Source organism: Mesorhizobium sp. M3A.F.Ca.ET.175.01.1.1 (genome assembly GCF_004791945.1).
In the GTDB taxonomy this organism is placed as follows: Bacteria; Pseudomonadota; Alphaproteobacteria; order Rhizobiales; family Rhizobiaceae; genus Mesorhizobium.
Genome location: NZ_SRTP01000022.1, coordinates 1 through 54,201, shown reverse-complemented (window position 1 = coordinate 54,201; position 54,201 = coordinate 1). Strand labels below are relative to the sequence as shown.

Genomic DNA, 54,201 nt, shown 5'->3' with positions numbered 1-54,201 from the left:
TCTCGACGCAGCGGTGTGAGACGGGCATTCTTATGGATGTTCATTCGGATCCTCCGATGGATGCTGAAGCGTGGTAACTCCAGTCTCCTCGGTCCGGTCCGAATGGACAACCTCCCGAAAGCTCACAACTAGTCCTCCTTCGCCGGGGTCGGGACCGAGATGGGCGGCATACATCCCGAAGACAGCCAGGCCCCGAGCGAGGTCGATGCCGACCAGCCGATCTACTACCGACCCATTCCTAGCGTCGGCAACCGGTGCCTTCATTACCATGGTAGATTCCCTTGCTGGGTGTGTGGATCGCGGGAGCCGCGATAGGAGAGCCGGTCGGCTGCTGCCGTCGCCTCGTGAAAGGGTTCAAAACATCGCGCCATCTGGCGCATCGAGCCGGCGACAGAGCTGTTCAGCCATTAGCCTGGGGTAAGAACAACAGATCGGCTCACAAAGCCTGTGTCACGGACCTGAAAAGTGGTGTCGCGGAACCGTCGTTTTTTGCATGATGGCTAAGCCGAGAGATCCACTGCACCGACGAGAGACTCAGCGACGTTAGATATCCGATCAGTACGCCGCGGCTCCGCCGGTGACGATCACCCCGGGTGTCAAGGCCAGGGCGTAAACCTGCCATAATCTGTGGTAGTGCGCCCGCGACCAATCCGTTCGACAAAGCTCGGCGCATGGTCGAGCCAATCATATTCTTCCATGTGGCTGTTGCCTGAAAAACCGAAGACGCCGTTCGCTGGTCCAGCTGTTCCAGACCTCGGCCTGCGTCGGTCATTAGAACCGGCGCGCCTGTTTCCCAAATCAATTTGCTGATGCAGCCGCCGGGGGTCACATTGAGCAAAAGTGCCGAGGTCAGGACGGGTTTCATAGGGGCTCTTCGTTTGGCTTTGTTAACGACCCCTTTCTTGCAAGTTGTAGCTGACAGCAGCCTGAAAGCTCCCCAAATAATTCGCTGCCGCCGGTTCAGCCTATTGTCAGCTTCGACCAATAAGATGGGAGCCTTGCCCTCATACCGGAGCTCGGCAGCATGATGCGAATACTGCTCACTGAAGACGATAAGGACCTTGGAAGTGCTATGCACGATCATTTGGTGGCTGGTGGCCACGCGGTCGACTGGGCCAAGAACCTGTCCGAAGCGCGCGATTATGCAGCTGTGGTCGGCTACGACCTTATTTTGCTCGACGTTCACCTGCCGGACGGCAATGGGATCGACTATCTGCGGGAGCTGATCAAGGAACTTGAATCGGCACCGGTCATCATTCTGACAGCCTGCGATCGGATTTCGCATCGCATCGAGGGCTTCAACGCTGGAGCCGACGACTATTTGGTCAAGCCGTTCGATCTGGGGGAACTCTCAGCGCGTATCCATGCAGTGGCACGTCGCCATGGGCATTTTCCGGAGCCGCAATTTTCGGTTGGGACGCTTTCCATACAGGCAGCCGAGCGACGCCTCTTCCGCGACGGGCAGGAGGTCTACCTGACTTGACGCGGATGGGCGGTGCTCGACTACCGTCTGCCCCAGCCCTGCACGGTCGTTTCAAAAGGGAAGATCGTGGACGCGCTTTTCGGCAGACGGCGCTGATTCATACTCTAAAAGAAAATTCGGCTTCCAGTTGCCTTGGCCATGACTGCCCTTCCCGAAAGATGGGTGACAGTTCATTCCGGATAGATGGGTTACACTTTCGGCCCTTTGCAAGGAGAGCAAGGTGCCTTGGAAGGAGTGTAACGTCATGGAAGAGCGGCTGAAGTTCGTCGCCCGGCTGCTGGACGGCGAGAAGATGGCGGTGCTTTGCCGGGAGTTCGATATCTCGCGCAAGACCGGCTACAAGATCCTCACGCGCTACAACGACAGCGGCCTGGAGGGGCTGACGGACCGATCGCGGCGGCCCTATCGCCACGCCAATCAGCTTCCGTTTCAAATCGAGAAGCTGATTGTGCGCCTCAAGCAAGACAAGCCGACATGGGGTGCGCCGAAGATACGCGAGCGGCTGGCCCGGCTGTATCCGGATGTGCACCGGCCCGCGATCTCGACCGTGCATGCCGTGCTCGACCGCCGGCATGGTCGAGCGCCGCAAGCGCAGGCGCAACAGGGCGACGGGGACACCACTTTCAAACGGCTGTCGCCCTAACGATCTTTGGTGTGCCGACTACAAGGGCGAGTTCGGCAGAGAACACGGCCGGGACAGGGGATCACAAACACTTGACCGTTCCAGACCCTGGCAGTGGCGCATCGATTGACCGTTGGCTCTGTTCGTGGGCACCGAAAATAGGGCCTTCTTGGTCCTCGGCAGAGAATATGGCCCGGACGGGGGATAACAAACACTTGACCGTTCCAGACTCTGGCAGTGGCGCATCGATTGACCGTCGACTCTGTTCGCGAGCGCCGAAAATACGGACGACCCCTATGGTCAAAGTGCACTTCTGACCTGCTAGGCACTGTTCGATAACTGGAGGCACCCGCTACGGTGCCCTCGTATTTAAGACACCTGTCAGTTTCAAGCCTGGACATTGACGCGTGGCGCGGCTGCCATTCGTTGACCGCCACGTCGAATTGCCCGCCAACCAGTGTACAGCCGCCGGTGGTCACATTGAGCAAAAGTGCCGAGATCAGGAGGGGTTTCATAAGGCCTCTTCGTTTGGCTTTGTTAACGACCCCTTTCTTGCAATTGTAGCTGACAGCAGCCTGAAAGCCCCCAGATATTCGCTGGCGCCGGTTCAGCCTACTGTCAGCTTCGATCAATAAGGCAGGAGCCTTGCCCTCATACCGGAGCTCGGCAGCCTGATGCGAATACTGCTCATTGAAGACGACGACGACCTTAGAAGTGCTGTGCACGATCATTTGGTGGCTGGTGGCCACGCGGTCGACTGGGCCGAGGGCCTGTCCGGAGCGCGCGGTCATGCAGCTGTGGCCGGCTACGACGTTATTTTGCTCGACGTTCACCTGCCGGACGGCAATGGCATCGACTATCTGCGGGAGCTGATCAAGGGGCTTGATACAACGCCGGTCATCATTCTGACAGCCCGCGATCGGATTTCGCACCGCATCGAGGGGCTCAACGCTGGCGCCGACGACTATTTGGTCAAGCCGTTCGATCTGGGGGAACTCTCGGCACGCATCCGTGCAGTGGCACGTCGCCAAGGGCATTTTCCGGAGCCGCAATTTTCGGTTGGGACGCTTTCCATACAGGCAGCCGAGCGACGCCTCTTCCGCGACGGGCAGGAGGTCCACCTGTCTGGACGCGAATGGGCGGTGCTCGACTGCCTTCTACGCCGGCCCGGTTCGGTCGTTTCAAAGGGGAGGATCGAGCACGCGCTTTATTCATTCAATTCGGAGTTCGAGAGCAACACAGTGGAGGTTTATGTCAGCCGGCTCCGCAAGAAGATCGGCGGGGATAGAATAGCAACCGTGCGTGGCTCCGGATACAGGCTCGTGGTCACATGACGAACTCGAACAGCATGACGAGAAAGCTGATATCGTGGTTAGGCGGGGCAACGCTCCTGGTTTGGATCGCCGCCCCAACCATTGCTGCGTTCATTTTTTGCAATAATGTAAACGAAAGTTCGGATGACTTGCTCCAGGCGAGCGCAGAGTACAGAGAACCAGAGCTGATCAAGGTCTTGAATGGAAAACACGTTGATCAATACAATAACCACTTGCCAACTTATAAAAAGTACTGGACCTATCGTGAGCAGATTATTAATAAGTACGGGGTAGTGCTTATTTCCGAACCGGAAGAGGGTCAGCAGCCCTTCCCTGATGCTCCCCTGAGTAACGGCTTTTGGGGAAACGCTGATTACCGCGTCTACACAGAGGAGATCCAAGACGGCGTGTATCATCAGTTGGCCGAACCGCTTGATGGCCGCCGTACCACAATCGCGAAGGGCGCACTTTTTGTCTTCCTTCCGACACTCGTGCTCCTGCCCTTTAGCTTAGCTGTTTGGTGGATCGTGATCCGGCGCTCGCTGCGGCCAATCGAGGTACTGCGACAGCAGATCGGATCGCGCGACGGCGGCAATCTGTCACCAATGGACTTGGGCGATTTCCCGGCAGAGTTGGCTCCAATCGCGGCATCCGTCAATCGGCTTCTCGATCGTCTGCGGGCGGCTCTCGAGGCCGAACGCGAGTTCGCCGCAAACAGTGCGCATGAACTGCGCACGCCGATCGCAGGTTCAATCGCTCAGATGCAGAGATTAGTGGCCGAGCTTCCCAATGGGTCGGCCAAAATGCGTGCGCGCGGCATCGAGCAAGCGCTGTCGAGCCTTGGCCGCCTTGTCGAAAAAGTGCTTCAGCTCGCTCAAGCCGAATCGGGGGTTGGCATGGCGGATCACGCGATCGATCTTGTCCGATCGGTTCGGCTGGAAATCGACGACCTGAGGAAAAAGCCGCAATATGCCGGACGCCTGCATCTTAACGTCGACGGCTGCACCACTTTGATGCGCAAAGTGGATGTCGATGCGTTTGGGATCCTCCTTCGTAACCTGATCGAGAATGCGCTGATACATGGACTGCCCACTGTTCCGACAACAGTTTCCGTCCAAACTGATGGAACCATCGCTATTGCAAACGCCGGACCGGTGGTGCCCCTCCCCGACCTCGAAGGGCTTACAAAGCGATTTAGTCGTGGTGCTACTCCTGCTGCGGGCTCAGGCCTTGGTCTACATATCGCTAACATGGTTATCCAGCGGATCGGTGGCAGTCTAGAGCTTGCGTCGCCCGCCCGCGGTCGCAATGATGGTTTCGAGGCGATCATACGAATTCCTCAATGACACCGGTGAATTCGACGACAGTTGGACACAGGGCGGATTGCTGGCAAGGCTGCTGACAGGGCGAACTGTACGGCAGTATGTATACGGCGTAGAAATCGTACTTCACACAACGCATTTCGGCCGCGGCAATCAATGCCGCTATCATCGTCTGAGCAGTTCGATCGAAGCGACACGACATGATCGGCAAAATCGAAGGCTCCGCCTCACCGCTCGCTCGATTTCGCCCGGGGAGAAAAAAGGCCATCCGAGAAAGTGCAAGCCGCCGCGCAAAGGCGACGTGTCCAATTGTCTGGGTGCCCCTGTGCGCCGGCCCGATCGGGTTGGCGGGGTCCAGTAAGGACCCGGACCAACCATTCCATTTAGACGACCGGCAGGTTTTAATCGGCGTCCGGATCGCCGTCCCAAAATGCCCCAAGTATACGGCTAGAAAGGCTGCCAACGATCGAGCTTTGGTCGGAGGCGTGCTTGTCAGCGTCTTGGGTGCTTGACCGGCCTTTGCAATGGCCATCGCCATCGCAAGTATCGTGCGTGGCCAGTGAGACCGCAATTTCATCAGCCTGGAGCCGACCGTATCGGTGCTTTTTTATGATTTAGGGATTTTTCGTTTTCCTCTTGGATCATCACGGGTTTGGAGAGGATCTGGTGTTAAGTGCCATTCGGAGCGCCGGCGAACCGCCCGAAATTAATGTGGTCGAGTGATGAAGCCTCCCGAATGCGTTAAACGAGACCCTTTATGGCGGCCCTGGCTGACAACAGTCTGAAAGCTGCAAGCGGCATGCGAAAATGGGGCGATCCTGAATGACGACAGATGCTATCAACATGAAAGAGGCTCGCCCTGAAAGCTGAGCACGCTTTATGCTCAGGCTGCTGACAAGGCCAAAGCAGCGTAAGTGCGTAGTGAAATCCAAGGTCCACATGGGTCGTCGCGCGTCCCATGCGCCTGGGAAGGCGCCGGCCCGGCCAAGCTTTCCCAGCTCGTCCGCATGATGCTTCGCTGAGCGTCAATGGACGTTGGCGCGAGACCAAGGCGTCGTGCGTTGCAATCCGGACGGTCCAGGGTATCAGGAGTTTCACGGCCTCGGCCCGCTTGGCTGGCCACAGTTGAAGCTCCAACGTACCGGCTGGCACCGGGAAATTGGGCTCTGCGCTGCCTCAACGCTGATGGCACGGTCAATGCTTGCCTACCGATGGGGCCGCCCATGCCGTGATGCTGTCGGTCGACGTTCGCAAACCAGACCCTCGCGAGACCCAGCGAAGGGGCTCGCCGGTACGACGAGGGACCTTACCTCTTTATGCGCGGCATCATTAGCCTTACACGTCGTCCCTCGCGCTCGGGTCTTTGTGGGGCGGATGAAGTCCTGATCGCGGTGGCACTGCTGCATGTTTGCGTAAGACCCATCCAGTCACGATCGCGCTGTCCTTCGATGTCGCGGTGCTGATAGGCGGGCAGATCGGTGTGCGCGGCGCCCGCCAAAGGATCGTCGTCACGCCGGAGGAGGCGAGCGTCATAGCCGGCGCGCCGGCGAAAGGCGCTTTCTGTCGGATGCCCGACAATGTCGGATATCGCAAGTATCAAGGTTGGATCAAACCTTGCGAATCGGGGCTTTCTTACTTGGCACGGGGCATGCTCAGGTATCCGCAAACACCCAATGGATAACGAGCAGACTTCCCATGGCCTCACCATGCCGAAAGTTTCCCGGACGCATCCAAAGATGAGGCTCGCGTCAGGCCCAGCAACACGCTGACGGCTCATGTGGCTCGGCGTCGCGTGCCGATCCACTTTCTCCCAATAGGCGTTCGGGAGACATAGATCCTTCAAAATGAGGAACAGATCACTTTGCCAGGAACGCAGCCCATAACCCCACTCTCCCTACCAGAACTACCAAGCAAGCCCCGCACTCATGGGCTTCGCAGGACGTCCGTTGCGTCCGAGTTGGTCGGCGCGGGGCCGGCTCCGATCCCCGTCGCATGGGAGGACGGCAAGGCGAGGGATTTCGTGCTCGACAACGGCATGGAGGTGGTCGTCATTCCCAACCACCGGGCGCCGATCGTCACCCACATGGTGTGGTACAAGATCGGCAGCGCCGACGAGCCGCCGGGCAAATCCGGCATCGCCCATTTCTTCGAGCATCTGATGTTCAAGGCGACGACCAACCATGCGGGCGGCGAATTCGACCGCGCAGTGTTCGAGATCGGCGGCTCCAACAACGCCTTCACCTCCTCCGACTACACCGCCTTCTATCAGACAGTGGCGCCGTCGGCGCTCGAGCTGATGATGAGCTTCGAGGCCGACCGAATGCGAAACCTCATCCTGACCGACGATGTCGTCAAGACCGAGCGCGATGTGGTCATCGAGGAGCGCCGCTCAAGCACCGACACCAACCCGCAGGACGTTCTCCATGAGGAGATCGACGCGACGCTGTGGCAGAACCACCCCTATCGCATCCCGATCATCGGCTGGATGCAGGAGATCGAGCAGCTGAACCGCGTCGACGCCACCGTCTTCTATGAAAAGTACTACTGGCCCAACAACTCCGTGCTGATCGTGGCCGGCGATGTCGAACCGGACACGGTGCGGGCGCTGGCCGAAAAGACCTATGGCAAGGTGGCGCGCGGACCTGACCTGCCGCCGCGCATCCGGCCGGTTGAGCCCGAGCAGAACACCAGGCGCACCGTCACGCTCTCAGACGCCCGCGTCAGCGTGCCCAGTTTTTCGACGCAGTGGGTGGTGCCGTCCTACCACACCGCCAAGCCGGGCGAGGCCGAAGCGCTCGACCTGCTGGCCGAAATTCTCGGCGGCGGTAACCGCGGCCGGCTCTACCAGGCGCTCGCTGTCCAGCAAGGTATCGCTTCCAGCGCCCGCGTCTATTTCCAGGGCACTGTGCTCGACGACACCAAGTTCGCCATCTATGGCGCACCGCGCGGCGATGCCAAGCTGGCTGATCTCGAAGCGGCGGCCGCTGCCGAAGTTGCCCGCATTGCCGAGGATGGTGTCAGCAACGAGGAACTAGGCAAGGCCAAGGACCACTATTTGCTCAATATGATCTTTGCGGAAGACAACCTGGACTGGCTCGCCAGCATCTACGGCTCGACGCTGGCCACCGGCGGTACCGTGAAGGATGTCGAGGAACGGCCGAATCGCATCCGCAAGGTTACCCCCGAGCAAATCAAAGCAGTTGCCGCCCGCTATCTCGCGTTCGACCGTTCGACCACGGGCTATCTCTTGCCCAAGACGGAGAATCAAGAGATGACGCTCGGCGCTCGGCCCCATGCTGCGATGAACATCCAGGAGGTGAAGTCCGAAAAGGGCATCATCGCCTGGCTGGTGGAGGACCACACAGTGGAAATCGTCAACATCGGCTTTGCCTTCAAGGGCGGCACCAAGCAGGACCCGGTCGGGAAGGAGGGGATGGCCAAACTGATGGCCGGCCTGTTCATCGAAGGCGCTGGCCATTACGACAGCGGTGCCTTCCAGGTGAAGCTCGACCATGCCGGCGCCGAAATGAGTTTGGACGCGCAAAGCGACGACATCTACGGATCGATGTGCATGCTTTCCAAAAAGCAGGACGCGGCGTTCGGCCTGCTTCGGCTCGCGCTGAACGCGCCGCGCTTCGAGCAGGGGCCGATCGATCGCGTCCGCGCCGAGATTGTCTCCCGCATCGTCGGCAGCGAGCGAGACCCTAACGCCATCGCTCAGCGCAAATGGCTGCGCGCGATCTATGGCGCGCATCCTTGTTCAAGGCCGGGAGAAGGCACAAAAGAGAGCCTCCCCGGCATCACGCCGTCCGACCTCCGCGCCTTCCACCAGGCCATTTTCGCTCGCGACGGGCTCCATATTGCCGTGGTGGGTGACATTGACGCGAACACGTTGAGGGAAAGGCTTGACCAGCTGTTTGGTGATTTGCCTGAGCAACAAACCCTCGTCCCCGTCTACGATGTCGCGCCGAAACTCGGTCAACTGGTGGAGGAGAACTACGACCTGCCGCAGACTTCGCTGACGTTGGCCTGGCCTGGCGTGAAGCCTAGCGCGCCGGATTTCTACGCGGCCGTGCTGCTGAACGACATCCTTGGCGGCTCATACTTGACTTCCCGCCTTTACGAGGAGGTACGTCAAAAACGCGGCCTTGCCTATCACGTCAGCTCTGAACTAACCCTTGACTCGCTTCTGGTTACGACAGAGACACGCTCGGACTGCGCTGCCCAAACACTGAGCATCGTGCGAGATGTGGTAAAGCAGATGGCGCAGCAAGGACCGACCGGGGCCGAGCTCAAGGCGGCGAAGAAGCACCTGATCGGCGCCTATGCCATCGACCAACTGGGCTCGACCCGCTCGATTGCAGACCGGCTCCTGGATTTGCAGATTCACAAGGCCGACGTCGACTACAACCAGCGTCGCGCCCGCAGCATCGGTCGGGTGACGCTCAAACAGGTCAAGGCGGCGGCCAAAAAGCTGCTTTCGGCCGAGCCCGCCATTTTGGTGGTCGGCCCGCCGCTGGGCGGCGGGGATGAGTAAAGAAACTCATCACACCTTCCTTCTTCATCGGGGCTTCTCGTGGGAAGAGCGTTGGAGGCCCGTGGGCCAAGCAGATCATGCAGACGCGCGGAGTCGTTTTCGCCGACCTTGCGCGGCATTGGCGGTCCGGCGGCCTCTCGCCGAAATGGCGCTCCTCAGCATGTATGCCGCCTTTTTGCAGAATTCAGTCGCACGCCACCAGCAGGCATGGTGGATGAAGCAAACATCCGACTGCTTAATCCATCAATTGATGAACCGCGGGCACTCAAACTAACGAAACTGCTGTCTTTTCATCGGGCTAGCGTGGTCTACCAGCTGCTTTGCCGAGGCCCTACGACGAACCCACTGGTGCAGAATACACACTGACGGCCCGTCGACCTGGATGTTCGCTGCGTTGAGGAGGAATCCGGTATTGCCCCTGTGCCTGCCGATGATCCGTCGCCTGAAATCCCCGCACCTGTTTGGAGCCATCGACCGCCTGCCGGCACTCGGCAGACCAGTTGGCAATAAGACGTTCGAGGTCGTCAATCCGTCGACCGGCGAAGTTTTGGCAGAGCTTCCCGATATGGGCGTGGAGGAGACACGTGCTGCGGTAGACAAGGCCTATGTTGCGCAGTCGGGATGGGCCGCGTTGACGGCCCGAGAACGTAGCGACGTTCTTTGGCGATGGCATCAGCTGATCATCGACCATGCAGGCGATCTCGCCGCGATTCTGACTGCGGAAATGGGCAAGCCGCTTGCCGAAGCCATTTCAGAGGTATCGCATGCGGCGGCGTATCTGCAATGGTATGCCGAAGAGGCCAATCGCGTCTATGGGGAGACGATCTCGGCACCCTCGACAGACCGCCGAATGCTAGTGATCAAGCAGCCCATCGGCGTTGTTGGCACGATCACGCCATGGAATTTCCCGGCCTCCATGGTGGCGCGCAAAATCTCGCCGGCCTTGGCTGCGGGCTGCACAATCGTGCTCAAGCCCGCTGAACAGACGCCGCTTGTGGCTGGCGCAATGTTCGCCCTCGCCCATCAGGCCGGCTTTCCCGATGGCGTGGTCAACCTGATCTATGCGTCCGAAGGTGATCGCGTGGGCCGTGAACTCTGCACCAATTCCAAGATTCGAAAGATCAGCTTCACCGGTTCGACGGAGGTCGGACGGCTGCTGATGCGTCAGTGCTCTGACCAGATCAAGAAGGTCAGCCTTGAACTCGGCGGCAATGCACCTTTCATCATCTTCGATGATGCCGACATTGACGGTGCTGTTGACGGTGCGGTCCAGGCGAAGTTCCGCAATGCCGGCCAGACCTGCGTTTCCGCGAACCGCATTTACGTCCAATCGAGCGTTCACGATGAGTTCGTCAAGAAATTCGTGGAAAGAATCCGGCACTTGTCGGTTGGCGACGGATTCGATGCCGGAGTGGACATCGGACCGCTCATCGACAAGCATGCTCTGGCCAAGATCGAGTCTCACATCGCAGATGCCATTGCGAAAGGCGGCACAATACGATGCGGGGGCCAGCGTATCGGCAAGAATGGCACGTTTTTCGAACCCACGGTCCTCACCGAGATTTCCAGCGTCATGGCAGTCGCGCAAGAGGAGACATTCGGGCCGCTCGCGCCGATCATTCGCTTCAACGATGCGGATCAGGTCGTGCGCGAGGCCAATGACACGATCTACGGCCTCGCCGCATACTTCTATGCCTCAAACCTGAAGCGGGTCTGGCGTGTGGCAGAGGCTCTGGAATATGGCATGGTTGGCATCAACACGGGACGCATGTCCTCGGAGGCGGCACCGTTTGGCGGGATCAAACAATCCGGCATCGGGCGGGAGGGTTCCCGTCATGGCCTCGAGGACTATCTGGAAATGAAATATCTTTGCATGGGCGGGATTTGAAACCTGCTGCACTGTCTCTCCGCCCCACCGGGGGGCGGCCTGCGGTCAATGCCGCCACCTAATTGGAAGTTCCAAACGCCGTTGACCTGAAACACGGATGCCCGGCAGGAGACTGAGCTCGCTGCCGGGCCGGACATGCCTTGGGAGGGCATAAATCAGCGCTCCTAGGGCCGATGGGCCACTCAGTTCGTGCGCCTTTTGCCGATTGCGTTGCATGTGCCGTGCCAAGCCAAAAAGCATTGATAAACCGCCGATGGATCAGCTTTTGCCCTGTTGCGCATTCTACATTGTGGGATATGCGACAATGCCCAAGCGGTTGAATCGTCGTGTTGCAGAACCCCAGACGGGTCATGACTGCTATTCTTAGGACAGTGCGCAGCAAGCCGCTACTCGCTGCACTCCAGGCACACCATTTCCATAATCAAGCGGTGGGTGCTATGTCTGACCGAGCTGTCGACCAGGGAACGGTGTGAGGCCTCAAATCCCTCCATATTGTTGCACCCGCCGGTCCAACAGGACTGCAGGTCCGGACTCAAAGGATCTTGGCTGCTATGGCGACATTGCGGTGCACGCCGCTTTCCGACCAATGATGTGCGTCCAGGTCGAGGCCGGCCCTAATGAACCACCGCCTTGGCACCCTCGCCCATCTCATTTTCGGCATCGACAAGCTAGACCAGAGCGCACTTGCAAGGCGCCATGCAGTCCTGTCGGCGGGCGAACTGTTGGTGACGGGTACAGCTGCGAGCGAACGTTCATCCACCGACGCACAGCGCGGACTGTCGCTTTTCAAATTAGGAAATCTCTGTAGCCACCATTCATGAGCGCGCGGCCACGCGAGACGGCCCGACGGATGCGGTCGCGCAGATGATCGCGAGGATCCGCCCAGTCGGCATGGACGCGCCGTTGACCGATGAGAACTTCGGCGAGCTCGCGATGAGGTGCTCCGGCGAGCGAACCGTCGAGCGCACGAAGAACGAAGGACAAACGAACGCCGCGCTTTTCCGGCGCAAACAAGCGGGGGGGCAACTGTTGCCCTAGACTGAGAGCATTGAGGCACTCCAGTCCCCTCAGTCGATGCTTTAAAAGCACCGCGGGCCAGATGGCTTGCGTATGCAGGCAAACAGGGTGGAGGATATTCGCGCCCGAGACGGCGAGCTGCAGCGCGTGGTCCGCATTGCGAAGAAGAACATGCTGGCTCTTGTCGGGCGCCAGCAGGACGATTGCACGACAGGGCAATGCCGAGAGTTCGAACGGCGGTGTCGGCGACGAGGCAGGCAACCGTTCCGCAATGACCGGCAGCACATGGACGCACCAGAGCGGACACCAGAATACGACCGAAGCGCGGCCACAAGACTCCGCGAAACAGAACACCCCAGCGTGACAGGTCGCCGGCCGACGCGACCATATCGAGAAAGGATTGGAGAGACCAAGTCTTGCAATGCTGGCGCGCAGCGGTCAGATCGCGCTGGAACGCTGGATTGCGGCGTAAGAACTCCCAAGCCCACTCCCGCAGCGTCAGGCCAGCGGTGTAGTCGTATGATCTTTCATCCCGCCAATCGGCCTGATCCGCGCCAGTCAGGAGATTCATGACTGACATCCCCTGCCCGCGCCTGCGTGCGTCGAAACATTATGCCACTTCGCAAAGCATCGGCGTAGGCAGCAGACGTCGAAGACCCCGTTTCGTTGAAGCGTCAGCCATCGCCACTGTCGGCGACAGAAGATGTGCCCAAATTGCCACCAGACCGTCGAACTGGCACAGCGACGGCCAGCGCGACCTGGAATTGATCCCGTAACAGTCATCGGCTCCTGCGTCGCGATCCAGACGTCCCTTGAAGGCGCAGTAGCGCGGCAGTGGATCGCACGCTGCTTGTCGGCAAGTTGTCGTAGCGGCGGCGCCATAGGCACGGTCATCGGAGGGTCTCCTGCGGCAAGCTTTCGCCATTGGAGGCCAATCTCCCCGCTAGGGCAGCCTGTGCAGTTGCACAGGTGAAGCGGATCAATCAGGGGGAGCCATGGCGGAAACTGGATGATGGCGGCTTGAGGAGAGCGGCGTATCGAGGCGGGTGATGAAGCCTGCCAGTACCTCTCAAGGAGAGTGATACGCCATGAACGAGACTATCAACACATTGTTCGCCTTCGTCAGCCCGACGAAATCGATGATACCCTGACGGATGTACTTCGCAGCGGCGCGCGCAAATTGCTTGCGCATGCGATCGAGATGGAGGCCGAGGCGTATGCCAAGGCGGTCGACTGCCTGACGAAAGATCATATTGCGTCGCTGGCGCTCTACGATTTCCCCGCCCAACACTGGGATCATCTGCGAACGTCCAATCCCATCGAAAGCGTCTTTGCAACCGTTCGCTATCGCACGGTGCGTACCAAGGGCTCGCTATCCTCGAAAACCGCCCAGCTGATGGTCTTCAAGCTGTTGGCCGCGGCCAGGAAGTGGCGACGATTGAAAGGACAAAATCAGTTGCCGAAACTCATCGCAGGTGCCAGGTTCCTGGACGGAATCCAGGTCATCGAAACGAAGCCGCAGAGCGCCGCTTGATCAGCCTCGTCACCCAAATTCCAGCATAGCTCCATCGGAACTGCCAGCCTTCCTTGCCGATCAGGCGCATATCAGCGCTGACGATACCGAGGACGGCGATGGCGGTCACCTCCAGGCCGCCGAGTAACGACCCTCAAAACACCGCACTGGTCGAGGCCAGCCTGAACCGGTATCTTGTGCCTGCCCTCGGGAGTCGCTCTATCCACCATGTGATCGACACCGACATTGCTAACGTCACCAAGAAGATCGTCGCCGGGGGTCACCCGCAAGCGGCTAACACGGCCTTCTGGTGTATGCGGGCATTTTTCAACTGGTGTCGCAAACCGCCGCAACGGCTCATCCGCGGTTTCCCCGCGAGGGATTGGAAAATCCGGATCCGGCCCCGATCGTCAAGCGCAAGCGAGTGGTGAACGATGCCGAACTGGCGGCTATATGAACGGGCTGTGAGCCCGAACCGGGCGATATCGGCTATTCGTTCGGCTCCATCGTCAAGCTGCTCATTCTGACCGGACAGAGGCGTACGGAAGTTGCCGCGATGCGTTGGTCCTCAACCTTGAAGCCGGAACATGGAACTATCGGGTGACCGCACGAAGAACGAAGAGCCTACGCTTATTCCGCTGCCCACACTGGCGGTGTCGGTCCCCCAGACGGTACCGAAGACCAATGACACGTTTTTTTCCCTGCGAGGGGCAACGAAAGAAGCCACTTCTCAGGCTACGCGAAGGGCAAGAAGGCTCTAGACGGCAAGGTCAATACTGACGGGGTGGCTTTGGAGAACTGGACCCTTCACGATCTGCGCAGGACGCTCGCGACAAATCTCGGCAGGCGGCAGGTATTGCCACACGTCATCGAGCACATACTGAATCACAAGGCGGCGTCCTTGACAGACATTGGCGAAATCTACAATCTCTATAGCAAAGTCAAGGAGAAGCGCGAGGTGTTGCAGATGTGGTCAAATCACATCGAATGGCTGATCAAGCAGGCTGCGGATGACGCTCTGGCGGCGTAGCTGCTGGCATGGGCGGAAGATGCGGCGCAACAATCGTCAGAGCCTCATCGAATTGGAGATCATGCTTGACCAGCAAATGCGCGGCCAATGCTTCGATGGCCGACCAGTGATCGAGTACTAGCCGGGCCGTGCAATCTTCGATCCGCCCCCAATCGGGGCGGCGCGGCATCAGGAACCGCAACTCACCATAGATTCGCTTGGCATCCGCGTAGTCGCAGCTCCCCTCATTCCCATCGGACGCATTCATCGCCATATCGCGCGGGTCCAGATAGCCTTCGAATGCGGAGTCTGCAAAAGGACCTGCCAGACACGCAACTATCTCCCGGATCGCATCATCGCGTTCCAAACATCGATCCATATCGTCCTCGAAAATCGGCTTTCGCTTCGAGGTGAATCCTTGCGCTGAATAAAAACCCGCGCCTTCGACAACACCACCGCACTCTCCGTCACCGGCGTCGGGGTAAATACTAACACTTGAGAAAGCAGGGAGTTCACGGTCGTCGTCGAACGTCTGACGGTGCAAAACGATGGCGGCCACCGCGTGCCCGGCTTCGTGATGCGCCACAAGCGGCAGATATTGGGAGGCTACATTCATGCGGTGCGGCTCTCAGGTCTAGTTTGCTTTTGCGCATAGGACCGCAATTGTCGTGCCAACTGGGAAAATCGTTTCGGGCAATGCGATCGCTCCGATAGCGTTGCGTCTCCTGTCTGACATTGTTGGGAAGTCGACACGCGCCCGTCGCAATGCGGTCGACCTTCCGCGCGAGTTGGGTGACCCGTGAAGGCGGCCGACCAGGACGATGTTGCGCTGATCGGCGACGAAGGCGCGGCCGGGCGAGATCGCGCATCAGGGGGTGACCGGCGTGTCGGCGAAGTCGAAGTCGTCGATGTCCTTGGCCAGCGGCAACTTGGCGACAGCGAACTGGTATTTGATGGAGCGGGCCTGCTTCTCCGATATCTCGGCCTGCAAGAGATCACCGACAATCCTGGGCGGCTCGTGCCGTCGCTTGATGGCGACGCGCCCATGATCTCGTCATAGGCTCTGCGCATTCCGTAGAGCTTCAGCGCTCCCATCAGTTCCAGTACCTCGGTGCGTTCCATGGCTGTTTGTCCTCCTGAGACTGTCATAGCGGGTGCAGTCGGCGACACTCGTGAGCTAGCTTCAGCGCTTGGGGAATGGAAAGGATCGTGCCCGGCGCCGGATCGCGGCTGCGGGCCAGGATGTTGAGGATCACCGGCGCCGACGATGCACCGTGCTCGATGGCTTCCTGACAGGCGGCCTCGACCGCGCTCAATCCGTCGGTCAGCACCCAGGTGAGGATCAACACCATCTGCCGGTCGACGTCATCAACCGCCTTGAGCTGCGCCGCACCTTCTCCATTGCCGACCGCACGACCCAGCTAAGGAACGGCGCGCGCCGTGTGCCAGGGATCGTAGACGACCTCGTTGCGGCCAAAGGAGCGAACGTGTTCTCCCACGACCACGCCATCCTCTGGCGGATGCGATCCGATCGACATAAGCATGGATCTCGACGGGCCGACCGACGGCACTCGACAGCACCGAGTATTTGTTGTTGTCGAAGCGCACCGTGCAGGTCTTCGACACCGACGGGGGAATGCAGTGGAAGCCGTCGAAGCGACCGGCAGCCGCTCCCGCTGCGGCTTGGCCGCATTCGCCGACAGCAGCCGGTCCCGCGTCTCACGCCGAGCTCCCATGCGGGGATAGGGCTGGTGCTTGCGCTCGTAGCGGAACTCCGTCTGCTCAGAACGCAGGACCTTGCGCACCACCTTGCGCGAGATCTTCAGCTCACGGCAGATCGCCTTGATCGACTTCCCCTGGACCAGCGACAGCCGACGTATCTTTGCAATCGTCTCTAAAACCAACATCCAAAACACAAATGCCTCCGATCAAGCCGGAGGCATCTTGATGACCCCATCGTTAAAGGGTCCCGTTTGGACGAAAATCACCCTTTAAACAGGGTCCCCATTCCACGAAAAATCAATGCACTACCTTCCAAAGCTGCGAGAGATCGCCACCGACCGCTTTGAAGGGGCTTTCGGCGGTCTCGTCAGCGAGGTTGTGGCATGAAGAAACATCAATCCACAGCATTGGGCCGAAGCATGCCACGGGCTCATGCCGCGGGAGAGCGGGAAGATATTCTTGAAAGAAGCGGTCTCCGACATCAATACCGACAGGATGGGCAGCTTTCTCACATCACTTGAGGTCGAGCGTGGCAGTTGCGACCCGCAATGCAAGGCTGGCGGCGATGGATGCCTTTGCGCGGTTCCTGATTTCGGAGCACCCCGAATATTAGGATACGCTGCAACTGGTGGTGACACTTCCCTTCAAGAGGGCGCGTGGGTGGCACCTGTCGAATATCTCGATGAGCCCGGAAATCAAGAGCGTCCTGGCGCGTATCGTCCGCCGCACGCCTTCTGGACAGCGGGATTACGCTCTGTTTTCGCTGATGTTCAATACGGATGCACGAGTTCAGGGATCCTGAATCTTCGATTGTGACCTTCGTCTGGTATCGCCCTGTCCCGCCGAGCAAAGCAACGACCGCCCCACACTGCTCACCCGGTTCGGTGTTCCATACTTGCTGCGCACACATGGCTGCGGGCGAAGGAACCACCATGGCGGAAAAAAGCATCCATCATCGCCCTTTGCGGGACACGACGGCCATCCACCTCGTCAAGGCGGGTGTTGACATCGCCACCATCAGTCGATGGCCAGGCCACTCGGGCTGAACTAACGATGCGCTACGCCCAGGCCGGTATCGATATGAAGCGGCAAGCGCTCGAACAAGGCTTCCCCGACGTGATGTCATCGGCAAAAGATCAGACGATCATCGCTTTGATGGCTGGATGTTTGGCTGGCTGCACCGCTTGTAGACGCTCAGTTATGTGGAGTTGTATCGCGGGAAGTCGCGCGTCTTGGGCTTTTGCGGTGTCAGCTCCACATCTCTCCGCAGTGCACGTTGTCACTGTTGAAGAGCCGTTTGTTCAATCTTCGTCCTGGCACGGCAAGGGTTGTCGATATTGTGGGCGTCTTGCGCTTGCCGAGCTTGTCCGAAATCCAGCGCCGGATCAGGCGTGAACACTGTTGCGTAGTTCGTCAGCCAGAGCGCGGAGAACGTCGGCGCTTCCTTCCAGCGCCGTAAAAGCGTAGGGATTGAGGAACTGTCGGCCCCAGAACAGATTGCGATCTGTGCCGGATAGCGTAGCTTCCTCGCTGACACGCGGCCAATTCTCCGCAATGCATCGGAGCTGGCCTTCAACAATCGCAAGAGCTTCCGGCGCGCTGAGCAGGAAGTGATGCGCCGCTTCAAGGCAGGACGCTATCCGGCTCATGCGGTTATTGCCGCTGATGAGCATGGCCTGGCTGGCCTCCTGGCCACTGCGGGCCTGCGGACAAATATCGTACGCAGGCGTGAGGGTGAGCTTAGCGCCGTCCCAGAATGCCGCATGGTTGCGGGCATGATCGTCGGTGTTGCCGCAAAGTATGTTGAAGACAATGCGGCTGAACAACTCGCGCAGAGTTTCCGACGGCGCGGTGAATCGGTGGCGAATGATCTCCGCCAAATCCTGGTAGCTGGCGTAACGCGCCATCATCTCATCGAGCGCGAGCATCGTCAGCGCTGAGACCATGGATTTGCGTTGCCAGCCGCCCGTGACCTTGATCCGGTCGAATCGCTCGACGAGCAACACGTCGTTGCCTGCGGCGCGAACGAGCGAGACGGATGCCGCTCTGATGCCGCACAAGGCGGCAAGCCGCATGGCTATGAATTCTCCTTTGACGACGCTGTAAAGGTCGGCAGACGAGGAAAATTTCGCGACATGCTTGACGGCGTCACCCTCGATCAGCGCCTTTGGCCTTGCGCCGCCGATCGAGCTGCCGTGATGCAGCGCCTGATCTAATTCGGGGGTGAGCGGAATACCTTTCTCTACCCGCTCCGCCGATTGGACAAGCTCTTCGAGAGTGGCATTGGCCAGTGCGCGCGGCTCGTAATGCATTGGCGAAAACTGAAAATCGAGCGCGCCGATGCGGTCCGAGCCTGATTCCAGCAAGAACGTCAGTTCTGAAATATCGAGCCGCGCGATTTCATCGCCCTTCACACCGAATTTGCGGTTTAGGATAACCCGTCGTCCCCAGGCATCAGGGGCAGCATCGCGGATGCATCCCGGCATGGTTAGGCCAGGAAGCAAAGGCAATTCGCCTGCCTTCAGGGGCAGTTCCGGGAGATAAAGCGGGATCGCGCTTCCCAGTTCACGAAAGCTCCTGCCATAGTTGAAGCTGACGAGTCCGTCATGGGCATATAGCCGCCCGGCGACAACCGGCGCGGTCTCGCCCGGCAGCCAGACCCAGACATAGGCTTCGTCGTACTTGGGGACCTTAGAACTCATCGACGATCTGCTTGCCGGCCTTGTAGACGTGCTTCGGCAGCAGCGCGATGCGATCGTCCATGCGGCCTGTGAGGGCTGTGATGCCATTGCCGTCGGCATCGAACAGCTTCACACCGACAATGGCAGCAGCTTCGAACATCAGTCCGATTTCGACTTTGGGATCGCCCTTCTCGATGCGCTGCAGGGTGCTGCGTGAAACACCGATTCTCTCGGCTAACTCCTGTGCGGTTAACCGGTGCTGCATCCGGCCAAGCCGGATGGTCTTACCGAAAAGGCCAAGCGCTTCCATCGCGTAGCGCGAATAGGTGCGTTTATACGTTGCCTTCATTCGGGTCTCTGTGACCTATGCATGATCCATATCGCCTTCTTTCGAACTTTATATAGGTAATGTCACAGAGCGACTGCCAAAGTCAAGACTCCGTATCGCAAGCGTTACCCATCCGAACGAGGAAGGCGGATATTGCCGACGGCTCCTGCACAACCGGCCAGCTCTGCGCGTCTCGGGCGAGGCGGAGATCTGGCGCTGGATCGCGGACAGCCTTGAGACGCCTCGCATGAGTCATTCATGGGCGGTCCCTGGTGCGGGGCCGCGGCGCTCGACTGCTGGCCGACATTCTCGGCGGCGGGACCCGCATCCGGCTACACCAGCACTTTTCGACCGCATACGCGCCCAGCTTCTCTCCGAAATCATTGCCAATGAGCGCGAACCTCATGCGATCGCCGAGCTGGCCTGGCGGCGCGGAATCTACGCACGCATCCGTATTCGAGACCGCCCAAGGGAGGCTGACTAGCGTAACGCCCTCCGATCTAAGCGCCTTCCACAAAGCCGCTTTCGCACGCGACGGGCTGCATGTGGCGGTCGTAGGCGACATAGATGCCAAGCCCTGAGAGTAAGGCTCTACCAGCTGTTCGGCGATTTGCCTCAGAAACTGGCGCTTGCCGGCGCGAACCAGTGGTATCGCGAGGGCGAGCACGCCGAGCGCTTTTCCTCCGCCCTCCACTGACCACAGACCCGCACGCAACGAAGCCGCGCTCGATCTTATCGTGGCGTGGCTAGGTGCAATGTTTGCTCTCGCCATCAGGCCGGCTTTCCCGATGGCGTGGTCAACCTGATCTATGCGTCCGAAGGTGATCGCGTGGGCCGTGAACTCTGCACCAATTCCAAAGATCAGCTTTACCGGTTCGAACGAGGTCGGACGGCTGCTGATGCGTCAGTGCTCTGACCAGATCAAGAAGGTCAGCCTTGAAACCGGCGGCAATGCACCTTTCATCATCTTCGATGATGCCGACATTGACGGTGCTGTTGACGGTGCGGTCCAGGCGAAGTTCCGCAATGCCGGCCAGACCTGCGTTTCCGCGAACCGCATTTACGTCCAATCGAGCGTTCACGATGAGTCCGCCGAGAAATTGTGGAGAAGGTCCGGCACTTATCAGTGGTCCGACGTCTACTCCCGGAGCGAAGCCGTCGCCAACCCAAGATCGAGTCCCACATCGCAGATGATAATTCGATGCGGGGCCGAACGATAAATATGCATGCTTTGGCCACCCCGAGGCAGGGCTCATTGAGATGATCCGACCGCCTTGGAACAAAGATGGGGTAGAGCAGATGAAGCGTTGGCAGCGTGTCTCCATTCGACGCGAGCGCTTAGGATGGGATCACGATCATTCGCATCACGCGCAGCCGCAAGGGCGATGCCATGGCTACTTTGGAATCGTTGAAGTGGTTTGAGCCGGACAGTCACAAATACACCCGTTACGCCGCGGCTCAGGAAACGGGGCGGCGTCCGGCGGTGGAGGTGCTCGCTGACTTAAAAAGGGTGCGGGCAGTCGTTGCGCTTGAGAGCGACGACATTTGGGATCCGGCACGGGGTGACCTGCTGCCAATCGGCAGTTAACAGGGTCCGACAAAAGTGTGCACAACATGCTGCTGAAGTGGCCTCCGGAAGCGCTACCGGAAGTTACGCGTCTTGAACTTGATAGGGTCGATATGGTCATACTGCATCGACGATGTCGCGCCCCTTCGGCATGCCGCGCGGATCGATGCCCGATCCGCCGTGATGAGCCTCGTCCCTCGGCCGTGCGGCAACGGAAACGGCGTCTTGCGGTTTCCCACGCTGGCCAGCCCGGCCGACAGATCGGTCAGCTCGTGGGCGACGAGGTGCACCACCTCCTCTTCCGTCGGATGCGTCCGCGGACGCCGAGCATGGCCGAAGCAAGAAGCACGCGCCGGAATTTCTCGAGAGATCTTGACCCAGACGACGACGTTTGCCGCACCCGTCTCATCCTCCAGAGGAACATGAAGCCTTTGGCCGAGCCCGGCCGCTGCCGGACCAGCACCAGGCCGGCGGCCTCGAGCCAGCTTCTGCCTCGCGCCTGCATAGCATCCTGACAGGTCACGGTGCGGCGCCGGTTAGGCGGCACGCCGATTTTGGCAACGCTAGCCTGTGAACTGAAGAATGAAGGTCGGACTTGCGGCACATCGATTAGGTTCAAATGATAAGTTGCTGCCCGGCGAGGTCGTTTCAGCGCATCTCGACTGGTGGGTCGGCAAGACAATGCGGAACGGAAATGATCGCAGGCGTAAAGGACGGCTTTCGGGGCCGGAAGCTTCAGGCCTGGAACCGGACCCCAGTTTGGCGCAAGCATCGTGGCCTCCGCCCGGTCAGGCATTCACCGGCTCGCGAAATGCCAATTGATTCTGCTTAACCGGGCATACCTAAACGGCCACTTGCGTTCCGATCTCGACCACACGTCCGGTCGGGATCTGGAAATACTCCGTCGCGTCGGCGGCCGTGCGCGCCAAGCCGATGAACAGCTTGTCCTGCCACACCGGCATGCCGGAGTTGGGTGACGCCTTGAGCGAGCGACGCGACAGGAAGAAGGACGTCGTCATGATGTCGAACTTCCAACCCTGCTTGCGGCAGATCGCCAGCGCACGCGGGATGTTAGGCTGTTCCATGTAGCCGAAGGTCAGTGTCACCCGCATGAACAGCTCATTGATCGTTTCCATCTTGATCCGCTCGCTGTCGGGCACCACGGGCTGCTGCGCCGTCACCACAGAGAGGATGACGTTCTGTTCGTGCAGCGCCTTGTAGTGCTTCAGGCTGTGCATCAACGCGGTCGGCGCACTGGCGGGATCGCTGGTCAGGAACACGGCCGTACCGGACACCAGCTGCGGTTTCTTCTTCAACAGATTGCCCGCAAGGAAATCGAGCGGAATCTGGTTCCTGCGCGTCTTGTCAAATAGATACCTGCTGCCTCTTATCCAAGTCCACATGGTCATCACGATCACTGCGGCAATGGCAAGCGAGGCCCAGCCGCCTTCGAATACCTTGACGATGTTAGCTGCAAAGAAGCCGGTATCGATGAAGACGAACACCGCCATTAAGGCTATCGCGACGCCGAGCGGCCATTTCCAGATGCGCGTCATCACAACAAAAAGCAGTATGTTCGTCACCAGCATATTGCCGGTCACCGAAATACCGTAGGCCGAGGCCAGCCGGCTGGATTCGCCGAAGCCGACCACCAGCAGCATCACCACCAGCGCCAGCATCAGGTTGATGCGCGGCAGATAGATCTGGCCCGACTGTTTTTCCGACGTGTGCTGGATGACGAAACGCGGCAGCATGTTGAGCTGTACCGCTTGCCTGGTCAGCGAAAAGGCGCCGGAGATCACCGCCTGGCAGGCGATCACGGTCGCCGCCGTGGCAAGCACGACCATCGGAATAAGCGTCCAGCCCTGGTTCATCTCGAAGAACGGATGACCGACAACGCCGCCATTTGCCAGCACGAAGGCGCCTTGCCCGACATAATTGAGCAACAGACAAGGGAACACGATCGCCAGCCAGGCGAGCACGATCGGCTTGCGGCCGAAATGGCCGAGGTCGGCGTAGAGCGCCTCGGCTCCGGTGACGGCGAGGAAGACTGCACCAACCGTAACGAAGGCGACGTCAGGCGAGTTGACCAGGAACGACACGATGTAATGCGGGCTGATTGCCAGCAGGATTTCCGGGTCGTCCATGATGTGGTTGAGCCCGGAAAGGCCGATGGCCAGGAACCACAGCGCGGTAACGGGTCCGAACACCAATCCTACGCCGCCGGTGCCAAACCGCTGTACCGCAAACACGATCGCCAGGATGGCCAGTGTCAGCGGCACCACATAGGGCTGGAACGTCGGCGTGACGACATTCATACCTTCGACCGCCGACAGTACCGAGATTGCCGGCGTAATGACGGCGTCGCCAAAAAAAAGCGCCGCGCCGACGATGCCGATGCCGATGCCGATGCCGAGGATCACCGCAGAGCAGGTCGGGAAACTGTTGCGCGCCAGCGCCATAAGCGACAGCACTCCGCCCTCGCCTCGATTGTCGGCGCGGAGCACGAACATGATGTATTTGATCGTCACGGTGATCGTCAGGGACCAGATGATCAGCGAGAGTACGCCGAGGATGTCGCCACGGCTGGCGACGTTGCCACCCGCTGATGCATGCAACGCCTCGCGAAATGCATAGATCGGGCTGGTGCCTATATCGCCATAAACGACACCTAGTGCGCCCGACATCAGCGCCTTGGTGCTGTGCTGCTCGACCTCAGAATGGCTCGATTGTTCGACAGGTTCTGCCTCGTTACCAGCATTGGTAAGGGCCATGGACGACACTCCGATAAGCGCGCGGTGCTCTACGCTTGCTGCACTGCAATATCAAGTTCCGTCACGTAATGTCTGCCGTCTCGCCTGTCGTTGCTCGCCTTGGTAGACTCGCCAGCCCGCAGCCCTACCGAGCAGCAATAGCGCCCCGGCAGAACCCTCAATCGCCCAGATCAATGAATGGTTATCGCCCACAGTGCCCCCCCGCGATGCGGCCGATGGCGACCAGGGTGTCGTGGGCGCACAAGGATGGCGCTTTCCTGATGACGCCGTGCTCCAGGTGTGATCGCACCGTTGCTGCGCAAGCCATTTACTTGCTCGTCCCAGCGAGGACCGTGGCCAACTGGAACGCAGGGCCACGCCGCTCACCGGCCGCACTTTGCGGCGCAGATAACGATTCGATCTCCGCGGCGAGATTCTGGTTGAAGAAGCCACCAAGCTTGTCGAAGGACACACGGTCGTAATATCGACATGCCAGTATCCGCAACCCAGAAAAGCTCCTTGGGCTCCGCTGCGCGCGCCACGAACAACCCGATCTTCTCTGCGAAGAGGACGCCGTAATCCTTCAGGTTGAAGCCAAACCGGGGGGCGGCCGTGACGTATGGGCGAAGGGCTAGGAGGCGGGTTCGGTGAGGAACGGCATTGATGTCCACGCCGTCTCCTGGAAAGACAGAGGAATGCGGTGTCACCGACTGGCGCCGGAGGTTGATCCGGTGATTAGGAGGAGCACTCGTTGTCGGATTCTCGACGATGTCGGACATCTGACACAACGCTGCCAGAGCGATCACGTTGTTCCGAAACGATTTTCCCAGTTGGCACGACAATTGCGGTCCTATGCGCAAAAGCACTGCGATGCCGCACCGACTGGAAGAACTCATCAATGATCACGCTTTTCGAACATGTGGGCGCCGCTACCAACACTAAGCGTTCCCGATCAAACGGAAGCCTCTATCCCTTCTTTCTGAAGGCTGTCCGGACATGAACGCATTTGATGTCCGTCCAACGCTGGATGCTCCCGACGACGATCTCTATCTTTGGCTTGAAGATGTGGAAGGCGAGCGGGCACTTGCCTGGGCCGCCGGCCAGTCGGCAAAGACCCTGAAGCACTTCAGTGGAACGCAGTTCGAGCGCGACCGCGCGACTCTGAAGGCAGGCCTGTTCCCTAAGCGGCGTCGCATCTCCCCCGGCCGAGTCGCATGGCTTGAATCCGATATCAGGGCTTGGATGGAAACTAGATCTGAGAGCCGCACCGCATGAATGTAGCCTCCCAATATCTTCTCCCGTCTGTGGCGCATCACGAAGCCGGGCACGCGGTGGCCGCCATCGTTTTGCACCGTCAGATGTTCGACGACGACCGTGAACTCCCTGCTTTCTCAAGTGTTAGTATTTACCCCGACGCCGGTGACGGAGAGTGCGGTGGTTTTGTCGAAGGCACGGTTTTCTATTCAGCGCAAGGATTCACCTCGGAGCTAAAGCCGATTTTCGAGAACGATATGGATCGACATTTCCAACGCGATGAAGCGATCCAAGAGATAGTTGCGTGTCTGGCAGGTCCTTTTGCAGAATCCGCATTCGAAGGCTATCTGGACCCGCGCGATATGGCGATGAATGCGTCCGATGGGAATGAGGGGAGCAGCGACTACGCGGATGCCAAGCGAATCTATGGTGAGTTGCGGTTCCTGATGCCGCGCCGCCCCCGTTGGAGGCGGATCGAAGATCGCACGGCCCGGCTAGTACTCGATCACTGGTCAGCCATCGAAGCATTGGCCGCGCATTTGCTGGTCAAGCATGATCTCCAATTCGATGAGGCTCTGACGATTGTTGCGCCGCATCTTCCGCCCATGCCAGCAGCTACGCCGCCAGAGCGTCATCCGCAGCCTGCTTGATCAGCCATTCGATGTGATTTGACCACATCTGCAACACCTCGCGCTTCTCCTTGACGTTGCTATAGAGATCGTAGATTTCGCCAATGTCTCCGGTGCGGGCTCACAGCCCGTCCATATAGCCGCCAGTCTGCTGCCTTCGAGTGGCCCATGTTGGCCGCGGCCAGGAAGTGGCGACGATTGAAAGGACAAAATCAGTTGCCGAAACTCATCGCAGGTGACGGTCTGGTGGCAATTTGGGCACATCTTGTGTCTCGTCGCCAGTAAACACGGATGCCCGGCAGGAGCTGAGCTCGCTGCCGGCGGAAATCGTAGAGCGCCAGCGACGCATTCTGATCTTTCGTCAGGCAGTCGACCGCCTTGGCATACGCCTCGGCCTCCATCTCGATCGACCTGAACCGGTATCTTGTGCGCCATCCGGACGATCTGGGAAAGCTTGGCCGGGCCGGCGCCTTCCCAGGCGCACGGGAAGCGCGACGACCCATGTGGACCTTGGATTTCACTCCGCACTTACGCTGCTTTGGCCTTGTCAGCAGCCTGAGCATAAAGCGTGCTCAGCTTTCAGGCCGAGCACTCATCCATTGTTGACAGCACCTGTCGTCATTCAGGATCGCCCCATTCTCGCAGGCCGCTTGCAGCTTTCAGGCTGTTGTCAGCCAGGGCCGCCATAAAGGGTCTCGTTAAACAATTCAGGAGGCCGTTCCAATGAACAATCAGTTTGCGAGACTTTTTCGAGGACCAGGTATGCAGGCTTGTTTCAGGACAAAGAACTTTCTGGCGGCAACCACCGCGATGACGACGGTATTCCTGCCGGCTGTGTCTCTCGGGGTGGGTCTGGTAGCATTTCCAACTGGAGAAGCGTTGGCCGACGACCCGATTTCGATCCCGCTGGAGTATGTCGGGGAAGGCCATGACCGCCTGGGCATCTGGGCCAAGATCAACAATGGCAACGCGCAGCGATACGTATTCGACACGGGCTCGGACCAGCTCAACACGCAGATCGGGTCAGAGGTGACCGGGGTCCGCCCGATTGCCGACACGCCTTACGTATATACGTACGGGGACGGAACGTATGGTAATAAGCTTCAGAACGTGGAAATTGATAAATTTACATATGTCGATCCAGATCAAAAGATAACAATCGACGGGCCGTCTGTAAGCGATAAGAAATACCGGGCTGCTCGCATTCTCGATTTTGTCTATACCCATGCGTATTGCAAGGACAACAATCTTAAGTGCACGCCGGGATCCGTGACGGATGGACTTAAAGATATGTATGGTCAGGATCTCCAAGAACCTTATCACGCCGATAAGGAGCAGCGGGCGAAAATGACCGCTGGCAAGATGGCAGACGAAGGCGGCGATTTCGCAGGTACATTCGGGGCCGGCGATTTTCTTGGCAAGACAAGTGTCTGGGGCATGATGGGCAGTGTCACCAGGTCTGGCTACGTGGTCTCCGCCAATGTGAATCCGGATTCCGAGAGCGACCAAACGCCTGGCTGTTCCCCCTGCACGATTGTCAACCTCAATCCAAGCCTCCGGGCCCAATATACTAATGCCATGCCATGGGGAGAACCCGAGGAAAAAGATCAGGATTCTTATCAGAATTTTCCTGGCTCTGGCGCCAATGCCTCGACCGAATACGAAGGCAGCTACAATCTGCAGTACACGGTTAAGGATGGAGCCCCACCAATCACCGACCCCAACAAGACCGCGGTATTGCTCGACACCGGCACACCGGGCGGTGGCAGTCTGGAGATCAGTGATGCGATGCTGAAGCAATTTCAGGATGCGGGCGTCAAACTTAAAAATGTTCGGAGAAATGAGCAACGCGAGATCGTAAGCGCATCGGGCAACATCCCGAGCGTTACAATCGCAGGAACGGATGGCGATCCGGTAAGGCTGGACAATATCGACTTCACCTACACCAGCGGCACGACGGAACAACCCAATGACCAGACCAGTTTTGTTGCCGGTCTTGACTTCTTCAAAAACAGATCGGTCATTTTCGATCTGGAGAAGAAGTATACCGCTTATACGTCACATTTCGTCACTGCCAGCAACTTCTCTACCGATTCATCCGCACCCGAAGGGACCGGTCTGAGCAGGATCACGACGAGCATGGGGAATGAGGGCGGGTTCGGCATAGCGGGTGTCGTCTCCGGCTCCGGATCGCTGACGCTTGATACAAAGACGGTGGTCCGGATGACGAATGTCAACACCTACACCGGCGAGACGAATATTGCTCAGGATGCCTATCTCTCGCTTGCGGGGCTCGGCAACATCCAACGGTCAGCGAAAGTCGTTGCAGACGGCACGTTCGATATCTCCGAACATGGAAATGGCAGCGACTATTGGGGAATCTCCGACGCCTACAACGATGCCCGTATTCGTAGCCTGAGTGGCAGCGGAACGGTCGAACTGGGCAAGCGTACCCTGGTGCTAACGGATTCGAACGACACGTTCGCCGGCAGCATCAACGACCTCGACGTTGATAACAATAATATGGGCGGCAAACTATTCGTTGCCGGTGGCGTGCAAACGCTGAGCGGAAAGAACAATTTTTCCGGCATGACGACGGTCGGTTCCGGCGCGGGATTGCTGCTTGCCGATACAGGTGTGCTTTCCCATGATGCGACCACGTCCGGCTTTCTCGGGAATGACGGGCAGATCGGGGGCACGGCTATCGCAAACAGCGGCGGTGTCGTCGCAGGCGGCGGCACCTACGGTGCGGTCACCATTTCCGAGGGCGGCACGGTCGCTCCTGGCAGTGCGACCGATCCGAGCAGGATCGTCACCACACTGACTGTCACGGGCGATTTCGCGCAGCAGTCCGGATCGATCTATCAGGTCGACCTCGCAAGGTCGTCCGATCTCATCGATGTTGGCGGAGCAGCGGCGATCGACAGCGGCGCGCAGATCGAGCTGCTGCGGCAGGGAACGCTATCGGTCGATGCCCGATATACTCTGCTCTCCGCAGCAGGCGGCGTAAGCGGCACCTATGGCGGGCTGACGGGGGCTCTGGCGACAGACGCGACGCCCTTCGTCGATTTCCAGCTCGTCTACGATGCCAACAATGTCTATCTCGATATCAGCCGCACATCGACGGCGTTTGCCGATGTAGCCAGCACCTTCAATCAACGCTCGGTCGCCGCAGCGGCTCAGGCGCTTGGAAGCGGTAATCCGATCCAGGACAACATCCTGTTCCTGACGGCGCCGGAAGCCCGCAACGCTTTCGATATGCTATCAGGCGAGGTTCATGCTTCCATTCATAGCGGCCTCATCGAGGACAGTCATTCTGTACGCGATGCCGCGAGCGAACGGATCCGTGCGGCGTTCGACGGCGTCGGTGCCTCCAGCGTTCCGGTGATGACTTATGGGCTGGGTGGTCTGGAACTGGCCCCGGCAACGAGTGAGAATTTCGCCGTATGGGGCCGTGGCTTCGGCGCCTGGGGTCATCTCGACAGCGACGGCAATGCCGCCGGTCTCGATCACTCGACAGGCGGCTTTCTGGCTGGCGGTGACGCGGCTGTCGGCGAAAGCTGGCGGCTCGGCCTCATCAGCGGCTACAGCCATACCTCCTTGGAGGCGGACGATCGCGCGTCGTCGGGCTCGAGCGAGAATTACCATCTCGGTCTTTTTGCCGGCACGCAGAACGGCAATCTCGGTTTTCGTTCCGGCCTTGCCTATACCTGGCACAGCATCGAGACCGGCAGGTCCGTGGTCTTTCCAGGCTTCGCCGACAGCCTTTCGGCCGATTACGACGCCGGCACGTTCCAGGCCTTTGGCGAGCTCGGCTACCGTATCAATACGGCTTCGGCTTCCTTCGAGCCCTACGCTAATCTCGCTTATGTGAATTTTGACGCCGATGGCTTCACCGAGAATGGCGGCGCAGCCGCCTTGTCGAGCGGGGATCGCTCGAGCGACACGGCGTTTACCACGCTAGGTCTGCGTGCGTCGACGGTACTGACCCTCGGCACCGTGACTGCTACCGCGCGCGGCGGTCTTGGCTGGCGCCACGCCTTCGGCGACGTCAGGCCGGATACCGCTCTTGCCTTTGCTGGCGGTTCCTCCTTCGCCATCAAGGGCGTGCCGATCGCAAAGAACGCAGCTCTGCTCGAAGCTGGGCTTGACGTAAACATCACCGAGAACGCGACGTTCGGCATCGCCTATCAGGGACAGATCGCCTCGGATGCCCAGACACACGGGTTCAGCGCCAAGCTCGGCGTCCGTTTCTAAATCACCCGCAAAAGAGATTGGTTATGAAGTCAGTGAGTGCATTTTCTTTTACCGTCGTTCTCGGCTCAGCGACGGTGATGTCTGTGTCCGCCGCGCGAACGGACGATGCCTGCTACAACAAGGCACAAAGCCTATGATGACGCAATGTTCAATCGACGACCTGAAGCCAGTCGATGGCGAGCTTGACAAGCTCTACAAGGAGATGGAGACCCGGCTCAAAGAGTCCCGGCGCATGTCCAGGAACTGGTCGAGACCGCGAGGGGCTACAACGCCACCTCGGAGAACACGCGCGACGCCTACCCCAAGGATTGGCGGCATTTTTCCTCCTGGTGCCGGCGCGCTGGCTTCGATCCCCTGCCTCCGGGCTCGAAGGTGATCAGGCTCAATATCAGCGCCTGTGCCTCGGGCACCGCCGCCGGCGATCCGAAGCGTGGCGCCCCTGCCCTTTAGTTTGCGACCATCGAGCGGCGGCTTTCCGGCCTCGCCTGGAACTTTACCCAGCGCGGCCGGCCGTTGGACCGCGCGGAGCGGCATATCTATAAGGTTCTTGCCGGCATTCGCCGCAAGCACGCAAAGCCACCGCGGCAGAAAGAGGCGGTCCTGGCGACGATCTGCTGGCGATGATCGCCACGCTCGGCCACGACCTCAGGGCCTGCGCGACCGCGCTATTTTGCTCCTGGGCTGTGGCGGCGGCCTGCGGCGCTCCGAGATCGTCGGTCTCGACGTCATGCGCGACGACAACAGCGATGGCGCCAGCTGGATCGAGATTTTTGACGGCAAGGGCTGCTGGTCACCCTGCGCGGCAAGACCGGCTGGCGCGAGGTCGAGGTCGGCCGCGGCTCCAGCGACCACACCTACCCCGTAGTCGCGCTCGAGAGCTGGATCCGCTTTGGCCGCATCGCACGTGGACCCCTGTTCCGCCGCATCTTGTCGATCAGGTCGATATAATACGAAAAAGCCGCCGCCATTCGGGACGGGCGTCGGCTATCATGTCCAGCCATTATGCGGCGAGCGGATAGCTTTCGCCGGACCAGGCAGAGAACTTGGCGGCAAAAGCCTTCATCTCGTCGACCGCGAATGTGGTGCGCGGTTGCGAACTCGACTTGCTGGGCGAGAGGGACCTCGCCGAGAAAGGCGCTGACATGAGCGGGATGCTGCTTGGCCAAATCGAGATCCGCAAAGCAATCGGCCAGCGCCGCGTCGTCCAGCTGTACGCTGCAGGGCGCGTTCACGTCGTCAAGACGGATGCCAAATGCTTGCTCATAATGGCCGCAAGGTAATCGTTTCGGGTCGGAGACACAAGTTGCCGCCTCCTTCGCCGTAGAGTGGCCCGATACAATCACGATCGATATTGCCACCTCTTATCGATAGTGATCGCATAGTTCCCTGATTCGACTCTCAACCGCTCATATCAAGCGATTACTTCCATGTATCTGCTGCGCTAGCCCGTCCTGGCCTTGGAGTGTCGCTCCTCACCTCCTCCACCACTCACCAGCCCGATGGGAGTATCGCCCGCCAGCAGCTTCTCCTTGCTGAGCAGCGCGGCAACCTCAATCGCCTCGAAATCGGGCAAATCCCGCAGTGTGTCGAGGCCGAAGTGCAACAGGAAGGTCTTGGTCGTGACGTAGGTGTAAGGCGTGCCAAATTCAGCGGGCAGGCAGACGTTGACCCACAACAATCAAGGGGACGGTGCAGGCCAAGATTGCGGCAGGGCTTGGGCCCCCCACCCTTCTCCTCAGAACTCCGCTGCTTCCAGCTGGCGGCTGAAACTCACAGGCGCAGCCAGCTTGGTCTCTAACAGCATCGATCGCATCATGGTGTCTGCCATGAATCCGTGTGCGTGAAGCGCTCCAGAGCGAAGATGTTGGGCGTCAACCAGGTTCACTCCAATGAGCTTCACTTCTCGAGTTCTGCACAGTGTCCACGACTGGCGCCGGAGGTTGATCCGGTGATTAGGAGGAGCACTCGTTGTCGGATTCTCGACGATGTCGGACATGTGACACAACGCTTCCAGAGCGATCGCATTGTTCCGAAACGATTTTCCCAGTTGGCACGAAGGTTGCGGCCCTATGCGCAAAAGCACTGCGATGCCGCACCGACTGGAAGAACTCATCAATGATCACGCTTTTCGAACATGTGGGCGCCGCTACCGACACTGAGCGTTCCCGAGCCGACGGAAGCCTCTATCCCTTCTTTCTGAAGGCTGTCCGGACATGAACGCATTTGATGTCCGTCCAACGCTTGATGCTCCCGACGACGATCCCTATGTCTGGCTTGAAGATGTAGAGGGCGAGCGGGCACTTGCCTGGGCCGCCGGCCAATCGGCAAGGACTCTGAAGCACTTCGGTGGAACGCAGTTCGAGCGCGACCGCGCGGCTCTGACAGCCATTTTCGACAATCGCGACAATCTTCCCCTGATCGCGCGCCGTAGTCAGTACCTCTACAATTACTGGCGAGATGACGGTAATCCACGCGGACTGTGGCGCCGGACCACCCTTGCCGCCTACATGAAGGCGGATCCCCAATGGGAGCTACTGCTCGATCTGGATGCTCTCGCGGCTAGCGACGGAGAGGACTGGATCTGGGACGGCGCGTCCATCGAGCCGGAGAGACGGGAAAGAGCCGTTCTGCGCCTGTCGCGCGGCGGCAGCGACGCGGTCGTGCATCGCGAATTCGACCTGATTTCTCTGAGCTTTGTCGCCGACGGCTTCAACCTCCCCGAGGCCAAAGGCTACGTTAATTGGCTGGACCCTGACACGCTTCTGCTTTCCAGTGCGCTTGGTAATGGCATGGCCACCCGCTCCGGCTATGCGCGCACAGTTCGACTGTGGAAGCGTGACGCGGATCCCCTCACCACGCCGGCAATCTTCGAGGCCGGGTTCGAAAGCTTCCAAGTGTCTGGTCATTCGGACCGCACCGGCCGCAGCGAGCGCCTTTGGTTCATCGAGCAGCCGGCCTTCTTCGAGAAGATCAGCTGGATCGGCGATAGGAGCGGGCCGAGGAGGCAGATCGATCTTCCTCGCGACGCGTCGTGGCGGGTCTTCGGCGACTGGCTGGCGGTAAGGCCGCGCAAGCCCTGGACGGTGGGAGGCACCACCCATCCCGCCGACGCGCTGATCGTCATCTCGCTTTCCACTTTCCTCGCCGGCGGACGCCTTTTTGAGACCCTGTTTCAACCAGGGGAAAGGCGCTCCATGCAGTCATTCTTCTGGAATGACGGGAAGCTCATTATCTCTTACCTCGTCAATCTCGCACCGCGTTTCGAGATGTTCACTCCCGGCCACCAGGAATGGACGCGCCGAGTCCTGAACACCCTGCCCGCCGAAGGTACTGTCGACGTCTGGTCATTCGATGCGGCAGTTCACGAGACCAATGGAGAGGTCCTGATCTGTGCTCAGGATCCGATCACGCCGCCGCAGCTCTTGCTGTTCGATCTGAATGCCGCGCCGTCTCTCAGCGCTTCAGCAATCCTGAAGCGCAGCCCGGAGAATTTCGATGCATCCGGACTGGTGGTCACGCGCCACGAGGCAGTCTCTATCGATCATGAGCTGATCCCCTATACGCAGGTTGGTCCGGCGAACGGGAACGGAGATGCTCCGATTCACCTTTCCGCTTATGGCGGGTTCGGCGTATCATTCCTGCCCTACTACAACTCCCCGCTGGGCAAGCTGTGGCTCGAGCGCGGCGGCACGTGTGTCGAGGCGAACATCCGCGGCGGCGGCGAGTTCGGCACCCGCTGGCACGAAGCCGGGCGCAGGGAGGGCAAGCGTCTCGCCCACGACGATTTCGCCGCCGTTGCCTCCGACCTCGTGCGAAGGGGCATCACCCTGCCGAGGCGGATTGCCGCCGAGGGTGGCTCAAATGGCGGCCTGCTGATCGCAAACATGCTGACCCGCTATCCTGAGCATTTCGGGGCTCTGTTCTGCACAGCACCGCTTATCGACATGCGTCGCTACACCAAGCTCTTGGCGGGCGCGAGCTGGATCGACGAATATGGCGATCCGGACAAGGTTCACGATTGGGCTTTCCTGAAGGAAATCTCCGCCTATCACGCCGCAGCGCCGGGACAGCCCTATCCGCCTATCCTGATCGCCACCACGAAACGCGACGACCGCGTCCATCCGGGCCATGCGCGCAAGATGGCCGCAAAACTGCAGGCTCTTGGCTATCCCGCTTACTTCTACGAGGCCAGCGCAGGCGGGCACGGCTGCGGCGAGGACAATCGGGAGCAAGCCGCATTCATCAGTCTAGGCACCAATTTTCTCCGCAGCGCAATCGGCTTCAACGATCACCCTCCGGAGACGGCGGAACGCGTTGCAACGCAAGAGGGGCATTTGAGGTCCATCAACAATTCATTCGAGCAGGAGACGAAATAGTGCAGTGCATCCTTTCTGAACATCAAGGAGTGAATTTCATGGCGAGAACGCGAATGGGCGTAGCGCGGGCAATAGCAGCGGCGGTGGCCCTAATCATGGTGGGACAGCAGGCCGTCGCCGCGGAGCCTGCGCAAGCAGAGACCGTCCTGGCGGAGACGGGAGCCTCGGTCACCGAAGCGCCAAGCCCTTGGCAGGTCCGCCTGCGGGCGTTGGGCGTCGTTACGAAAGATCTGGGCTACGTTGATACGCTTCCCGGCTCCGGTCTTTCCTATTCGGACACGGTGACGCCGGAACTCGATATCTCGTATTTCTTCACCGACAATATCGCCGCCGAACTCATACTCGGCACCACCCATGCTAACATCGAAGGTCAGGGAACGATCCGCTCGGCGGGCAACATCGGCAAAGTTTGGCTGCTCCCGCCCACGCTGACATTGCAGTACCATTTTACCGATCTCGGCGCGTTCAAGCCTTATATCGGCGCCGGCGTGAACTACACGATCTTCTATAACCAGGACACTGGCAGCGCTGACGCTCTCAAGGTGAAGAACACGTTCGGCACGGCGCTGCAGGTCGGATTCGACTACATGGTGGACCAGCACTGGGGCCTCAACTTCGACGTGAAGAAGCTTTTCCTGAGGCCGGACTTCGACGTCACGGTGGCCGGCGCAAAGCTGACGGGGAAGGCGGAGCTCGATCCCTGGCTGATAGGCGCAGGTGTCACTTACCGCTTTTGAATATCAGAGTGAAGTCTGCTTCCCGACTGCCGGTTTAAAATTAAGGGCGCCTCGCGCGCCCTTTTTTACGGTCGACACTGCAGGGCGAGACCTCATGAAGCCATTGTCGAGAGGGCGGGGCTCTCTTCCGGCGGACCAAGAAGGTGCACTGGCCAGCCTGCCTCGCGCCTGAGATCGAGTGCTTAGAAGCGCTTTGGATCGGGACGGGCTTTGGTATTGTGGGTGGAATGCTTCAGCCAGACTATTTGCCAGCATCGTCTCCCGGACGTCATGTCTGAGCTTCGTGTCAGCGCAAGGCGAACACGCGGCTCCTAGATGCCGACACGATGGCTGGTTCAGCCATGCTGCGACAGTTGCCTGTTTTTTTCAGTTCCTTTGCTGTTCGTGCGCTAACCGCAACGCTCCATACTAGTCTCGCGTGCCTGTCCCCGTGGGGTGGGCGGCAGAAAGCGATTAGGCCCGCTGAAAGAGGCGGACCGCATCCGAAGGACCGTAGCCAAGAGAAGGACCTGAAGCGAGAGCGAAGGTTGCGGGAGGCCGCGGCGGGCCTAAAAGGCAATGCCGACCAACCCCCACGCCCCAGGAAAGGCTGACAAAAACCGCAGCGGCCGACTGTCCAATAGGGTGCGCCGCGCCAGGGCGAGCCAAATGGCAGGGGCTGCCGGGGGGCCCTAAGAAAAGCGTGGGTTCACGAGCACCCGGCGCACGCCATCAGGCCGCCAGCTACTTGGAGGGCGGGTGTATCAGGCCTGTTTGTCGGGCCGAACCAGATCCATGTGGCTAACGCCGAGGGCCAATGCCAGTTCATAGATCGTGATAATTGTCGGATTTCTTCGGCCTTTCTCCAAGCCGCTGATGTATTGCTGACTGAACCCGGAAATCTCCGCAAGCTGCTCCTGCGTCAGACGCTTCCTTTGCCTGATCCTCTGCACATTCCGTCCAACCAACTTGCGCATATCCATGCACGCAAGCCAGCGGATCAGGCGGCTTGAGTTTATCAACTATAATATGTAATCCACATTTAGCAGGCAGAGGGCTTCGCGGGTCCATTGGCCGGAGATAGAATTAGCGATGTTACAGCCCAAATCGAACACGCCGTTTGCCGACGAGGTCCCCTGGTCGGACCGCATTACAGCCTACGACAAGGACCACTTTACGACCTATATGAGGCTCCTGGACGCCTCAGCCGACAACGCCACTGAAGAGGAAATGGCCCATGTGATCCTCGGCATTGATCCGGCACGCGAACCGGAGCGCGCACGGAACGTTCTTCGCAGTCATCTCGACCGTGCAAACTGGGTGGTGACGAGCGGCTACAAGGATTTGTTCGCCAGTTGACGAAATGGGCGGTGCGGTCGCTTCGCTTCAAGCAACGAAGTCGCGTAACCACCATGCATCGACGCATCACCACAGCGCGAATGCGCTCGAAGATGATCGCGAGGACTTCCAGTCGGCGCGGATGGCCCAGCGCTTCGCTGTCTCATCGTTTTGTCCTCCGCTCGCCAATGGCTGCTTCCCAGGAAGCGGTGCGGCGGCGAGTCATGACAGGAACGGGCCCGCCGTCTGAGCCGCACCGCATCCGGAGGACCGGAACGAGGAGAATGACCCGAAGCGAGAGCTAGCTGTGGAGCCTCAGTAGGTTGTCCCGATCTAAGCCGATACGACTGATGGGTGGTTTTGATCCTAGGCTGCCGTTAGGCCTGTGCCAATTGTACCGATGAAGCCAATGCAGCAGTTCGTCCGTGTTGAGAGCTGTTGTAGGCTCGCGCGTAAGCCCATTCGCGCAGGCTGGTCTGGATGAAGCGTTCGGCCTTGCCATTCTTTCAAGTTCAGGACTGCAGTTCGTGCTGACACTCAAGCGCGTATAGAGTTCGAGATCACTCACCCGTTCCATCCGTGGCGCGGCCAGCGCTTCGTGCTGTCGACACGCAAGCAGAACTGGGGCGAGGACCGCGTCATGTTCTACGACGCGGAGGGACGGCTTCGCTCACTGCTTGCGTCATGGACGGACGTCGCCGCACCCGATGTTTTCATTCAGGTCTCGGCGGGTAGGTCGTTCATGCGTCCAGATGACCTGGCAACCCTGGCGGCGTTGATCGAGCAGATCGAGCGCAGCCATGGCGGCTGAATGCGTGTCAGGCAATTTATGCCGCATATGTAAACCTAATTATGCCCCGCATGCAGGCGTTTCCTGTGCGGTCAGGCCTGCGTCAAGGACATCGGCGCCATCGTTTTTCATGGCTTTTGGCAAGGGCTGGCGGTGCTGATCGCGGCTCCTCAGCCTTCCCCGCCGATGCATCGGCGGCCGGAACCACCGCCCACGGCTTCGGCTGCAGTGCACGATCGCTAGCTCGTGCACATGCTCGCCAACATGTGCTGGCAGCAGAGACCCGAGGCAATCATGTCTACTGACATCGCCATGAAGGTTGACGCCGACCATCTGCGGCGTGATGCATTCCTCTACGTGCGTCAGTCCTCTCTTCGTCAGGTGTTCGAGAACACCGAGAGCACCAAGCGGCAATACGCCTTGCGCGATCGCGCAGTGGCGCTGGGCTGGCCGATCGAACGTGTCCACGTCATCGATAGCGACCTGGGCCTCTCCGGCGCGCAGTCGCAGGACCGCGACGGCTTCCAGCACCTGGTGACCGAAGTGGCGATGGGGCATGCAGGGATCGTGCTGGGGCTGGAAGTGTCGCGCCTAACACGCAACAATGCCGACTGGCACCGTCTCCTTGAGCTGGCCGCTCTGTCGCGTACGCTCATCATGGACGAGGACGGCGTCTACGATCCGGCCTATTTCAACGATCGCATGCTGCTCGGGCTGAAGGGCACGATGAGCGAGGCCGAGCTGCACATTCTGAAGTCGCGGCTGCAACGCGGCATTCTCAACAAGGCGCGCCGCGGCGAGCTCGAGATGCCGTTGCCGATCGGGTTGGTCTACACCCCTGACGCGCGGGTCGTGCTCGATCCCGACCGACAGATCCAGGACACGGTGCGGCTCCTGTTCGATACCTTCCGCCAGACCGGCTCAGCCTGCGCCGTCGTGCGCCGTCTGCGCGGCGAGAAGATCTTTGACGCGACACGACCTGCGTCATTGAACGTACAATCGTGGGATCAGATGTCGATTGCGGCTAGACGTTGTAAAGCACACCGACGATTTTCCGGGCGCCAATGACCGTCGGAACCCCATTTGCAGCCTTTCCCACGGAAAGGACCTGTGACGATCCCATCCCGCCTATGCTCTCGAACAGCCTGAAATGGGAAAGATCGCCCGGAAGCGCCGTGCCCACCCGCTTGAAAATGCTGGATCCGTCATCAAGGCAAAGGGCGACGAGCGCATCCTGGTGATGCCCGAGGGTGTCGAGTTGGATGTGGTCTCCTCCGAGGACAACTTGCTTATCAAGAGCGAGCGGCACGGCACTTTCATCGACCACGCGGAAGGCGATTGCGATCCGCTGCAACTCCCTGTTGGCGTCGACTGCCACGGCCTCTTCCGGGCCATGATCGACCCTCACCGTGTGGTCGAAAATGATCCCGACAACTTGGTGAATTGCCGTTTCATCCTCGGGAAGAAAGACGCTTTTTGGATTGCGGATGCGCGGGTCCGGCGTCTCGGCGGTGAGGGCGATTAATCCGCCACCTTTTGCGTTGCGAACTAACCGGCGCGCGTAAACGTCCTTGCCGTGCCGAGCGATCACCAGCCGCCGGTCCGCGCTTAACGTGGGTATGGATTTGACGATAGCGAGGCTGCCAGGGGGTGCCGCAAAACCAAAGTTGGCTCGCCTGAGATAGTATGCAACGCAGCTCTCAAGAACGCAGGGCTCGAGAATTTCCGGCTGGTCCTGGGTTTCCGCACCCGCCCGGTGCCTAGTAAAGGCCGCCAAATCGGGACAGATGACGACCCGCGGTGCAGCGAGCGAGGTGAAGTCGATCGCGGCCGGCGCCGCAAGCTTCTGCTTCGCTGCTGGCAAGTCCCGCCGGCGCCAGCGATAGCATTCTTCACGAATGTCCTCCGCAAGCTTGATCAGATCAGCCAATTGGCCAGCGCATTGCGCGACCTCACCAGCCGTGATGTCTTGGCGACGCCCGTGGTGGGCCTTGTTCATCAAGGCCACCACCGGGGAGTTGTCACCCAGCGCAGGGTGTTCAGCGAACCGCCTGAAAATGTCTGCGCCGAACATCCCGGCCGACCCGGCCCGTACCAAGGGGCGCATTCGCTGCACGAAATCGGCGAGCGTGGGATTCGGTGCCGCCTTGGCCCAGGATGAATGGGCCGGATCGTCGAACATGTCACCAAGCTGCGCCTCGAGGAACACGCGACATCCATCGGCGAAATCGCGTGCGGGCTCTTCTTCATTTGGGTCGGCATCGAAGCGCTTCTTGCGCTCAAGCAGGACGGAATGGGGCACGATCGTCCTGAGACGGGGCTGCAACCGTGTCGCGGGGTGCACGGCAAGATGCTCAACTCCGCCCGGAAGCTGGATTTTGGCAACCCGGCCGCTGAAGCGAGGATCATAAGACGTAACGATCACCTGCGCGCCACCACTCGCCAATTTTCCGAGCGCGGCCGCCAGCCGCTCCCGGTTTTCATCGTCAAGCAGCTCCTGAGGATCGTCAAGCACCAGGGTAGTCAAGCCACCGCGCTCCTTCAGCACGTGCTGCCAGAAGGCGAAAAAGAACGCGACCAAACTCGCTCGCAGGGCCGACGCGTTCGTGACATGTTGGGCTGGGGCCGCGACGCCTCCTGTTTGGACTACGAGGTCCAATTCCCCTTTGCGGCCCATACCGGTATCGACGAGTTGGTGAGCCGTATCGGGAAATGCGCCGAGATAGATGAGATCACGCCAAGCGGCGGCATCCGTTCGAAGAATTTTGCGAAGCTGGTCGACTTGCTGGTCAGCCAGCGTCCCCAAATCGGCTAGTTGACCGAGCGCCGTGCTTGCCGTCGCGTAGTTGCCAAGCCGGGCTTCAGCCGCCCGGCGCGTCGCCAAGTGCTTTGAAAGCCGCGCACACTGGGTCAACGCGTCCGAGATCGGCTCGGCTGCTTTGACGATGCTTTGGAGTTCCAACAGCTTCCCCGTGAGGGTCAGTTTCTCTGTATGCTCCCCTTCCTTGGGCTTGCGCCCGAGCACGCGGGTCAGGACATCCTTTGCCAAGGCATCGTTGTTTTGGCGCCAATGGGCAAAGCGGATTGCTCGGTTAAGGCGCTCCAAGGCTAGTTGAAGGTCGCTACACCCTGCTGGCAACGAGATGGCAAGGGGATCATCCAACTCCGCGCGGTTCTGGAATACGGCATCGAGGCTTAAGGCCGTTGGGGATTTCAATTCGCCAAGAATGCCTGCGAACGGTGCGAACGAAAAAGCCTCGTCGACAAGCGCTTTTCGCAGAAGGTCGCACGGATGCGACGGCAAGTCGGCGACCAACTCAGTGCGAAGCGCCTCGGGTAACGAGCGCAACAGATCGCCATGGGCATTTGCCGCCCAATGGGCCAGGGTTTGCGACAAGAGGTCAGCATCGGAGGCAGACCCGGCTAGGTGCTGTTTGACCGGTTGGCCCGTAACAGGGTCAGCGGCATGGGAATGATCGCCACCACAGACGACGCACCGGTTTTGGTCGCGTGCTGGGTCCGGATGATCGGCCATCCAGGCCTTGATCCGTGCATACAAGCGCGTGCGCGCTGCGCTCGATGGATTTTGCGCCAGCTCCTGCAGGGTGCGTGCTTCCGTCAGAATGGCATTTAGCCTGTTTTCGGCGTCGCCAAGCTCGTCCGGCGTCAGTTTGCGGAGGTCGGCGAGCCGTGCGATCGACTTCAACGTTTGAGGCTGGCTGACACGCTCGAGCGCCCGACTGATATTCTCTTCGAGGTCCGAACGCAGTTTTGCATCGGCGGGGTCAAAACGCCCGCCAAGGATCTCTTTCGCGGACTCAAACGCGCATGCCTTTGCGTCATCGAAGTTCGTCTTGATGGTCTTAAGCTTTTCCTCAATGGCCTTGTCGTCCGACGGGATTGGCACCGGCGTCGGCGGCTCCAGCATAGCATGCGTCCGCAAGATCTTTTCGAGGTCGCCTTTGGCAATGTTGTAATCGGCGTCCGCCTTATCGCGTTCGCCGCGCTTGGCCTTGATGAGATCTTTGTCGATTTTGGTTTTCGCGCGACGCGAATGTGCAGCAAGGTCCACGAGCGCTGACAACCCTGTAAGCTCGGACACTGCGCGTCCGAGTTCCGACTCAGATCCCAACTGAATGAGCGGGAGTAAGCCCGGCATCACGGTGCCGATGCGAAGTGCGATGGGATCGACCCCGAGCGGGGTTAGATCTGGCGGCAACTCCTTCAGCTTGCCCTGAAGCGAGCGCGTCATGCTGCGGCGGATGGGGGGAAGCTTCACGCCGCCATCTTCAACGAAGGTCAGTTCAACCCAGGTATCAGCTGGAACCCAGTCCTTGTCGGGTCGGTACTGATCCAAGAATGGCATTGGTGTCAGTGACGACAATTTGTGCGTTGTTCGCTCGTCCTCCGCATTGCCTATCCAGCAATCGAAGTCCTCCGGGCTTTCAGGTTCGCGCTGGGGCCGAAGCATCTGACCTGTGAGCGTCCAGATGACGGCATTGAGTAGCGAGGTCTTGCCGGATCCGTTCCGCCCTTCGAAGAGCGTGATTGGGCACGAGAACTCGTGGACATAATTCTCCGGGGCCGCATCCGGTGTCCCAAACTTATGCAGGCCGGCGAACCGGTGGGCCTCCACCCTCTTCAGCCGAAGTCGCCTGTTGTTCGCGTTCGCGGGCCGCGAGGGCAAGGCCTTTACAGCAGGTGGCGGTTGGGAAATCGCGTCTACGAGTTCTTCCGCATGCGGAGAGCGGACATCAGCGGTCCAAGCCGCAGGGCCACGATTTTGGTACCATCCCAAGGCGCTACGCGTTGCAGCATCAGGCAGAGAAAAGGTGTGCCCGCCCTCAATGAGAACTGGCGTGCCTACGATTAAATCGGCAACTAACGAGTCAATGGTGTGCAAATGCAGCGCACGAGCATTCGATCTATCCATGTTTTCGTCTGTCCATTGTTGTGCCCGAGACATCGTTCACCAAAGGCAGCACGCTCTGCATCGGCCGCACCGCGAAGTCATCAGCAGCTCTTCTTTTGAATAGGTCTGGGGACGATCTACCCCACATGCTTGTTGAGATATCCGTCTTCGCATCCATCTTTAATCATTGATGCCGTGCATGGACACCAGACTAATCTTTGCACACTCACCCCTTACAACCTCTCGTAAGGACCAGTGCCAAAGCTGTCCGGCGAACCCTTCCGTCGATCACCGGCAGTTTTCCGGGACATTCGCCTCAGCAATCTGGCTGCTTTAAGTGATTTCCCAGTCTGCGTCCTTGTAGGCCAATGGCTCGCACGGTGACATATAGCAGCCCCGGTGGACCGGGTTGCTCGAATAATCGCACCATCGTCGCAGGAACTCGGCGTTTTCGCGCCGTCTGCGCATAAGTCCCGCAATTGGCTGTTGTGAGGTGGTAAATCGCCGCTTTACGGTCGCGCGGGGGGAGCTGCCGAGGTGCATCGTTGCGTCGAGGGGTGCGTGACCGCGCATTATTGGGGGACCGCGAAGCTCGGTCGTTAAATTCGCCGTGCTCCCATCCGTTCATGTGAAGCCGTTCGCCAAACATCAGAAGCCAAACATCAGAAGATGGATGATTGCCGCCCTCCCCCAGACGGCATCGCAATGTGCCAAGATCGTGGTGTTCAACGCCACGAAAAGGAGAGAACGGCAAATGAAGGGTACTATGATCGGGGTGGATCTGGCAAAGAACGTTTTCCAACTTCACGGCGCGACAATGACGGGGCATCTCAGTTTCCGTAAGAAGCTGACGAGGTCACGGTTCCGGCAGTTCATGGCAAGCCAGCCGCCTGCCGTGGTTGTGATGGAAGCAGGCGGCAGCGCGAGCTACTGGGCCCGAGAATGGTCAAATTTGGCCACCAGTGAAGCTGATCGCACCTCAATATGTGCGGCCCTTTGTCAAACGGTAGAAAAACGATGCTGCCGATGCTGAAGTAATCGTCGTTGCACCACAGCGCCCGGAGATGCGTTTTGTACAGCCGAAGTCGGAAGATCAGCAGGCATGCGCTGTGTTGTTCCGAGCTCGGGAGCGCCTCCTCCATCAGCGCATCGTGCTTGTGAATGCTTGCGTTCGGTACTGTACGAATATGGCCACGTCATCCGAAAGGGATCGCCCACATCAAGCGGATTGAAAGTCTCCTTGAGGAGCCGAACAGTGACCTGCCAGCCCTGGTGCGCGAGAAATGCTTTGATCTGCTCGAACAGATTGCTGAAAAGACGGCCCGGATCGAGGTCAAAATGGCAAAGGCCAAAGCCCTTTTCCCTGGCGACTGATACAGCGCGGCGAATCCAGACAATGTCTGGTGTCGGGCCCCAGACTGCGTTGGCGATCAGCGGCTTTGCTCCGCCGATGGAGAGCTTCAAACGCGGGCGAGACTTTGCGGCCTGGCTTGGGCTCGTGCCGAGTCAATACACCTCTTGTCAAACGGCATCCAAAGTTGACCCCGCTCGGCATCCAATTTTGACCCCCTGATGTAGAGCGCTGCGGTGAGCGCCCGACCGGGTGGAACTGGTCTGGGTGGTGCAGCCCGGTCGGGCGCGGCTGATTGGGCTCTGGCGGCTTTAGCTTTTGAGAGCGGTTCTTGAAGCGCCAGGATTCGTTGCCGGTCTCGATGATCTCGCAGTGATGGGTGAGCCGGTCGAGCAAGGCGGTCGTCATCTTGGCGTCGCCGAAGACGGCCGGCCATTCACCGAAGGCGAGGTTCGTGGTGACGATGATCGAGGTCCGTTCGTAGAGCCGGCTGATGAGGTGGAAGAGCAGTTGGCCGCCGGCCTGGGCGAAGGGGAGATACCCGAGCTCGTCGAGCACTGCGAAGTCGAGCCGGGTCAGGTAGTCGGCGATGTGCCCCTGCTTGCCGGCGCGATGCTCGGTCTCGAGCCGGTTGACCAGGTCGACGACGTTGAAGAAGCGCCCGCGAGCTCCGTTACCGATGAGCGCCCGGGCAATCGCGATGGCGAGATGCGATTTGCCGGTTCCGGTGCCGCCGATGAGAACAGCGTTGCGCTGGTCCGCGACGAAGGCGCCGGTGGCGAGATCGCGGACCAGGGCCTCGTTGACCGGCGTGTCGGCGAAGTCGAAGTCGTCGATGTCCTTGGCGAGCGGCAGCTTGGCGACGGTGAGCTGGTATTTGATCGAACGGGCCTGCTTCTCGGTGATCTCGGCCGACAGCAGGTCGCCGACGATCCTGGGCGGCTCGTGCTGACGCTTTATGGCGGTGGCCATGATCTCGTCATAGGCGCTGCGCATGCCAGAGAGCTTCAGCGTCCCCATCAGGTCCAGTATCTCGGTGCGTTCCATCAGCTTGCCCTCCTGAGGCTGTCGTAGCGGGCGCAGTCGGCCTGCGGCTCATGGCGCAGACGCAGCGCGTCGGATGTGAGGATGGTCACGGCCGGTGCCGGATCACGCCGGCGGGCCACGATATTGAGGATGACGGCCGACGAGCAGACGTTCTCGGCGAGCGCCTGCTGGCAGGCGGACTCGACGGCGTCGAGACCATCGGACAGCACCGCCGTCAGGATCGCTACCATCTGCCGATCGCCGTCATCGGCAGCCTTCAGCCTGCGCCGCACCCGCTCCATCGCCGGCGGCAGCTCCCAGCCCTGGAATGGCGCGCCGTTGCGCAAGGCGCCGGGCTTACGAGCCAGCACGGGAACGTAGTGCCATGGGTCGTAGAGCGTCTGCCCGCGGCCGAACGAGCGGACATGCTCGCCCACAATCACCCCGTCCTGACGGATGACGATGCGGTCGGCATAGGCCTGGATCTCGACCGGGCGGCCGACGGCGGTCGACAGCACCGAGTATTTGTTGTTGTCGAAGCGCACGGTGCAGGTCTTCGACACCGAGGCGGGAACCGTGTGGAAGCCATCGAAGGGGCTACGATACTCGACCAGTCTGCCGCGCTCTTCCTCGAACACATCCCAGATCGTGCGCTCGGGCTGGTCGACATGGCGGTGAGCCTTGGCCCAGGCGACGCATTTGTCGAGCAGCCAGGCGTTCATCTCCTCGTAGCTCCTGAAGCGCAGGCGGGGCGTGAAGAAGCGTGCATGTACCGTGCCAAGGCAAAAAGCATTTGAAACGCCCGATAGTCAGCTTCCCTTACGTTGCGTACTCGACATTGTCGGCTATCGGACAATGCCGAACGTGCATCGGCATCGACCGACGCCTGAACCAGAGCGCACCCGCAGGACGCTTCGCAGCCGTGTCGACCTGGCGAGCTGATGCGACCAAGTACTAGTTCCGAACTGTTCGACGGCTGACGCACAGGGCGGACGGTTACTTTTCAAGTGAGGAGATCTCTGTATCCGCCATTCATAAGGGCGCGGCCACGAGAGACGGCGCGGCGAATGCGGTCGCGCAGATGGTCGCGAGGATCCCTCCAGTCGGCATCGACGCGGCGTTGACCAATCAGCGCTTCGGCGAGCTCGCGATGTGAGGCCCCGGCAAGCGATCCGTCGAGCGCACGAAGAACGAAGTTTAGACGGGGACCGCGTTTTTCCCGCGGAAACAAGCGGGCAGGCAGACGTTGACCCACACTTAGAGCATTGAGGCACTCGAGCGCCCTCAGGCGGTGCCTCAAAAGCTTCGCGGGCCAGATCGCCTCGGTTCGGAGACAGACAGGGTGCAAGATATCCGCGCCAGAGACGGCGAGCTGGAGCGTATGCTCAGCATTGCGAAGAAGAACATGTTGGCCCTTGTCGGGCGCCAGCAGGACCGTCGCACGACATGGCAATGCCAAGAGTTGGTACGGCGTTGTCTCCGACGATGCTGGCAGATGTTCTGCAATGACTGGCAACACATGGACGCACCAGAGCGGAGACCAGAAAACGATCGAATTTCGCCCATAAGACTCGGCGAAACAGAACACCCCAGCGTGACAGGTCGCCGGCCGACGCGACCACGTCAAGCAAGGGTTGGTAAGACCAGCTATTGGCCTGCTGGCTTGCAGCCGTCACATCACGCTGGAATGCTGGATTGCGGCGCAAAAACTCCCAAGCCCATTCGCGCGGCGTCATACCAGTGGTGTAGTCGTATGATCTTTCATCCCGCCAATCAGCCTCGACCGCGCCAGTCACGAGAACTGCAGGCATGACTGTGCCCCCCTGCCCGCCCCCACGAACGTCGAAACGTCATGCCTCCTGGCAAAGCACCGGCGCCGGAGCCACCAGACCTCGATGGAGGCATTTCGTCGAAGCGTGCGCCATTGGCACCTTGGAGGGCAGAAGGCGCGCGCAAACAGCCAGAACACCGTCGAACCCGCGCAGCGACAGCCAGCGCGGCCTGAGCACGCCAAGGGTATTCGTTTCGTATCGGTGATCGGCTCCTGCGTCCAGTTCAGGGCGTTCCTTGGAGACGTAGTGGCGTGGCGGTGGATTGCACGATGCTTGTGGGCAAGTTGTCGTGGCGCGGGCTATAAGGTCAGTCATCTGGGTCTCCTCGGGGGAAAAGTTTCGCCATTGGAGGCCAAGTTCCGCGCTATGGCAGGCTGTATAGTTGTACAGGTTAAGCCGTAGTTCAGTGGGCGCAAACGCGGCGACGCAGTGCAACCGCTTCTTTGGATGGTGCTCACGCAGGGCTTTTTGCGAGGGGTATGGAGATGGAGCGCGGCCGGGCCCCACTGGCGCCTGCTGCAGCCCATTGTTCCAAGCAGACTTGCCCCGCACTGCCCATTGTTTGCGGGCATGCCAATGCGCGGCGTCAGCAAGACATCGCCGGCCATGGCCGTCTGGCCGAGATACTACGCCGAGCCCGAGCTCCCCCTCTCCTGAACCCTCATAGAGCATATCGACTGCGGCCCGACATCAGCTCAAGTTGCCATAGGGACCAGTCGCATGCGATCGCATGGTGTCTGCCATGAATCCGTATGCGTGAAGCGCTCCAGAGCGAAGATGTTGGGCGTCAACCAAGTTCACCAATGAGCTTCACTGCTCGAGTTCTGCATGGTGTCACCGACTGGCGCCGGAGGTTCATCCGGTGATTAGGAGGAGCACTCGGTGTCGGATTCTCGACGATGTCGGACATGTGACACAACGCTTCCAGAACGATCGCATTGTTCATTAACGTTTTTCCCAGTTGCCACGACGATTGCAGTCCTATGCGCAAAAGCACTGCGACGCCGCACCGGGAAGAACTCATCCATGAACACGCTTTTTGGACATGCGGGCGCCCCCGCAAACACCGGACAATCCCGAGCAAACGGAAGCCATTCGACTTTCATTCCTCAGGTCGTCCGGACATGACCGAATTCGATTTCCGCCCTACAATGAATGCACCCGACGATGACCCCCATCTCTGGTTTGAAGATGTAGAACGCGAACGTGCACTTGCGTGGACCGCCAGCCAGTCGGCAAAGACCCTGAAGCATTTCGGTGGAACGCAGTTCGAGCGCGACCGGGCGGCGCTTACAGTGATGTTCGACCGTTTCGACAGGATTCCCCTGATCGCGCGCCGCGGTCAATACCTTTACAATTTCTGGCGAGATGCGGGAAATCCGCGCGGGTGAAGCGCAGCCCGGAGAATTTCGATGCATCTGGACTGGTGGTCACGCGCCACGAGGCAGTCTCTATCGATCATGAGCTGATCCCCTATACGCAGGTTGGTCCGGCGAACGGGAACGGAGATGCTCCGGTTCACCTTTCCGCTTATGGCGGGTTCGGCATATCGCTCCTTCCCTACTACAACTCCCCGCTGGGCAAGCTGTGGCTGGAGCGCGGCGGCACGTGTGTGGAGGCGAACATCCGCGGCGGCGGCGAGTTCGGCACCCGCTGGCACGATGCCGGGCGCAGGGAGGGCAAGCGTCTCGCCCATGACGATTTCGCCGCCGTTGCCGCCGACCTCGTGCGAAGGGGCATCACCCTGCCGAGGCGGATTGCCGCCGAGGGCGGCTCAAATGGCGGCCTGCTGATCGCCAACATGCTGACCCGCTATCCTGAGCATTTCGGGGCTCTGTTCTGCACAATTCCGCTTATCGACATGCGTCGCTACACCAAGCTCTTGGCGGGCGCGAGCTGGATCGACGAATATGGCGATCCGGACAAGGCTGACGATTGGGCTTTCCTGAAGGAAATCTCCGCCTATCACGCCGCGGCGCCGGGACAGCCCTATCCGCCTATCCTGATCGCCACCACGAAACGCGACGACCGCGTCCATCCGGGCCATGCGCGCAAGATGGCCGCAAAACTGCAGGCCCTTGGCTATCCCGCTTACTTCTACGAGGCCAGCGCAGGCGGGCACGGCTACGGCAAGGACAATCGGGAGCAAGCCGCATTCATCAGTCTGGGCACCAATTTTCTTCGCAGCGCGATCGGCTGGCACGCCGATAGCCTTCATAAAAGACCGGGAGCTCGACAAGGGCGAACTTCGGATGAGTGAGTACAGGTCGAGTACTGCGGCAAGGGTGCAAATAATGCGAGCACGGTTTGCGCAAATGCGCGCCCGCACGCTGTCGATCTCAATCAATACTGCAGGACTATAGCAGTCTACCATTTTCTGAAGAGCAAGGAGCAATATCATGGTAACAAGTAAATCAACGTGGCGCGGGGAGTAGTAGCGGCCGTCGTCCTGATGCTGCTGGCACAGCAGGCTGTCGCGACGAGCCATCCACAAGCCCCTGCGCCTCCCGCCTCCCCCGTCCCGTCGCCCTTACCCGTGCCCGTCTACGACACCAATCTAAGAGCCAAGCTCTTGGCAGATCCGCCTGCGCGGCTCCGCTACGTCCGGAGGCTCAATAGAATCTCGCACGGATCAGCGCCAAGCACCGCAGTTACGTCGAGAAACTCGATGATGTCGAGACGCCGCTCTCCACCCTCATACTTCGCCACGAAGGATTGCGGCCGACCAAGTTTCTCAGCCACCTGCGCCTGGGTCAGGCCTTTGGCCTTGCGCAGCGATATCAGCTGGGCCAGAAACCGCTGGTGGCGGGGAGTTCGAAGCGATTTGGGCATGTAGGTGAACCGGTCAAGTAAAGACCGGCTCAGCGACTAATCCCGGTTCCGGATTATCCCATTTTGGGATATGCTTCCTTGAATCCAGCGATCAACATGCGAGGTTCGCGGCAGACATGAATCAATCAACGGGAACCGACGGGACTCAAAGCTCAACACTGCGCGACGAAGCCCCCTGGTCGGAGAGCCTCACGAGCTATGACAGGCAGCATTTTAAGGTCTATCTGAGGATTATCGACGCCTCCGCCGACGATGCCAGCGAAGAGGAGATGGCGCTGCTCGTCCTCGGCATCGATCCGGTGCGAGAACCTGACCGTGCCCGAAAGGCGGTTCGCAGCCATCTCGATCGGGCGAATTGGATGGTTACGACCGGATACAAGGAACTGTTCACGCGTTGACGGTCCCCAGGGTGACCCTTCCGACCACCTTCAGGCGAGGAAGTCTCGATATCCACGATCCATGAGGAGGTGACCGCGCCGGACGGTACTGCGGATGCGATCGCGAAGGTGTTGCGCGGATCCGTCCAGCAGGCATGGACGCGTTGCCAGCCCAACAAGGCCGCTGCGATTTCTTGGTGCGATGCACCTCCGAGCGAGCCGTCGAGCGCCTGGAGGACAAAGTGCAGGCGGCTGCCGGGCGCGTCGGGCGGAAACAGGCTGTCGGAAAGTTGTCCAGTCGTGTGAAGAGCATTGAGGCATTCGAACGCATTCAACTGCTGCCTCATCCGATCGGCGAGCCAGATCGCGTCGACGGAAAAGCCGAACGGGGTGCAAAGCGTCGCGCTTTCCAGGACGAGCTGGAAACCCGGATGAGCATCTCGCAGCACGACGTCCTGCCGACCGTCAGCCGGGAAAGCCATTCGAACTGGCGTGCGTTGGTGGCAGGGCTTAAGCAGCGCGGGCTCGCCGGCGTCGAGTTTGTCGTCTCCGACGGCCATCCGGGCTCAGGCCAGCGATCCGGGAAGTCCTGCGCGAGGCAGTCTGGCAGCGCTGTTACGGGCACTGCCGCTGCCGCATCACAATCACATGAAGTCGACGAACATGCTGGAGCGGCTCAACCAGGAGATCAAGCGGCGTACCCTGGTCGTCGGCATCTTCCCCAGCCAGCAGAGCTGTCTGCGGCTGGTTCGGGCACTGGCGGTGGAGATCCACGAGAACTGGATCTGGCTCGGGGAACGAGCCGCATCATGCAATCGGGCTCAGAAAATGGATACCGCAAACCAACGGACCAAAAAAGGGGAGCCAGCCTTGACACCCCTTATATAAGCTCCTTGAAAGCCCGGTGCGGCGCGATAATCCGTTGCGCCGCACCCGTTCCCGCGTGATCAGCCGTCTGAAAAATGCACTTGGCTAAAGGCCAATGGTACGGACCCCGCCCTCCAAGCGAGGTGAAATCTCGACCGCCAACTGCAGCGAAGGAGGATCTCATGCAGATCGTTCGAATAGGTCTGGATCTAGCGAAATAAGTCTTCGAAGTTCACGGTGTCGACTGCCACGGGAAAGTCGTCGTGCGCAAAAACGCTACGCCGCGATGCGGTAGCCCGCTTCCTCGCCAATCTGCCACGATGTCTGGTCGGCATGGAGGCATCGAACGGAGCGCATTATTGGGCAAGGTGCTTTCCGATCTCGGCCATGAGGTTCGGCTGATCAGCCTCAGTTCGTGACACCATACGTCAAGTCCAACAAGAATGACCGGAATGACGCTGACGCGATTTGCGAAGCCGCTGGCCGGCCGACGATGCGTTTTGTTTCACCGAATCAGCCGATCAATTGGCAATTCAAGCGGATCATCGCATTCGCAGCCGTCTGGTTGCAGATCGGGTCAAGCTCATCAATCAGGTTCGTGGGCTTCTAACCAAGCAATGCCCGCGGGCCGTTGTTGATATTACGGGGAGCAGCGACGATGTCTCAATGAATTGGTGCGGGTGCTGATACGAGAAGTGCAAACGGAGTTGGCCGAATTGGACAAACGCATTGCATCCTATGATCGCCGGGTTCGGCAGTTCTTTCGCAACAGCGAATTATGTCAGCGGCTTGGAAAGCTAAGGCATCGGCCCTGTGACCGCGACAGCCTTGATCGCGGCCGTAGGTTATCGAACTTGCTCAAGAACGGCCGCCAGTTTGCGGCATTCTCGTGCCGAAACAACGATCCAGTGGAGGGCGAGCCCGCCAAAGAGGCGCAATAGAGGTCGCCCATCGCCCGCCTATGGCGACCAGTTCCCGCACGCTGGGCAGGTTCTCCAGCCGGTACATGGTCGATTGGGAGGCCAGATCCCAACCCGACGGCAGCGCATCCTGGGCCATCTTGAAGAAGGCATCGGAGCGCAGCCAGTTCGCGTCGCTGCCGTCCTCGTAGCCGGCGGCGATCATCTTCATGCGAAAGCCGATCGTGTCGGCCAAGCTGTGGGCGGTCTTGTCCCGACAGCGCGGATCAAGAACGCGGTCCGCGATGCGCTACTAATGCGCGGCACCATGGACTTCGACGATCTCGGCTCCTACCGCGCCTTCATCGATGAGATCGTCAGCCGCCGTAATGCCGCTCATGGCAAGCGCATCCACGCCGAGCGCCCGCATTTGCAGGAACTTCCCGACCGCCGCGCCACCGACTTCGAAGAGGTGGTCGTCACGGTGTCACGCACAGGCGGCTTCACCTTGCGCAAGGTCGTCTACACTGTGCCTTCCCGCCTGATCGGACATCGGCTTCGCGTCCGGCTGTTCGATGATCGCCTCGAGGTCTTCATCGGCGGGACGCATCTGATGACGTTGCCCCGAGGACGCGGCCATGCCCACGGCCGGCACGACCAGGTCGTCAATTACCGGCACGTCATCCCGAGCTTGAAAGCTCTTGCAGAAGAAGATTTGGACCCGATCCGCAGAATCACCATACGGGCCCGCGGCTTTTGAAAGGTCGCGACGAAAGGCCCGAGAGAAGAACGCACTCGATCACGGTGGGCACGCTCACGAGGCTGACCAACCAGTTTCGCGCCATTCTGCTGGAGCGCGGCACGACTATCGCACAGGGACGCCGCAAGCTCGAGCAGGCTGTGGAGGCATTGCTCGCCGATCCGGACTTCATGGCCGGCAGCCGAATCGCTTGCGGAGATGTGGGAGGAATGGCTTGATCTCGACCGCCGAAGGCTTTGGATCGGGAGTTCGTCGAACTGGCCCGCACCGATGCAGCCGCTCGGCGCCTGACGTCGATCCCCGGTATCGGAGTTCTCAATGCCACCGCTCTGGGCGCCGCAGTAGGGGATGGTGACCAAATTGGTGGCAGCCAGGATAGCCATGGATGCGGGCTGCGGAATGCCCATCGCCACAGGAAAGCCTTACCCGCTCGCCGCGATCGAGAATGGTGGGCCATCAACATGGTTCTTCCGTCCGCCATAGGCAGGGATCCCTGCGACACCTATGCCAACTGCGCACCCTGGATGATGGGTCGTGCGCCGTTATTCGGACGGCCGCTGTCAGCAGCCGACAGACTGACGGACGGCCGAGACCGCCTGAGGCTGCCGAAGGGCAAGCGGGCTCGGTTCACCGCTGCAAGGCGCGGACGCCCCACTATACCTGGAAGCTGGGCAGAATCTCGCACGGGTCAGTGTCAAGCGCCGCAGTGACGTCGAGAAACTCAATGACATCGAGACGCCGCTCTCCACCCTCGTATTTGGCCACGAAAAATTGCGGACGGCCAAGCTTCTCGGCCACCTGCTCCTGGGTCAGGCCTTTCGCCTTGCGTAAGAAAATTAGCTGGCCCAGAAACCGGTGGCGGGGCGATCGAAGAGATTTTGGCATGCAGGTGAACCGGTCAGTTAAAGACCGGCTCACCGACTAATCCCGGGTTTGGATTGTCCCATATTGGGATAGACTGCTTAACTCCAGCACAGGCAGGCGAGGTTCGCAGCAGTTATGATTCGACCGACCGAAACCGGTGAGATTAAAAGCTCAACTCTGTCCGACGAAGTCCCCTGGTCGGAAAGCGTTACGGCCTCAACAACGCGCACTTCACGACATACATGAGGCCCCTAGACGCTTCCGCCGACGACGCGAGCGAAGAAGAGATGGCGCATCTGATCCTCGGCATTGATCCGGCACGCGATGGCCGCGCGCAGGTCTGGTGCCTGGCCCGTTGAAGGCCCGGCGAGCTGCGGCGCGCAAGCCCCTTTTGGTCGTCGGCGATGATCAGTTTCACACCGCGCAGGCCGCGATCGGCGAGAGACCACAGGAAGTCGGTCTAGAACGTCTCGCCCTCGGCCGGGCCGGTGGCGAGCCCAGCACCTCGCGCTTCCCGCCATCGTCCACCGCGATGGCGATTTTTCGCGGCACGACTGACGATCTTCCCGCCCTCGCGCACCTTCACCTAGATACCGTCGATCCCGCCTCTCCCTGGCGATCGCCGATACCGACAGGCCCTGCCGATGCAAATCCAGTATCATCATCATCTCCCTGATCTTGATCACCGAAATCCCTCTCCCGACCATCGGGAGAAACATCGCCGATCATGCGCCGCCGGTCTTCCGGAGCGCGCTCCGGGAGACCGGCGACCGCGCTATTCTGGGAAGATTCAAACGGCACTTCTGGGGAGCATTGAGCCGGCATCGACACTCGGGAAGTAGCTTCCCTTGGGCAGCTTCGAGGATGTCCAGAGCGATCCAGGCCGCACGGGTGTCCCAGTCCCAGTCGCGATATCCGTTCCGCTGCACCTCCCGCAGCGGCGAGCGCGCCTTCGCCCGCCGCGCTTCCCGCGTCCGGTTCCATGATCCGCTCGGCCGCAAGTGCCAGCATGTTCCGCACGAGGTCGCCAGCGGCCTGCTTCTCAACAGCTCGATCAGCGCCATTTTGTCATCGGTCATCGTCATCTCCGTTTCAGGTTTCAGACGTTGCAACCTAAACCTTCTCGAAGATCGGCGATGACCGCAGAGTCACGGTCGGCGCGCTGCGCTACGTCGACGGCTCCACGCGGCCCTCCTACACCATCAGCCGCGGGCTGTGCCACCGTCGGCAACCAAGAGGTTGCAACGGATCGTTCAAATAACTTTACAGATTCTTTTGCAACCGCGGACCGCTGACGATGCTAGGTTCACCGCAAGGTCTGAAGGCAGGCGTGAATATGAGCCAATGCCGATTTTACGTTCGGACC

Annotated in this window: 33 protein-coding genes and 21 pseudogenes; 31 read left to right on the top strand and 23 right to left on the bottom strand. The window is 59.8% G+C overall.

Features of this window, described 5'->3' with window-relative positions; genetic code table 11:
- The first annotated feature begins 1,024 nt into the window (after nucleotides 1–1,024).
- From EN818_RS29555 to EN818_RS29525, 7 genes and pseudogenes are all read left to right on the top strand, one after another.
- On the top strand, nucleotides 1,025–1,483 hold the full coding sequence (locus EN818_RS29555) for a response regulator transcription factor (RefSeq protein WP_224570033.1): 459 nt from the start codon (nucleotides 1,025–1,027) through the stop codon (nucleotides 1,481–1,483).
- 244 nt (nucleotides 1,484–1,727) lie between these two features.
- A pseudogene (locus tag EN818_RS29550) lies at nucleotides 1,728–2,160 on the top strand (helix-turn-helix domain-containing protein); the annotation flags it as partial.
- A 619-nt stretch (nucleotides 2,161–2,779) separates the two neighbouring features.
- Nucleotides 2,780–3,439 carry a response regulator transcription factor gene (locus tag EN818_RS29545; protein WP_024505389.1) on the top strand — a complete coding sequence of 220 codons (660 nt, stop codon included), beginning with the start codon at nucleotides 2,780–2,782 and terminating at the stop codon, nucleotides 3,437–3,439.
- Complete coding sequence (locus tag EN818_RS29540; RefSeq protein ID WP_135905966.1) at nucleotides 3,436–4,764, top strand: HAMP domain-containing sensor histidine kinase; 1,329 nt, start codon at nucleotides 3,436–3,438, stop codon at nucleotides 4,762–4,764. The genes EN818_RS29545 and EN818_RS29540 overlap by 4 nt, the downstream gene beginning before the upstream one ends.
- 1,933 nt (nucleotides 4,765–6,697) lie before the next feature.
- Nucleotides 6,698–8,002: pseudogene (locus EN818_RS29535) on the top strand (pitrilysin family protein); the annotation flags it as partial.
- 9 nt (nucleotides 8,003–8,011) lie between these two features.
- Nucleotides 8,012–9,277, top strand: coding sequence for a pitrilysin family protein (locus tag EN818_RS29530; RefSeq protein WP_245518887.1), 1,266 nt, complete (start codon nucleotides 8,012–8,014; stop codon nucleotides 9,275–9,277).
- A 412-nt stretch (nucleotides 9,278–9,689) separates the two neighbouring features.
- Nucleotides 9,690–11,165 carry an NAD-dependent succinate-semialdehyde dehydrogenase gene (locus EN818_RS29525; RefSeq protein ID WP_095486045.1) on the top strand — a complete coding sequence of 492 codons (1,476 nt, stop codon included), beginning with the start codon at nucleotides 9,690–9,692 and terminating at the stop codon, nucleotides 11,163–11,165.
- A 786-nt stretch (nucleotides 11,166–11,951) separates the two neighbouring features.
- Here the strand turns inward: EN818_RS29525 and EN818_RS29520 are convergent.
- Nucleotides 11,952–12,467: a DUF2285 domain-containing protein gene (locus tag EN818_RS29520; protein WP_224570032.1), complete on the bottom strand. Its 516-nt coding sequence runs from the start codon at nucleotides 12,465–12,467 to the stop codon at nucleotides 11,952–11,954.
- A gap of 793 nt (nucleotides 12,468–13,260) precedes the next feature.
- On the opposite strand from EN818_RS29520, the gene EN818_RS29515 reads away from it, so the two are divergent.
- Together EN818_RS29515 and EN818_RS29510 are read left to right on the top strand one after the other, a co-directional pair.
- Nucleotides 13,261–13,716 (top strand): transposase, encoded by a 456-nt coding sequence (locus EN818_RS29515; RefSeq protein WP_256748481.1) that lies wholly within the window; start codon nucleotides 13,261–13,263, stop codon nucleotides 13,714–13,716.
- 763 nt (nucleotides 13,717–14,479) lie between these two features.
- Entirely contained in the window at nucleotides 14,480–14,725 is a 246-nt protein-coding gene (locus EN818_RS29510) for a tyrosine-type recombinase/integrase (RefSeq protein ID WP_126080680.1), read from the top strand.
- Here the strand turns inward: EN818_RS29510 and EN818_RS29505 are convergent.
- The 5 genes and pseudogenes from EN818_RS29505 to EN818_RS29485 all read right to left on the bottom strand — a co-directional run bounded on the left by EN818_RS29505 (nucleotide 14,691) and on the right by EN818_RS29485 (nucleotide 19,417).
- Nucleotides 14,691–15,320, bottom strand: coding sequence for a hypothetical protein (locus tag EN818_RS29505; RefSeq protein ID WP_126080679.1), 630 nt, complete (start codon nucleotides 15,318–15,320; stop codon nucleotides 14,691–14,693). The genes EN818_RS29510 and EN818_RS29505 overlap by 35 nt on opposite strands.
- Nucleotides 15,321–15,512: 192 nt before the next feature.
- Nucleotides 15,513–15,826: pseudogene (locus EN818_RS34010) on the bottom strand (ATP-binding protein); the annotation flags it as partial.
- A gap of 10 nt (nucleotides 15,827–15,836) precedes the next feature.
- Nucleotides 15,837–16,369 (bottom strand): annotated as a pseudogene (locus EN818_RS34005) (IS21 family transposase); the annotation flags it as partial.
- A gap of 1,442 nt (nucleotides 16,370–17,811) precedes the next feature.
- The gene (locus EN818_RS29490) at nucleotides 17,812–19,128 is read right to left on the bottom strand and encodes a HipA domain-containing protein (protein ID WP_063169281.1); all 1,317 of its coding nucleotides are present in this window, start codon (nucleotides 19,126–19,128) and stop codon (nucleotides 17,812–17,814) included.
- Nucleotides 19,118–19,417, bottom strand: coding sequence for a helix-turn-helix transcriptional regulator (locus EN818_RS29485; RefSeq protein ID WP_210326673.1), 300 nt, complete (start codon nucleotides 19,415–19,417; stop codon nucleotides 19,118–19,120). The genes EN818_RS29490 and EN818_RS29485 overlap by 11 nt, the downstream gene beginning before the upstream one ends.
- 650 nt (nucleotides 19,418–20,067) lie before the next feature.
- Here EN818_RS29485 and EN818_RS32960 point away from each other — a divergent pair.
- Nucleotides 20,068–20,564, top strand: a pseudogene (locus tag EN818_RS32960) (aldehyde dehydrogenase family protein); the annotation flags it as partial.
- A gap of 512 nt (nucleotides 20,565–21,076) precedes the next feature.
- Here the strand turns inward: EN818_RS32960 and EN818_RS29470 are convergent.
- Nucleotides 21,077–21,537 (bottom strand): annotated as a pseudogene (locus EN818_RS29470) (OB-fold nucleic acid binding domain-containing protein); the annotation flags it as partial.
- A gap of 307 nt (nucleotides 21,538–21,844) precedes the next feature.
- Entirely contained in the window at nucleotides 21,845–23,776 is a 1,932-nt protein-coding gene (locus EN818_RS29465) for a potassium transporter Kup (RefSeq protein WP_126080677.1), read from the bottom strand.
- A 975-nt stretch (nucleotides 23,777–24,751) separates the two neighbouring features.
- Here EN818_RS29465 and EN818_RS29460 point away from each other — a divergent pair.
- The 5 genes and pseudogenes from EN818_RS29460 (at nucleotide 24,752) to EN818_RS32955 (ending at nucleotide 31,175) form a co-directional block, all read left to right on the top strand.
- Entirely contained in the window at nucleotides 24,752–25,030 is a 279-nt protein-coding gene (locus EN818_RS29460) for an AlpA family phage regulatory protein (RefSeq protein ID WP_063169289.1), read from the top strand.
- Nucleotides 25,027–25,659, top strand: a complete 633-nt coding sequence (locus tag EN818_RS29455; protein ID WP_063169290.1) for a hypothetical protein — start codon at nucleotides 25,027–25,029, stop codon at nucleotides 25,657–25,659. The genes EN818_RS29460 and EN818_RS29455 overlap by 4 nt, the downstream gene beginning before the upstream one ends.
- 702 nt (nucleotides 25,660–26,361) lie before the next feature.
- Nucleotides 26,362–29,895 (top strand): autotransporter domain-containing protein, encoded by a 3,534-nt coding sequence (locus tag EN818_RS29450; RefSeq protein ID WP_082826570.1) that lies wholly within the window; start codon nucleotides 26,362–26,364, stop codon nucleotides 29,893–29,895.
- A 243-nt stretch (nucleotides 29,896–30,138) separates the two neighbouring features.
- Nucleotides 30,139–30,822, top strand: a pseudogene (locus EN818_RS34000) (integrase); the annotation flags it as partial.
- A gap of 116 nt (nucleotides 30,823–30,938) precedes the next feature.
- Entirely contained in the window at nucleotides 30,939–31,175 is a 237-nt protein-coding gene (locus tag EN818_RS32955; RefSeq protein WP_063169293.1) for a hypothetical protein, read from the top strand.
- Between the two features lie 161 nt (nucleotides 31,176–31,336).
- On the opposite strand, the pseudogene EN818_RS29435 reads toward EN818_RS32955, so the two are convergent.
- Together EN818_RS29435 and EN818_RS29430 are read right to left on the bottom strand one after the other, a co-directional pair.
- Nucleotides 31,337–31,537, bottom strand: a pseudogene (locus tag EN818_RS29435) (SMC-Scp complex subunit ScpB); the annotation flags it as partial.
- Nucleotides 31,538–31,630: 93 nt separating this feature from the next.
- Nucleotides 31,631–31,891 (bottom strand): hypothetical protein, encoded by a 261-nt coding sequence (locus EN818_RS29430; protein ID WP_095769041.1) that lies wholly within the window; start codon nucleotides 31,889–31,891, stop codon nucleotides 31,631–31,633.
- A 217-nt stretch (nucleotides 31,892–32,108) separates the two neighbouring features.
- Between EN818_RS29430 and EN818_RS29425 the strand changes: the two genes are divergently transcribed.
- A complete protein-coding gene (locus EN818_RS29425; RefSeq protein WP_126080676.1) occupies nucleotides 32,109–34,271 on the top strand; it encodes a prolyl oligopeptidase family serine peptidase in 2,163 nt (720 codons plus the stop codon).
- A 38-nt stretch (nucleotides 34,272–34,309) separates the two neighbouring features.
- Nucleotides 34,310–35,008 carry an OmpW family protein gene (locus EN818_RS29420; protein ID WP_128363477.1) on the top strand — a complete coding sequence of 233 codons (699 nt, stop codon included), beginning with the start codon at nucleotides 34,310–34,312 and terminating at the stop codon, nucleotides 35,006–35,008.
- A 743-nt stretch (nucleotides 35,009–35,751) separates the two neighbouring features.
- On the opposite strand, the gene EN818_RS29415 is transcribed toward EN818_RS29420, so the two are convergent.
- On the bottom strand, nucleotides 35,752–35,970 hold the full coding sequence (locus EN818_RS29415; protein WP_029354714.1) for a helix-turn-helix transcriptional regulator: 219 nt from the start codon (nucleotides 35,968–35,970) through the stop codon (nucleotides 35,752–35,754).
- Nucleotides 35,971–36,079: 109 nt separating this feature from the next.
- On the opposite strand from EN818_RS29415, the gene EN818_RS29410 reads away from it, so the two are divergent.
- Entirely contained in the window at nucleotides 36,080–36,346 is a 267-nt protein-coding gene (locus EN818_RS29410) for a DUF2285 domain-containing protein (RefSeq protein ID WP_029354712.1), read from the top strand.
- A gap of 280 nt (nucleotides 36,347–36,626) precedes the next feature.
- On the opposite strand, the pseudogene EN818_RS29405 reads toward EN818_RS29410, so the two are convergent.
- Nucleotides 36,627–36,837: pseudogene (locus EN818_RS29405) on the bottom strand (integrase core domain-containing protein); the annotation flags it as partial.
- Between the two features lie 47 nt (nucleotides 36,838–36,884).
- On the opposite strand from EN818_RS29405, the gene EN818_RS29400 reads away from it, so the two are divergent.
- Both EN818_RS29400 and EN818_RS29390 read left to right on the top strand, forming a co-directional pair.
- On the top strand, nucleotides 36,885–37,136 hold the full coding sequence (locus EN818_RS29400) for a DUF5372 family protein (RefSeq protein WP_165778579.1): 252 nt from the start codon (nucleotides 36,885–36,887) through the stop codon (nucleotides 37,134–37,136).
- Between the two features lie 273 nt (nucleotides 37,137–37,409).
- Nucleotides 37,410–38,078: pseudogene (locus EN818_RS29390) on the top strand (recombinase family protein); the annotation flags it as partial.
- 61 nt (nucleotides 38,079–38,139) lie between these two features.
- Here EN818_RS29390 and EN818_RS29385 read toward each other — a convergent pair.
- Nucleotides 38,140–42,048 (bottom strand): AAA family ATPase, encoded by a 3,909-nt coding sequence (locus tag EN818_RS29385; protein ID WP_165778577.1) that lies wholly within the window; start codon nucleotides 42,046–42,048, stop codon nucleotides 38,140–38,142.
- A gap of 652 nt (nucleotides 42,049–42,700) precedes the next feature.
- Here EN818_RS29385 and EN818_RS29380 point away from each other — a divergent pair.
- From EN818_RS29380 to EN818_RS33990, 3 genes are all read left to right on the top strand, one after another.
- Nucleotides 42,701–43,060 carry a hypothetical protein gene (locus EN818_RS29380; RefSeq protein WP_135906563.1) on the top strand — a complete coding sequence of 120 codons (360 nt, stop codon included), beginning with the start codon at nucleotides 42,701–42,703 and terminating at the stop codon, nucleotides 43,058–43,060.
- Between the two features lie 128 nt (nucleotides 43,061–43,188).
- Complete coding sequence (locus EN818_RS33995; protein WP_245518885.1) at nucleotides 43,189–43,401, top strand: hypothetical protein; 213 nt, start codon at nucleotides 43,189–43,191, stop codon at nucleotides 43,399–43,401.
- Between the two features lie 22 nt (nucleotides 43,402–43,423).
- Nucleotides 43,424–43,600, top strand: coding sequence for a transposase (locus tag EN818_RS33990; RefSeq protein ID WP_236372026.1), 177 nt, complete (start codon nucleotides 43,424–43,426; stop codon nucleotides 43,598–43,600).
- 99 nt (nucleotides 43,601–43,699) lie between these two features.
- Here the strand turns inward: EN818_RS33990 and istB are convergent.
- From istB to EN818_RS33980, 4 genes and pseudogenes are all read right to left on the bottom strand, one after another.
- Nucleotides 43,700–44,425: pseudogene (gene istB, locus EN818_RS29370) on the bottom strand (IS21-like element helper ATPase IstB); the annotation flags it as partial.
- Nucleotides 44,425–45,186: pseudogene (locus tag EN818_RS29365) on the bottom strand (IS21 family transposase); the annotation flags it as partial. The pseudogenes istB and EN818_RS29365, both read right to left, overlap by 1 nt.
- Nucleotides 45,187–45,407: 221 nt before the next feature.
- On the bottom strand, nucleotides 45,408–45,659 hold the full coding sequence (locus EN818_RS33985; RefSeq protein ID WP_236372019.1) for a DUF2285 domain-containing protein: 252 nt from the start codon (nucleotides 45,657–45,659) through the stop codon (nucleotides 45,408–45,410).
- A 130-nt stretch (nucleotides 45,660–45,789) separates the two neighbouring features.
- Nucleotides 45,790–46,215, bottom strand: a complete 426-nt coding sequence (locus EN818_RS33980; RefSeq protein ID WP_245491411.1) for a DUF6499 domain-containing protein — start codon at nucleotides 46,213–46,215, stop codon at nucleotides 45,790–45,792.
- Nucleotides 46,216–47,360: 1,145 nt separating this feature from the next.
- Between EN818_RS33980 and EN818_RS32950 the strand changes: the two genes are divergently transcribed.
- Together EN818_RS32950 and EN818_RS29355 are read left to right on the top strand one after the other, a co-directional pair.
- Entirely contained in the window at nucleotides 47,361–47,627 is a 267-nt protein-coding gene (locus EN818_RS32950; protein WP_165778576.1) for a S9 family peptidase, read from the top strand.
- Nucleotides 47,624–48,496, top strand: a pseudogene (locus tag EN818_RS29355) (prolyl oligopeptidase family serine peptidase); the annotation flags it as partial. The gene EN818_RS32950 and the pseudogene EN818_RS29355, both read left to right, overlap by 4 nt.
- 338 nt (nucleotides 48,497–48,834) lie before the next feature.
- On the opposite strand, the gene EN818_RS29350 reads toward EN818_RS29355, so the two are convergent.
- Nucleotides 48,835–49,068, bottom strand: a complete 234-nt coding sequence (locus EN818_RS29350) for a helix-turn-helix transcriptional regulator (RefSeq protein ID WP_095521216.1) — start codon at nucleotides 49,066–49,068, stop codon at nucleotides 48,835–48,837.
- 116 nt (nucleotides 49,069–49,184) lie between these two features.
- Between EN818_RS29350 and EN818_RS29345 the strand changes: the two genes are divergently transcribed.
- Nucleotides 49,185–49,466 (top strand): DUF2285 domain-containing protein, encoded by a 282-nt coding sequence (locus EN818_RS29345; RefSeq protein ID WP_095521215.1) that lies wholly within the window; start codon nucleotides 49,185–49,187, stop codon nucleotides 49,464–49,466.
- A 143-nt stretch (nucleotides 49,467–49,609) separates the two neighbouring features.
- Here the strand turns inward: EN818_RS29345 and EN818_RS33975 are convergent.
- Nucleotides 49,610–49,792, bottom strand: a pseudogene (locus EN818_RS33975) (DUF2285 domain-containing protein); the annotation flags it as partial.
- Between the two features lie 123 nt (nucleotides 49,793–49,915).
- Here EN818_RS33975 and EN818_RS29335 point away from each other — a divergent pair.
- Both EN818_RS29335 and EN818_RS33970 read left to right on the top strand, forming a co-directional pair.
- Nucleotides 49,916–50,231: pseudogene (locus EN818_RS29335) on the top strand (transposase); the annotation flags it as partial.
- Between the two features lie 263 nt (nucleotides 50,232–50,494).
- Nucleotides 50,495–50,921: pseudogene (locus tag EN818_RS33970) on the top strand (IS110 family transposase); the annotation flags it as partial.
- Between the two features lie 319 nt (nucleotides 50,922–51,240).
- On the opposite strand, the pseudogene EN818_RS29325 reads toward EN818_RS33970, so the two are convergent.
- Nucleotides 51,241–51,521: pseudogene (locus EN818_RS29325) on the bottom strand (transposase); the annotation flags it as partial.
- Here EN818_RS29325 and EN818_RS29320 point away from each other — a divergent pair.
- Nucleotides 51,498–51,905: pseudogene (locus EN818_RS29320) on the top strand (IS21 family transposase); the annotation flags it as partial. The pseudogenes EN818_RS29325 and EN818_RS29320 sit on opposite strands and share 24 nt — an antisense overlap.
- 110 nt (nucleotides 51,906–52,015) lie before the next feature.
- Nucleotides 52,016–52,321, top strand: a pseudogene (locus EN818_RS33965) (IS110 family transposase); the annotation flags it as partial.
- Nucleotides 52,322–52,625: 304 nt separating this feature from the next.
- Here EN818_RS33965 and EN818_RS29310 read toward each other — a convergent pair.
- Nucleotides 52,626–52,856 (bottom strand): helix-turn-helix transcriptional regulator, encoded by a 231-nt coding sequence (locus EN818_RS29310; RefSeq protein ID WP_095521213.1) that lies wholly within the window; start codon nucleotides 52,854–52,856, stop codon nucleotides 52,626–52,628.
- Nucleotides 52,857–52,970: 114 nt separating this feature from the next.
- On the opposite strand from EN818_RS29310, the pseudogene EN818_RS33960 reads away from it, so the two are divergent.
- Nucleotides 52,971–53,161 (top strand): annotated as a pseudogene (locus EN818_RS33960) (hypothetical protein); the annotation flags it as partial.
- Between the two features lie 56 nt (nucleotides 53,162–53,217).
- Here the strand turns inward: EN818_RS33960 and EN818_RS29300 are convergent.
- Together EN818_RS29300 and EN818_RS29295 are read right to left on the bottom strand one after the other, a co-directional pair.
- A pseudogene (locus tag EN818_RS29300) lies at nucleotides 53,218–53,421 on the bottom strand (transposase); the annotation flags it as partial.
- 139 nt (nucleotides 53,422–53,560) lie between these two features.
- A complete protein-coding gene (locus EN818_RS29295) occupies nucleotides 53,561–53,914 on the bottom strand; it encodes a hypothetical protein (protein WP_128364202.1) in 354 nt (117 codons plus the stop codon).
- Nucleotides 53,915–54,201 lie beyond the last annotated feature (287 nt).

Coding starts and splice junctions, on each gene's coding strand:
- EN818_RS29555 (WP_224570033.1), top strand. CDS start 1,025: ATGATGCGAATACTGCTCACTGAAGACGATAAGGACCTTGGAAGTGCT.
- EN818_RS29545 (WP_024505389.1), top strand. CDS start 2,780: ATGCGAATACTGCTCATTGAAGACGACGACGACCTTAGAAGTGCTGTG.
- EN818_RS29540 (WP_135905966.1), top strand. CDS start 3,436: ATGACGAACTCGAACAGCATGACGAGAAAGCTGATATCGTGGTTAGGC.
- EN818_RS29530 (WP_245518887.1), top strand. CDS start 8,012: ATGACGCTCGGCGCTCGGCCCCATGCTGCGATGAACATCCAGGAGGTG.
- EN818_RS29505 (WP_126080679.1), bottom strand. CDS start 15,320: ATGAATGTAGCCTCCCAATATCTGCCGCTTGTGGCGCATCACGAAGCC.
- EN818_RS29490 (WP_063169281.1), bottom strand. CDS start 19,128: ATGAGTTCTAAGGTCCCCAAGTACGACGAAGCCTATGTCTGGGTCTGG.
- EN818_RS29485 (WP_210326673.1), bottom strand. CDS start 19,417: ATGGAAGCGCTTGGCCTTTTCGGTAAGACCATCCGGCTTGGCCGGATG.
- EN818_RS29465 (WP_126080677.1), bottom strand. CDS start 23,776: ATGGCCCTTACCAATGCTGGTAACGAGGCAGAACCTGTCGAACAATCG.
- EN818_RS29460 (WP_063169289.1), top strand. CDS start 24,752: ATGAACGCATTTGATGTCCGTCCAACGCTGGATGCTCCCGACGACGAT.
- EN818_RS29455 (WP_063169290.1), top strand. CDS start 25,027: ATGAATGTAGCCTCCCAATATCTTCTCCCGTCTGTGGCGCATCACGAA.
- EN818_RS29450 (WP_082826570.1), top strand. CDS start 26,362: ATGAACAATCAGTTTGCGAGACTTTTTCGAGGACCAGGTATGCAGGCT.
- EN818_RS29430 (WP_095769041.1), bottom strand. CDS start 31,891: ATGTCCGACATCGTCGAGAATCCGACAACGAGTGCTCCTCCTAATCAC.
- EN818_RS29425 (WP_126080676.1), top strand. CDS start 32,109: ATGAACGCATTTGATGTCCGTCCAACGCTTGATGCTCCCGACGACGAT.
- EN818_RS29420 (WP_128363477.1), top strand. CDS start 34,310: ATGGCGAGAACGCGAATGGGCGTAGCGCGGGCAATAGCAGCGGCGGTG.
- EN818_RS29415 (WP_029354714.1), bottom strand. CDS start 35,970: ATGGATATGCGCAAGTTGGTTGGACGGAATGTGCAGAGGATCAGGCAA.
- EN818_RS29410 (WP_029354712.1), top strand. CDS start 36,080: ATGTTACAGCCCAAATCGAACACGCCGTTTGCCGACGAGGTCCCCTGG.
- EN818_RS29385 (WP_165778577.1), bottom strand. CDS start 42,048: ATGGATAGATCGAATGCTCGTGCGCTGCATTTGCACACCATTGACTCG.
- EN818_RS29380 (WP_135906563.1), top strand. CDS start 42,701: ATGATTGCCGCCCTCCCCCAGACGGCATCGCAATGTGCCAAGATCGTG.
- EN818_RS33995 (WP_245518885.1), top strand. CDS start 43,189: ATGCTTGCGTTCGGTACTGTACGAATATGGCCACGTCATCCGAAAGGG.
- EN818_RS33990 (WP_236372026.1), top strand. CDS start 43,424: ATGTCTGGTGTCGGGCCCCAGACTGCGTTGGCGATCAGCGGCTTTGCT.
- EN818_RS33980 (WP_245491411.1), bottom strand. CDS start 46,215: ATGCCTGCAGTTCTCGTGACTGGCGCGGTCGAGGCTGATTGGCGGGAT.
- EN818_RS32950 (WP_165778576.1), top strand. CDS start 47,361: ATGACCGAATTCGATTTCCGCCCTACAATGAATGCACCCGACGATGAC.
- EN818_RS29350 (WP_095521216.1), bottom strand. CDS start 49,068: ATGCCCAAATCGCTTCGAACTCCCCGCCACCAGCGGTTTCTGGCCCAG.
- EN818_RS29345 (WP_095521215.1), top strand. CDS start 49,185: ATGAATCAATCAACGGGAACCGACGGGACTCAAAGCTCAACACTGCGC.
- EN818_RS29310 (WP_095521213.1), bottom strand. CDS start 52,856: ATGCCAAAATCTCTTCGATCGCCCCGCCACCGGTTTCTGGGCCAGCTA.
- EN818_RS29295 (WP_128364202.1), bottom strand. CDS start 53,914: ATGACCGATGACAAAATGGCGCTGATCGAGCTGTTGAGAAGCAGGCCG.